The organism is Kitasatospora sp. NPDC051853 (genome assembly GCF_044452665.1).
Taxonomy (GTDB): Bacteria; Actinomycetota; Actinomycetes; order Streptomycetales; family Streptomycetaceae; genus Kitasatospora.
Map to the genome: position 1 here is coordinate 231,027 of NZ_JBITBY010000003.1, position 57,671 is coordinate 288,697.

Consider the following 57,671-nt stretch of genomic DNA (forward strand, 5'->3'; position numbering starts at 1 on the left):
TCCGGACGACGTACCGAGGACGCTAGCCCTCGGCACTGACATCCACCCCCCGGCCCGGTGAAGGGCAGACGGGGGCACAAGTACACCAGTGCAGACCGCACAGCCTACCTGCACCCGGACGGCCGAACAAAACGCATAGGGGTTGTGATCCACCACCCAATCGCCGCAATCTGGACAGAACGGCTCTTCACCCGGGAGGTGGGCCCCATGGCACAGACCGTGCGCCGCACGCCGCCGTTCACCCTCAACACCGACGGCCACGCACACCCCAAGGAGAACGCGCTCGTCGGGGTGGCGGCCGTCCTGGGCCTGGTGGCCTTCGTGACGGCGTTCTTCCACAACATGCACCTGATCAGCTCCTGGACCGGCCTGTTCGGCATCCTGGTCGGCTTCTGGGGGCAGTTCGTCTCGGTCACCACGGCCGAGCGCTTCGTCCTGATGATCTCGATCGGCGCGGCCGCGGTGGGCTTCTACCTCGGCGTCGCCCACGGCGGACTCTGGGGCGCGTGACCGCCCCGCGCGCGCTGGTCCGGCACGATCCGTCCGGTCCGAACGCGTAACCTCCGACGCCCTCCCCGCGTACACACCGCGAGGGGGGCGTCCCCCTGCCCGGCCGGGGCCGTCCGACCGGCCCGGAGCACTGCGCCCGAAACGGACCATTCGGGCGATAGGGTCACCCTGGACCGGCCGACCTAGGAGGAGCACCCCAGCATGAGCCTGCGTCTGAGGACGATCACCCGCGAGGAACACCTGGCCTTCGTCCGGGCCCGCCCGTCGGCCAGCCACATGCAGGTTCCGTCCTGGGGGGACGTCAAGAGCGAGTGGCGCACCGAGAGCATCGGCTGGTTCGACGCCTCGGAGCAGCTGGTCGGCGCCGGGCTGGTGCTCTACCGCCAGCTGCCCAAGCTCAAGCGCTACCTGGCCTACCTGCCCGAGGGCCCGGTGATCGACTGGTTCGACCGGGACCTGGACCGCTGGCTGGACCCGATGCTGGCGCACCTCAAGGCGCAGGGCGCGTTCTCGGTGAAGATGGGGCCGCCGGTGGTGATCCGCCGGTGGAACGCGCCCACCATCAAGGAGGCGATCGCCGGCAAGCAGGCCAAGCGCCTGCGCGACCTGGAGCCGGACTGGTACGAGCCGCGCGCCTTCGAACTGGCCGACCGGCTGCGCAAGGCCGGCTGGCTGCAGGGCGAGGACGGCGGGGCCGGCTTCGGCGACGTGCAGCCGCGCTACGTGTTCCAGGTGCCGCTGGCCAACCGCTCGCTGGACGACGTGCAGAAGGGGTTCAACCAGCTCTGGCGTCGCAACATCAAGAAGGCCGAGAAGAGCGGCGTCGAGGTGGTCCAGGGCGGCTACGAGGACCTCGCGGTCTTCCACAGGCTGTACGTGGTGACCGCCGAGCGGGACCACTTCACCCCGCGCCCGCTCTCCTACTTCCAGCGGATGTGGACCGCCCTCACCACCGAGGACCCCAACCGGATGCGGCTCTACCTCGCCTACCACGAGGGCGAACCGCTGGCCGCCACCACGATGCTGACGGTCGGTGAGCACGTCTGGTACTCCTACGGCGCCTCCGCCAACCACAAGCGCGAGGTCAAGCCGTCCAACGCCGTCCAGTGGCGGATGATGCGCGACTCCTACGCGCTCGGCGCGAGCATCTACGACCTGCGCGGGATCAGCGACACCCTGGACGAGGAGGACCACCTCTTCGGGCTGATCCAGTTCAAGGTCGGCACCGGCGGCCAGGCCGCCGAGTACGTCGGCGAGTGGGACTTCCCGCTCAACAAGCTGCTGCACAAGGCGCTCGACCTCTACATGTCGCGCCGCTGACCCTCCGTCACCACCCCGGGGAGAACGCTCCGATGACCCTCTCGCTCCAGCTGGACACCGCCCGCTGGCGGGCCCACCAACGGTCCGTCCTGGCCGAGTTCCCCGGGCTGGTGCCGGTGGCCAAGGGCAACGGCTACGGCCTGGGCAACCTCCGGCTGGCCGAGGAGGCCAACCGGCTGGGCGCCGGGCTGCTCGCGGTCGGCACCGCCGACGAGGCCAGGGCGGTGGCCGGGGCCTTCGACGGCGAGCTGCTGGTGCTCACCCCGTACCGGCCCGGCGAGGAGCCGCTGCCGGTCGAGGTCATCCGCACCGTCGCGCACCTGGAGGCGGCCCGGGCACTGCCGCCGGGCAGCCGGGTGGTGGTGGAGTGCATGACCTCGATGCGGCGGCACGGCGTCTCGGTGGCCGACCTGGCCCGGCTGCCGGTGGAGGACCTGCGGCTGGAGGGCTTCGCCCTGCACCTGCCGCTGGACCGGCCGGACGGCTCCGACCCGGTGGCCGAGGTGGCCGACTGGGTGGCGGCGGTGGCCGCGGCCGGGCTGCCCACCGGCCGCTTCTTCCTCAGCCACCTCGGCTCGGCCGACCTGGGCCGGCTGGCCGGGCGGTACCCGGGGACCGACTTCCGCTCCCGGATCGGCACCCGGCTCTGGCTGGGCGACGTCGGCGCGCTCACCGCGCTGGCCACCGTCATGGACGTCACCCCGGTGGCCAGGGGCGACCGGTACGGCTACCGCCAGCACCGGGCGCCCTCCGACGGCCACCTGCTGGTGGTCTCCGGCGGCACCGCGCACGGGGTCGGGCTGGAGGCGCCCAAGTACGTGCACGGGATGCTCCCCCGGGCCAAGGGCCTGGCCCGGGCGGGCCTGGCCACCGTCAACCGCACCCTCTCGCCCTACGCCTGGGACGGGCGCCAGCTCTGGTTCGCCGAGCCGCCGCACATGCAGGTGAGCATCCTCTTCCTGCCCGGCGGCGCCAAGCCCCCGGCGATCGGCGACGAGCTGGAGCTGAACACCCGTCACACCACCACCCACTTCGACCGGGTGGTGGACGCGTAGCCCCCTAGGACTGCTGCCCGCCGTTGCGGAGCTCGTCGGCGGGCCGCCCGTCCGGCGCCTCCTCCGGCTCGCCCACGGTGTGGCCGGGCTCGAAGCGCTCGGGGAGCCAGTCGGGCTGCTCGGGCAGGGCGTAGTCCGCGTAGCTGCGGTCCTCCCGCAGGCGGCGGGCGGTGCCGAGCACGAAGACGTCCGGGGCCTGGTCGAGCACGCCGCCCGAGGGGTCGTCGCTGCCGTCCCAGCGGACCGGGTCGAGCTCCGGGCGCAGGACGTCGCGGACCACCATCCAGCACAGGTAGAGCGTGCCGAGCAGGTGGAGCACGATCGCCAGGTGGTACCAGTCCTGGTTGATGCCGTGCTGCTTGGAGTCGCCGGTGAAGGCCAGGTAGGACCAGACGCCGAGGAAGTAGAGCACCTCGCAGGCCTGCCAGATCAGGAAGTCCCGCCAGCGCGGGCGGGCCAGCGCGGCGAGCGGGATCAGCCAGAGCACGTACTGCGGCGAGTAGACCTTGTTGGTCAGGATGAACGCGGCCACGATCAGGAAGGCCAGCTGGGCGAAGCGCGGGCGGCGCGGCGCGGAGAGCGCCAGCCAGCAGATGCCCAGGCAGGCGGCGATCAGCAGGCCGGCGATCCAGGTGTTGAGGGTCTCCAGCTGCTGGCCGCGGTCCTGCATCAGGATCAGCCAGAAGGAGCCGAAGTCCTCCTTGCGGGTCTGGCTGAAGGTGTAGAAGGTGGCCCAGCCCTTGAAGTTGGCCGCCATCACCGGGAGGTTGACGAGCAGCCAGGCGCCGACCGCGCCACCGGCCGCCTGCCAGAAGGCGCGCCACTTCCCGGCCCGCCAGCAGAGCACCAGCAGCGGGCCGAGCAGCAGGAAGGGGTAGAGCTTGGCCGCGGTGGCCAGGCCGATGAAGGCCCCGGCCCAGGCCGGGCGGCGGTTGGCCCAGAAGGCCATCGAGACGGCGCAGAAGGCGACCGCCAGCAGGTCCCAGTTGATGGTGAGGTTCAGCGCCAGCGCGGGGGCCAGGGCGAACAGCAGCGCGTCCCAGGGGCGGCGGCGGTGCGCCCGGGTGAGCGCCACCACGGTGACCACCGCACAGGCCGTCAGCATCCCGGCGTTGATCAGCCAGAACCACTGCTCCTGGGTCTCGGTGTCCCCGGTGCCCGGCGTGAGCCAGGCCGCCACCTGCATGAACAGGCCGGTCAGCACCGGGTACTCCAGGTACTGCATGTCCGCGCTGGGCTGCGGCAGCATGTCCACGTACGGGGTCAGCCCGGCGGCGAAGCCGCGCCAGGTGTACAGGTGCGGGATGTCGCTGTAGCAGGCGTGGGTGTACTGGGTGGTGGCGCCGCGGAACCAGCCGCCGTCGTAGCAGGGCAGCTTCTGCGCCATCCCGAGCACGCAGGTGACGATCACCAGCAGGGCCAGGAAGCGGGCCGGGACCCACCAGTTGACGCCGAGCAGGGCGCGGCGGCCGGGCGGGCCGCCGAGCAGCTCGCTGCCCGCGGCGGCCACCGGGTCCTCGTCCGCGGGGACGACCACGGTGTTCGGCGGCGGCCCGGGGGCGGCGGCCGGGTCCGGGACGGTGGCCGTGCTGCTGCCGTTCTCGTCACGTGCGCTCGACGTCATGGCGGACATGATGCCGCACTGGTCCACTCCACAGCAGGTGCCCCCGCCCACGGGTTTCGGCAGCGGGCCGGCCGGGGCGCCGCACCCGCCCGGAACGCGCCGGTGGCGGCCCTCCGAGGAGGACCGCCACCGGGTGGTGCGGGTGGAGCCGACGCTCCGTCAGCCCTGCGGGGCGACCTGGTTGCCGGCCGCGCCGCTCGCACTGCCGCTCGGGCTCGGGCTGGAGCTCGGGCTGCTGGAGCCGGTCGGCCTGCCGGTGGGCTTGCCGCTGGGCTTGCCGCTCGACGAGGGCCCGCCGGTGGGGCAGAGCGCCGGGACCAGGCAGGGGTCCTCGGTGCTGGTCGGCGTCTCGCTCGGCCCCGTGGTGACCGGTGCGCTCGGGCTGTTGCCGGTGTTCGGCGCGGTCGGGGCGATCGTGGTCGGCGACGCCACCGGGGCGGTCTCGGTCGCCGTGGCCGACGGGCTGGCCGTCGAGGGGGCGCCCGAGGAGTCCACCTGCTCGCCGATCTCCTCCGGCTTCGGGAAGTTCTCCTTCGGCTGGCCGTTCAGGATCGTCTTCATGTAGCGGGTGAAGATGTCGGTCGGGAAGTCACCACCGTGGATCTCGTCCTTCTTGGCGGTGCCGTTCAGGGTGAGCAGACCGGGCTTGCCCGGCTCCTCGCGCCACATGCCGACCGAGGTGACCAGGGAGGGCGTGTAGCCGACCCACCAGGCCGACTTGCCGCCGTCGGTGGTGCCGGTCTTGCCGGCGATCGGGCGGTTCAGCGCGTTGGTCTTGCTGCCGGTGCCGTTCTTGGCGACGTTCACCAGCACGTCGGTGACGTTGTCGGCCACCGCCTGCTCCAGCACCTGCTTCGGGGCCGGCTTGGTGAACTGCTTCAGCTCGGCGCCCTGGTGCACCAGCTTGGCCACCGAGTACGGGTCGGTCTGCATGCCGCGGGCGGCGAACACGCCGTAGGCCGAGGCCATCCGGATCGCGCTCGGGGTGGAGGTGCCCAGCGGGAAGGTGATGGTGGAGGAGTCGGCCAGGCTCTCCTTGCGCAGGCCCAGCTGCTCGACCAGCGTGCCGACCTTCTTGGTGCCGACGTCCTGGCCGAGCTGGACGAAGGGCACGTTGTAGGACTGCTCCATGGCCTTGCGCAGGGTCACGTAGCCGGGCTTGCTGCTGCCGCTGTTCTTCTGCCGGTACGGCTTGCCGTCGTCGCCGGTGATGGGCGAGCCGTTCAGCCCGCGGATCTCCGCCTTGTCGTCGGCCAGGTAGCGGCTGTCGGCGTTGATCCGCTTCGGCTTGCCGTCGTTGCCGGTCTCGGTCTGCACGCCGTCCTGCATGGCGGCGGCCAGCACGAAGGGCTTGAAGGTCGAGCCGACCGGCACGCCGAAGGTGTCGGCGTTGTCGGTGTGGTGGCCCTTCTCGACGCCCTCGCCGCCGTAGATGGCCACGATGGCGCCGTCGTTGGGCAGCACCGAGGCGGCGCCGACCTGCACGAAGCGGTCGGTGTCGGGCCGCTTGTTCTCGTCCAGGGTCTCGGACCGGAAGTCGTCCACGGCCTTCTTCAGGGCGTCCACCTTGTCCTTCTGGAAGGTGGTGTAGATCTGGTAGCCGCCCCGGCCGAGCGCGGCCTCGGTGATGTTCTTGTCCTTGGCCATCACGTACTTGTTGGCCAGCTCGACCATGTAGCTGACCTGGCCGTTCATGCTGGCCGAGACCTTCTTGGGCTGCGGCTCGGGGAACTCGGTGCAGCCCGCCCGCTTCTCCTTGGTGATGGCGCCGGTGGTCACCATGCGGTCCAGCACCTCGTTCCACCGGGAGACCGCGCGGTCGTGGTTGGCCTTGATCGAGGGGTCGTAGTACGCGGCGCCCTTGAGCAGGCCGGCCAGCATGGCGCTCTGACAGAGGTTCAGGTTCTTGGCGTCCACGCCGTAGTAGGCCTGGGCGGCGGCCTGCACGCCGGTGGCGCCGCGGCCGAACCAGCTGGTGTTGAGGTATCCGGTGAGGATCTCCTCCTTGCCCTTGTCCTCGTTCACCTTGAGCGTGATGATCAGCTCCTTGGCCTTGCGGCTCAGGGTCTGGTCCTGGCTCAGGTAGGCGTTCTTCACGTACTGCTGGGTGATGGTCGAGCCGCCCTGGGTCTCGCCGCCGGTCGCCATGTTGTAGACGGCGCGGGCGATGCCCTTGGGGTCGATGCCGGTGTCGTTCCAGAAGCTGGCGTTCTCGATCGAGATGGCCGCGTTCTGCACGTCCTTGCTGATGTCGGCGAGTCCGACCACCTGGCGGTTGGTGTCGCCCTGGCGGGTCATCTCGGAGCCGTCGGCCCAGTAGTAGATGTTGTTCTGCCGGTCCACGGCCGCGTTCAGGTCGGGCACCGGGGTGAGCGCGTAGGCCGCGCCGACCACCGCCACGCCGCTGCCGACGAACAGCAGGAAGACCGTCAGCTGCTGCTTCCAGGACGGGATCCAGCGCCGCACGCCGGTCTTGCCGAACCGCGGGTAGTCGATGAAGCGCTTCTTGCCGGGCTTCCCGGACGCGCCGGCCCTGCCGCCCCGGCCGGGGCCGGTCTCCGCGCCGCCCTTGGCCCCGGCCTTCTGCGCCTGCCTGCGCATCTCGGCCCTGGTCAGCCGGGGCTGCTGGGCGGTGGCCCGGGCCGCGCCGGCCCGAGGGCCGGCCCCGGGGCGGGGGCCGCCTCCGGCGCGGTCGCCGCCGTAGACCGGCGCACCCTCGGGCGGGGACCCGTACGCATACGGACGGCCGCCGTCGGCCGGGTTCCCCTGCGGCCCCTGACCACCGTCCGGATCCGACGACCTGCGGCGTCGTTCGCTCATCTTCCAGCACTCCTCGGTCCTCGTGCGCAGGCGTACAGAGAGCCCGTGCACACGCGACAGAGTACGCATCCGAAAAACGCACCTAATCGGGCATCAGATGACAACTCACGCATAACGCCGCCAGATCATTACATGCCCGTTGCCAACCTGGCCCCGAACGGCCCTTGACGGATGCTCAGCACGGACCGGCCGAAATCCTGTGACCTCGTTCACCCGAGTCGCTCTTGCTCGTTCCGTGACCCAGGTTTACTGTTCTCGATATATCGAGCCGATACATCGGCACGGCATACGGCACGGCATACGGCACGGGCGGAAGGAGGCGGGGACAGAGTGAGCAGGCGCTCGGGAGTTCTGGAGTTCGCCGTCCTCGGCCTGCTGCACGACGCCCCGATGCACGGCTACGAGCTCCGCAAGCGGCTCAACGTGCTGCTCGGTTCGTTCCGCGCCTTCTCCTACGGCACGCTCTACCCCTGCCTGAAGAGCCTGGTCGCCCAGGGCTTCCTGGTGGAGGACAACCCGGAGGCCGAGTACGTTCCGGCCACCGCGCTCAACGGCAAGCGCTCGAAGATCACCTACCGGCTCTCCCCCGAGGGCAAGCAGCGCTTCGAGGAGCTGCTCGCCGACTCCGGACCGGACGCCTGGGAGGACGAGCACTTCGGCGTGCACTTCGCCTTCTTCGGACAGACCGACAAGGCCGTCCGGATGCGGGTGCTGGAAGGGCGCAGGAGCCGGCTGGAGGAGCGGCTGGAGCGGATGCGCAGCTCGATCGCCCGCACCCGCGAGCGGTTCGACGACTACACCCTCGAACTGCAGCGGCACGGGCTCGAGTCGGTGGAGCGCGAGGTCCGCTGGCTGAACGAGCTGATCGAGACCGAACGGGCCAACCGGGCCGGGCGCAGTCCCGGCCCCGCCGAGAAGACTTCGGACGGCCGTGGCCAGGAGGCCGGGTCCTCGGACCCGCCGGGGCCACCGCACGACCGCCCGGGGCGTTCCTGACGGAGCGCCGAACCCGCCGCGCCCGGAGCGTGTGCGGCGGGACTGGGCGCGTCGCGCCCGCCAGAGAAGAGAAGTTGAGCGAGGCCGCCCGTCCGGGCGGCTCTCATGAGATCAGTAGGGAGCAACCGGAATGGGTTCGGTTCGCGTAGCCATCGTGGGCGTCGGCAACTGTGCCGCGTCGCTGGTGCAGGGTGTCGAGTACTACAAGGACGCCGACCCCGCCGGCAAGGTCCCCGGGCTGATGCACGTGCAGTTCGGCGACTACCACGTCCGTGACGTGGAGTTCGTCGCCGCGTTCGACGTCGACGCCAAGAAGGTCGGCTTCGACCTGTCCGAGGCCATCGGCGCCAGCGAGAACAACACCATCAAGATCTGCGACGTGCCGCCGACCGGCGTCACCGTCCAGCGCGGCCACACCCTGGACGGCCTCGGCAAGTACTACCTGGAGACCATCGAGGAGTCGGACGCCGCTCCGGTCGACGTCGTCCAGGCCCTGAAGGACGCCCAGGTCGACGTCCTGGTCTGCTACCTGCCGGTCGGCTCGGAGAAGGCCGCCAAGTTCTACGCGCAGGCCGCCATCGACGCCAAGGTCGCCTTCGTGAACGCCCTCCCGGTGTTCATCGCCGGCACCAAGGAGTGGGCGGACAAGTTCACCGAGGCCGGCGTGCCGATCGTCGGTGACGACATCAAGTCCCAGGTCGGCGCGACCATCACGCACCGCGTGATGGCCAAGCTGTTCGAGGACCGCGGTGTCATCCTCGAGCGCACCATGCAGCTGAACGTCGGCGGCAACATGGACTTCAAGAACATGCTCGAGCGCGAGCGCCTGGAGTCCAAGAAGATCTCCAAGACCCAGGCCGTCACCTCGCAGATCCGCGACCGCGAGCTGGGCGCCAAGAACGTCCACATCGGCCCGTCGGACTACGTCGCCTGGCTCGACGACCGCAAGTGGGCGTACGTCCGCCTCGAGGGCCGCGCCTTCGGCGACGTCCCGCTGAACCTCGAGTACAAGCTCGAGGTCTGGGACTCGCCGAACTCGGCCGGTGTCATCATCGACGCCGTCCGCGCCGCGAAGATCGCCCTGGACCGGGGCATCGGCGGCCCGATCCTCTCCGCCTCCTCCTACTTCATGAAGTCGCCGCCGGTGCAGTACTTCGACGACGAGGCCAAGGAGAACGTGGAGAAGTTCATCCGCGGCGAGGTCGAGCGCTGACCCGTGCTCCGCTGAGCTCCTGAACGGGGGTCCTGACGTTCCGTCAGGACCCCCGTCGGCCTTTCCGGGTGATGTTTCACGTGAAACACCTCCCGGCCTCGTGGCACCCTTGGCGGGTGGATCGGACGGGGAACGGCACCTCACTCAGCGCACTGCTCCGGGGTGCGGACTTCCGACGACTGCTCACCGCCCGGGTCCTCTCCCAACTCTCCGACGGCGTCTTCCAGGTCTCGCTGGCCTCCTACGTGGTCTTCTCCCCCGAGCGGCAGTCCAGCCCGGCCGACATCGCCTCGCTGCTGGTGGTGCTGCTGCTGCCGTTCTCCCTGGTCGGCCCGTTCGCCGGGGTGCTGCTGGACCGCTGGCGCCGGCGGCAGGTGCTCTACCTCGGCAACCTGGCCCGCTGCGGCCTCGGCCTGGTCACCGGCGCGCTGCTGCTGGCCCGGGCGCCCGAGTGGCTCTTCCTGCTCGCCGCCCTGCTGGTCACCGCGCTCAACCGCTTCATCCTGGCCGGGCTCTCCGCCTCACTCCCCCGGGTGGTCCGCCCCGAGCAGCTGGTCACCGCCAACGCCCTCTCCCCCACCCTCGGCACCGTGGCCGCCACCTGCGGCGGCGGACTCGGCTTCCTGGTCCACCTGGTGGTCCCGGCCGGCGCCGCCGCGGACGCCCTGCTGGTCACCACCGCCGCCCTGCTCTACCTCTGCGCCGGCCTCTCCGCCCTGCGGATGAGCCCCGACCTGCTCGGCCCCGACCACCACCCCGACCGACCGCCGCTGCACCTCGCCCTGGCCCTGGCCACCCGCGAACTCGCCGACGGCGTACGGCACCTGGTACGGGACTGCCGCCCCGCCACGTACGCGCTGGCCGCCATCACCGCCGCCCGGTTCTGCTACGGGATCCTGGTCGTCACGGTGCTGATGCTCGCCCGCCACACCTTCAACTCCCCCGACGACATCCCCGGCGGCATGGCCACCCTCGGGCAGGCGGTGGCCGTCTCCGCCGTCGGCTTCTTCCTCGCCGCGATGGTCAGCCCCTGGTGCACCCGCCGCTTCGGCCTCACCGGCTGGCTCACCGGCTGCACCGCCGCCGCCGCGGTCTTCGTCCCCGCCCTCGGCCTCACCTACGCCCTGATCCCCTGCCTGGCCGCGGCCCTGCTGCTCGGCCTGGTCACCCAGTCCGTCAAGATCTGCGCCGACACCGTCGTCCAGGAGTCCGTCGAGGACGCCTACCGCGGCCGGGTCTTCGCCCTCTACGACGTCCTCTTCAACCTCGCCTTCGTGGCCGCCGCCGCCGTCACCGCCGTCCTCCTCCCCCTCGACGGCCGCTCCCCCCTCCTGATGCTCACCACCTCCCTCCTCTACGCCACCACCGCCCTCCTCTACGCCCGCTCCACCCGCCCCCGCTGACGCCGCCTCACCCCCGCCCGCGCCGGCGCCGCGTCCACCGACCCCTCGGGGGAGGGCGACCAGTTGTCCACAGGCCGGTACACAGGGTTATCCACAGGGCTCGGGCGGGAGATCTGCCCCGCGTCCAGCAACCTGACGTGCGGTTTCACTGTCGCGCAGCAGCATCGCCACGTTCAGCACGGTCCGCCGGCTGAACAGCGCGAGCGACCTGGCGCGGGACCGGATCCCACAGAGTTGCTTGAAACAGCTCAGTTCGTCACCGGCGATCGCCCGGCAACCGCTGCTCTCCAACTCCTGCCGGTGATCATGGACGACCGCCTTGATCACCGTCTCCCCTCACCCCGAAGTACCGCGCCACGCCCTCCACGCTCTCCGGGAACCGGGCCCGTCCCGCTCCCGGGAGACAGGGCACCACGGCGGGCCGAGCTGCCACCAGGGGCGGCCAGTTGGAGCACACCATCGAGCGGATCCGCTAAAGCGACAGGTGTTCACGCGATCTTGACGGCGGGTCAGGTGATCACGGGCAGGTGTCGTTTCCCCCACCGCTCGGAAAACCCACTACCGCTGCGGTGCCCCCGGTCGGTAGCTTGCGGCGTTCTCTCTCACCACGCGATTCACCTCGGGGGATTCCCTTGTCCACTCCACCGCCCCAGCAGAACCCCTTCGCCACCCCGCCGGCCGACGTTCCGGCAGGTCAGGCGATACCCGACCAGCAGGGGTACGTCCACCAGGGACCGCTGCCGACCGGGCCGTTCTGCCGTTTCTGCGGATCGGCCCCCGCGGTCGAGGCGACCATCCGCGGCCACCAGGGGTTCCTGGTCATCATGAAGTTCCTCAAGCTGGAGGGCCCCTTCTGCCGGAGCTGCGGAATCGCGGCGCACCGGGACATGACGGCCAAGAGCCTCTGGCAGGGCTGGTGGGGCATCGCCTCCGCGATCATCAACCCCGTCACCATGCTGATCAACGTCCCGCAGCGGCTGAAGATCAACAAGCTGGCCGAGCCCATCCCGGGCGCCCCCGGCCAGCCGATGAACCCGGGCAAGCCGGTGTTCCGCCGCCCGGCCGCGCTGGGCATCCTGCTCCCGGTGATCGCGGTGGCGGTCTTCGGCTACACGCTCGCGGGCGACCCCTCGTACGCCTCCGTCGGCGACTGCGTCCACAACCGCCACACGGTCGTGCAGAGCGACCAGGGCGACAGCAACCCGGACGTCGTGGTGCTGGACTGCACCGACCCGAAGGCCGAGGCCAAGATCGTCGGCAAGCTGGACGACACCACCGACGACACGGCCTGCGACCAGTTCCCCGGCTCGGACGGCTACTACACCGAGCAGCAGGGCAAGCGGAAGTTCACCCTCTGCCTGGACTTCCTGAAGGACTGACGGCAGTGGGGGGCGTCCGCACCGGACGCCCCCCACTGACTTCCTTCGAGGACGTCAGTCCTGCTCCGCCCACCACTGCTTGAGGGCGGCCACCGCCTCGTCGTGCTCCATCGGCCCGTTCTCCAGCCGCAGTTCGAGCATGTGCTTGTAGGCGCGGCCGACCAGCGGCCCGGGCTTGAGGTCGAGCAGCTGCATGATCTGGTTGCCGTCCAGGGCGGGCCGGACGGCGTCCAGCTCCTCCTGCTCCCTGAGGACGGTGATCCGCTCCTCCAGCGAGTCGTACGTCCGGGAGAGGGCGGCGGCCTTCTTGCGGTTGCGGGTGGTGCAGTCGGAGCGGGTCAGCTTGTGCAGGCGCTCCAGCAGCGGGCCGGCGTCGGTGACGTAGCGCCGCACCGCCGAGTCGGTCCACTCCCCGCCGCCGTACCCGTGGAAGCGCAGGTGGAGCTCGACCAGCCGGGAGACGTCCTCGACCATCTCCTTGGAGTACTTGAGCTCCCGCATCCGCTTGCGGGTCATCTTGGCGCCGACCACCTCGTGGTGGTGGAAGGAGACCCGGCCGTCGGACTCGAAGCGGCGGGTGCGCGGCTTGCCGATGTCGTGCAGCAGCGCGGCCAGTCGCAGCACCAGGTCGGGGCCGTCCTGCTCCAGCGCGATGGCCTGCTCCAGCACCGTCAGCGAGTGCTCGTAGACGTCCTTGTGCCGGTGGTGCTCGTCGCTCTCCAGCTGGAGGGCGGGCAGCTCGGGCAGCACGTGCGCGGCCAGCCCGGTGTCGACCAGCAGCCGCAGGCCCTTCACCGGGTGGTCGGCGAGCAGCAGCTTGTTGAGCTCGGCCTGGACCCGCTCGGCGGAGACGATGGTGATCCGCTCGGCCATCGCGGTCATCGCGGCGACCACCTCGGGCGCCGGGGTGAAGTCCAGCTGGGCGGCGAAGCGGGCGGCCCGCATCATCCGCAGCGGGTCGTCGGAGAAGGACTCCTCCGGGGTGGCGGGGGTGCGCAGCACCCGGGCCTCCAGGTCGTCCAGTCCGTGGTGCGGGTCGACGAAGCCGCGGCCGGGCAGGTCGACGGCCATCGCGTTGACCGTGAAGTCCCGGCGGACCAGGTCCTCCTCGATGCTGTCCCCGTAGCTGACCTCGGGCTTGCGCGAGGTGCGGTCGTAGGACTCGCTGCGGTACGTGGTGATCTCGATCAGGAAGGACCCGTCGGCAGTGTCCTTGCGCGCGCCGACGGTGCCGAAGGCGATGCCGACGTCCCAGACCGCGTCCGCCCAGCCCTTGACCAGCTTCAGCACCTGCTCGGGGCGGGCGTCGGTGGTGAAGTCGAGGTCGTTGCCGAGCCGGCCGAGCAGCGCGTCCCGGACCGAGCCGCCGACCAGGGCCAGCCGGTGCCCGGCCGCCCGGAACCGTCCGGCGATCTCGTCGGCGACCGGGGAGACCCGGAGCAGCTCTTGCAGGCCGCGGGCCTGGGCCTCGGTCAGGCCGGGAGCGACGGCGCGGACGGCTTCGGTGCTGGACAGCGGGGCGCGGGCGGACTCGGCGCCGGGATCATTGGCAGTGGACACGGCTCACAAGGGTACGTGGCCGCCCCGGCTGTCCGCCGCCCGGTTTCGTCCGGTTCACCCGGCGTGCGCCGCGCCCCGGCCGTCCACCGCACCGCCGACCGGGCTCCGCACGGCCACGCCCGGCCACCCGCACCGCCACCCGCCGCTCGCGCTACGGCAGGTGACGACCCGTCGGACGGAGCCCGCGCGCGGGCCGCCCGGAGCCCGGTCGGCCGGTCACGCCCCGTGAGCCCCCGGCCCGCAACACCAGCGCGCCACCGGCCTCGTTACCATGCCGGTGGTGAGATCCCGGCCCGGGCCTCGGCTGCCGCTGCGGTATCCCCTTCCAGATCCCCTTCCAGTTCTGGATCGGTCCATCGGGTTCCATCGAGTCCGTCCGATCCAGAGCCTCCGATCCAGAACGGCGAGGTCGACACGCGTGGGTGAGCCGGTGCGGCACCAGGGGCAGGGCACGGCGGGCCGGTCCCGTCGACGATGGGTCCGGCCGCTGTCGGGGCTGCTGGCCTCCGCCGCGCTGCTGACCTGCGGCACGCTGCCGGCCTCCGCCCGGCCGGCCCTGGCCGCCGGCGGCCCGCCCGCCCTCGCCCTGCCGGCCGCCTCCGCGGAGTACCCGGCGGTGGTCACGATCGACTCGGTGGCCCCGCAGGTGGCCACCCAGCAGGGCCAGGTCACGGTCACCGGGAAGGTGACCAACGGCGGGCCCTCGCCGATCAGGGAGGTCTCGGCGGGCCTGCGCACCGCGAAGCCGGTGGGCAACCGCAGCACCATCGACTCGATCGTCCGCCGCACCGACCCGCTGAACGCGGACGGCTCCCCGATCGTGACCGGCCGGGAGAACCTCGGCAACCTGGCGCCCGGCGAGAGCCACTCCTTCACCGTCACCCTGCCGGTCGGCGAGCTCAAGGCCCCCAAGGGCGGGGTGCTGGAGCTGGCGGTGGACGCCGCCGGCCGGACCCCGGACGACGACGACCCGCACACCCTGGGGATCGCCCGCACCTTCCTCCCCTACACCACCGAGCCGATCACCCAGCCGACCCAGCTCGCGGTGGTCTGGCCGATCACCCACGCCCCGGAGCTGGTCGCCCAGACCATGGGCACCGAGAACGACCAGACCGCGGTGCTGCGGGACGACTCGCTGGCCACCGACCTGGCCCCCGGCGGCCGGCTGCACCAGCTGGTGCAGACCGGCAAGGAGCTGCCCGGCCTGACCTGGGTGGTCGACCCCGACCTGCTGGACACCGTGCTGGCGATGACCCGGGGCTACCGGGTCCAGAAGCCCGGCACCGCGGGCGAGTCGGCCAAGGAGGACAACACCGTGGCCGGCACCGGCCGGGACGCCGCCACGGAGTGGCTCAAGCTGCTGCGCGCGGCGGTGGCCACGGCCGGCAGCCAGGTGGTCTCGCTCCCCTACGCCGACCCGGACCTGGCCTCGATCGCGCACAACGGCGCCGACCTGCGGGGCATGGACACCGCACTGCGCAAGGCCCACACCGCCGGCGAGGTGACCACCGAGGGCCGGCTCTCGGTGGACGTCAGCTCCAACGTGGCCTGGCCCTACCAGGGCCAGCTGGACCAGCAGATCGCGGCGGTGGCCCGCACCACCGGCGACAACCTGGTGCTGACCAGCGGCTCCGCGCTCTCCGACAGCGGGCTGGACTACACCCCGAACGCGGCCCGGCCGATCGGCAACGGGCAGACCGCCGTGGTCGCCGACTCCACCGTCTCCAACCTGTTCCAGCAGGACCTGAGCACCCCTCAGGCGCAGAGCGCCACGATCCAGCGCTTCCTCGCCGAGACCATGACGGTCCATCACCAGCGGCCCGACCCGCGCACCCTGCTGGTGCTGCCCCCGCGCAACCTCAGCGGCGTCGCCGCCGAGACCCTGGCCAAGTCGGTGACCGCCGCCCAGCAGGGCGGCTGGGCCAAGCTGGTGAAGCTGGACACGGTGGCCACCGCCCCCGCCGACCGGAACGCCAACGGCTCCGTCCCGGGCCCGGGCGAGTACCCGCAGCAGCTCCGCAGCGGTGAGCTCTCCCGGGAGACCCTGACCCAGGTGATGGGCATCCAGGGCAAGCTGGACCAGCTGCTCTTCATCCTCACCCAGCCGCAGCGGGTGCGCGGGCCGTTCAACGCCGCGATGGTCCGCTCGATGTCCACCCAGTGGCGCGATCAGGGCCCGGCCGGCTCCACCTACCGGGCCGGGGTGCAGAACTACCTGGACGGCCTGATCAGCGCGGTCAAGCTCACCCCCAAGAGCACGGTCACCCTCGCAGGTGACAACGGGATCGTCCTGGTCAGCATGAAGAACGACCTCAACCAGGCGGTCGGCAACCTGCGGATCAGGCTCTCCTCCAGCCAGCCGAACCGCGTCCACGTCGGCGGCGCCGACCCGGTGGTGGTCGAGGCGGTCACCAGCCGCACCCTGCGCTTCAACGCCAAGGCCAAGAGCAACGGCGCGGTCCCGATGACCGCCCAGCTGGAGACCACCAACGGCTACCCGTACGGCGAGCCGATGGCCTTCACCGTGGAGGTCACCTCGGTCACCTCCGGCGTGCTGTACGTCATCGGCGGCGGCGTGATCCTGATGCTGCTGGCCGCCGTCCGCTTCGTCCTCCAGCGCCGCAAGCGGGCGGACGAGCCGCAGGAGGACCCCGAGGCCCCGCTGGAGACCGCCGAAGCCTCCCCCGCCGTGCCCTCCCCCACCGCCGGAGGCACGCCGCAGGAGAGCGGCGCAGGTACCGGGGAACACGCCTCCGGTGATGAGAAGGTGGGTCACTGAGCCGCCCCGCACGGGCGGACGTACCCGACCAGCGATGAGGTGGCATGAGCGGGCCGCGCGAGGACCGAGCACAGGGCCGTGAGCAGGGACGCGCCGCGGGGCAGGACGGCCCGGCGGCCCAACCCGCCGACTGGTACCTGGCGGACACCTACGCCCAGGACCCCTACGCGGTGGACCCGTACCCGACCGAGCCCGGTCCGGACCCGTACGGGCTGCGCACCCCCGCCGCCGTGCCGCCGCAGCACCCGGCCCCCGAGGCACCCGCGGACACCCGGACCGCCGACCAGGACGGCCCCGGCGACCCGCTCCACCCCCTCGCCGACCCGGACGACCCGCAGACCCTCCGGCTGCTCCAGCCGTCCCGGCAGCTGCCCGCCGAGTCCGCCCTGACCGCCCCCGCCCCGCGCTGGGCCTCGCTGGCCGCCGAACCGCTCGCGGAGCCCGCCACCGCGCCCGTGCCCGCCACCGATCCGGACGACCCGACCGCGGAGTACGTCGGCGTGGACGGCCTGCTCACCGGTGCCGCCGCCGGTTCCGCCACCGGTGGTTCCGCCGTCGCCGCGGCCGGCCCGAGCAAGGGCGGCGACGGCGGCGACGGCCCGGACCGCGACGAGCCCTACGTCCCGCCGATCGAGTTCGACCCGCCGCTCTCCGAGGCCGAGGCCATCGGCCCGCCCGCCACCCCGCTCACGCCCCCCGTGGCGGCCGAGCGGCCCGCCACCGCGCCCGTACCCGCGGCCGGCGGCAAGGTGGCCGGCCTGGTGAACTCCAGCGCCCTGATGGCGGCCGGCACCCTGGTCTCCCGCGGCACCGGCTTCCTGCGCACCATGGTGATCGCCGCCGCGATCGGCGTCGGCACCATGGGCGACTCGTACAACGCGGCCAACACCCTGCCCACCCTGCTCTACATCCTGATCGGCGGCGGCGCGCTCAACGCGGTCTTCGTCCCGCAGCTGGTCCGGGCGATGAAGAACGACGAGGACGGCGGCACCGCCTACGCCAACCGGCTGCTCACCGTGGTGATGGCCGGCCTGGCCGGGGTGACCTTCCTGGCCGTGCTCGGCGCCCCGCTGCTGGTGCAGCTGATCTCGCACTCGCTGATGAAGGACCCGGCCACCGCGGACACCACCGTGGCGCTGGCCCGGTACTGCCTGCCCACCATCTTCTTCATGGGCATCCACGTGGTGATGGGTCAGATCCTCAACGCCCGGGGCCGGTTCGGCGCGATGATGTGGACCCCGGTCCTCAACAACGTCGTGGTGATCGCCACCTTCGGGACGTACATCTGGGTCTACGGCACCTTCCAGCACAGCGAGGTGACCCCGGCGACCATCGCCCCCGAGGGCGTCCGGCTGCTCGGCATCGGCACCCTGCTCGGCCTGGCCGTCCAGGCCCTGGCGATGGTTCCCTACCTGCGGGCCGCCGAGTTCCGCTTCCGCCCCCGCTTCGACTGGCGCGGCCACGGCCTCGGCAAGGCCGCCCGGCTGGCCAAGTGGACCTTCCTGTTCGTGCTGGCCAACCAGGCCGGGTACCTGGTGATCACCCAGCTGGCCACCGCCGCCGGTTCGGCGGCCGAGGCCACCGGGCACCTGGGCGTCGGCCTGGCCGCGTACTCCAACGCACTGCTGATCTGGCAGCTGCCGATGGCCGTGGTCACCGTCTCGGTGATGAGCGCGGTGCTCCCCCGGCTCTCCCGCTCGGCCGCCGACGGCGACGCCGGGGCGGTCCGCGACGACCTCTCGTACGGGCTGCGCACCTCGGCGGTGGCGATCGTGCCCGCCGCCTTCCTCTTCCTCGCGCTCGGCCCGGTGATCGGCAGCGCGATCTACGGCTTCGGCAACGGCGGGGCGGTCGCCCACGGCACCACCGCGATCGGCTGGATGCTCTCCGCCTTCGCGCTCGGCCTGATCCCCTACTCGGTGCAGTACGTGCTGCTGCGCGGCTTCTACGCCTACGAGGACACCCGCACGCCGTTCGCCAACACCGTCTGGGTGGCGGGCTGTCAGGCCGCCTTCGCGGTGCTCTGCTGGTACCTGCTGCCCTCCCAGTGGGCGGTCACCGGGATGGCCCTCGGCTACGGGCTGGCCTACGCGGTCGGCGTGGCGGTGGCGGTCCCCAAGCTGAAGGCCCGGATCGGCGGGCTGGACACCGGACGGATCGCCAAGACCTACGTCCGGCTGGCGATCGCCTCGGTGCCCGCCGCCGCGGTCGGCGCCGTCACCGGACTGCTGCTGAACGACCTGCTCACCGGCGCGCTCGGGGACTGGCCGGGCGCGGTGGTCACCCTGGTGCTGGCCGGCGGACTGCAGTTGGCCGTCTTCGGTCTGATCGCCCGTCGGATGCGGATCGAGGAGCTCAACGCGATGATCGGTATGGTGCGGAGCAGGCTGGGACGCTGACCCGCCGTCAGTCCGGACGGGGTCCTCCCGGGGCCCGCGCAACCCACCGACCGGTGAACTCCGGCCCGACGCGGCCGGAACGCAACCGGTCGGTTCGCCCAGCGGTCGTAGCAGGGGAGGAAGAGTGGGCACAATTGTCCTGGCACGCCGCCGCCCTCCGGGGCCGGGCCGACGGCCGACTTTCCGGAACCCGGGGCGACGCAAGGGGAGGCAGGACAACGGTGGCTGATGGCACCAAGGCGGTAGTCGACACGTCCGCGACGGACGACACGGCGGTGGCCACCGCACTCGGGGACCTCTCGGACCTGCGCGCCGACGGCCGCACGGAGCGGGAGTCCGAGGCCACCGCGCCGCTCTCCACCGCCGAGATCGCCGCCGAACTCGCCGACCGGCCACCGCTGTCGGACCGCACCGGGGCGACCGCGGGCAGCACCGCGAGCAGCACCGGGGGCACGTCCAAGGCCGCCGCCGGGGCCAAGGCCCGGGCCAACGGCTCCGCCAAGGGCGCGGCGTCGACGGAGGCCGCCGAGGCGGCCCGGAAGGCGGTGCGGGCCACCTCCGCCCCCGTGAGCGCCACCGGCACGGACACCGGTGCCTCCGACGACGCCGCGCCCGCGGCCACCTCCGAGGAGCTGGCCGCCACCATCGACCAGCCCACCGGCGAGCTGCCGCTGCTCCGCCCCGCCCCGGTGCGGCACAGCGGCGACCGGATCGCGGACCGGTACCGGCTGGAGGACTGCATCACCCAGTCCGAGCACTTCAGCAGCTGGCGCGCGGTGGACGAGAAGCTCCGCCGCCCGGTCGGCGTGCACCTGCTCTCGGCCGGCCACCAGCGCGCCCGCGGCGTGCTGGCCGCCGCCAAGTCGGCCGCCCTGCTCGGCGACCCGCGCTTCGTCCAGGTGCTCGACGCGGTCCAGGACGGCGACCACGTCTACGTCGTCCGGGAGTGGCTGCCCGGCGCCTCCGACCTGGCCCAGCTGCTCGCCGAGGGCCCGATGGAGCCCTACGAGGCCTACCAGATGGTCCGTCAGGTCACCGACGCCATCGCGGCCGCGCACCGGCGCGGCCAGGCCCACCTGCGGCTCACCCCGAGGTGCGTGCTGCGCACCGACAGCGGCCAGTACCGGATCAACGGCATCGCGGTGGACGCCGCGCTGCGCGGCCTCCCCGACGAGGACGCCTCCCGGACCGACACCCGGGCCATCGGGGCGCTGCTGTTCGCCGCCCTGACGCACCGTTGGCCCTACCCCGAGGACCGCTACGACCTCCAGGGGGTGCCGAAGGGGCTGGACTGCGTACCGCCGGAGCAGGTCAAGGCGGGCGTCCACAAGGGCCTCTCCGAGCTGGCCGCCCGGGCGCTGTGCGAGACCCCGCCGCACCACCAGGAGCCGATCACCACGCCGGAGGAGCTGGCCAAGGCGATCGCGCTGATGCCGAAGGTCCGTCAGCCCGAGCAGCCCGCACCGTCGTTCACCCCGCCGCCCCCGCCGCCGCGCCCGCACCGGCCCCAGCCGCCGCAGGGCCGGCCGCAGCACCACGCCCCCCAGCACCCCTCGGCGCACACCGCCCCGCACCCCGCCCTGCACGAGGCACCGCCGCAGCAGCCCCGCCCCCGCCGCCCGCGTCTGCGGCGGCTGGTCCGGCTGACCGCCTCGGTGGTCGCGCTGGCCGTCATCGGCGTGGCCTCCTGGCAGCTCGTCAGCTACTACAACGACCGCTCCGAGGCCGAGGTCCACGACCAGCAGCCGAGCACCGGAGCCACCTCGACCGGCAACCCGGCGGCCCCGCCCGGCAAGCCCCTCGCCATCGCGGGCATGTCCTCCTTCAACGCGCTCGGCAGCGACCCGGAGCACGTCAGCGAGGTGCCCCGGGCCTACGACGGCGACCCGGCCACCGCCTGGTCCACCTCCGGCTACTACGACGACCTGGGCGGCAGCTTCCGGGCCGGCACCGGCCTGCTGGTCGACCTGGGCAGCGAGCAGCAGGTCAGCTCGGTCCAGGTCCAGTTCGGCGGCAGCTCCAGGATGGAGCTCTACGCGCAGCCCAAGGGCACGGTCTCCGCACCGCGCGCCGACAAGTCCGGCCTGGCCTCCTTCGGCAGCCCGGTGGCCACCCAGCAGGGCACCCAGGTCGAGCTCAAGCCCGGCCAGCCGCTCACCACCCGTTACCTCTTGCTCTGGCTCACCAGCATCCCCAAGGATGGGGACTCCCAGTACCGCGGCCGGATCGCCGAGGTGAAGGTCATCGGCTGACGGGCGGAGAGGGGGTGGCGGTGACGGAGGAGGAGCTCCCCGACGCCACCCTGCTGGCGCGGCACGCGGCCGGCGATCCGGACGCCTTCGGCGTGCTGGTCCGCCGCCACCGGGACCGCCTCTGGGCGGTCGCGCTGCGCACCCTGGGCGACCGCGAGGAGGCCGCCGACGCCCTCCAGGACGCCCTGGTCTCGGCCTTCCGGGCCGCCCACACCTTCGAGGGCCGTTCGGCCGTCACCACCTGGCTGCACCGGATCGTGGTCAACGCCTGCCTGGACCGCGCCCGCCGCTCCGCCAGCCGTCCGGCCACCCCGCTGGACCAGGAGGAGCACCGGCTCGACCGCCTGCTGGGCAGCGCCGAGGCCACCGAGGCGGTGGTGGTCCGGGCCGAGCTCCAGCGGGAGGTGACCGCCGCGCTGGCCGCCCTGCCGCCGGACCAGCGGGCCGCCCTGGTGCTGGTCGACATGCAGGGCTACGGGGTGGCCGAGGCGGCCGAGGTGCTGGGCGTGCCGGTCGGCACGGTGAAGAGCCGCTGCGCCCGCGGGCGGGCCAAGCTGCTGCCGCTGGTGCGGCACCTGCGGTCGGTTTCACGTGAAACCGACGGCACCGCCGCCTCCGGTGTTTCACGTGAAACGGCGGACGGGAACCGGAACGCCGCCCCACCCGTCCCAGAGCAGCCGAGCCCCGGCCAGGCCCTGAGAGGAGACGTGACCCCGCGATGAACCACTCCTCCCCCGCCGAGTCCTGGTCCGGCACCGACCACCCCGACGTCGACCTGCTGGCCGACCTGGCCGAGGACCTCGCCGACCCCGGGCTGGTCCCTGCCCTCCGGAGCCACCTGGACGGCTGCGCCGACTGCACCGACACCTTCGCCGCCCTGGCCGAGGTGAGCGAGCTGCTGGGCACGGTGCCGGCCCCCGGGCTGCCCGCCGAGGTGGCCGAGCGGATCGACGCCGCCCTGGCCGCCGAGGCGGCCGCCCCCGTGGTCCTCCCCTCCGGCCGGACCGAGGCCCGGGCCCGGCAACGGGCGCGGTCGCCACGGCGCCGGCGGGTGTCCCGCCGGGTGCTGGTCGGCGCCGCCCTCGCGGTGCTCGGGACCGGCCTGTTCGCCGGCCTCCTCCGGAGCCTGCCGACGGGGCAGGACACCACGGCCTCCGGATCGGCCAAGGCCGACGCCGCCGCCGCGGGCGGGTTCACCGGCGTCCGCACCGAGTTCACCGAGGCCGGACTGCCCGCGGAGGTCCAGCGGTTGGTGAACGGCCGGCGCCAGGCGCCCGCCGCCGGGAAGGGGTCGCTCACCGCCCGGTCCCCCGAGGCGCCGGGCGCCGGTGACTCCGGAGCGGACCCGTCCCCCGCCGCGGGCGCGGAGGCGGCAGCCGTCTCCTGCCCGGGCCTGCCCTCCGGCCCGCCGCTGGTCCGGGCCGCGGGCAGCTACGGCCGGGAGCAGGTGACCGCGCTGGTCTTCCCGCTCGGCCCCGACCGGTACGACACCTACCTGGTCACCTCCGACTGCCGCACCCTGCTGCACCGCGCCGTCCCGGCCGGCTGACGGGCCGTCAGCCATCCCCCGTCCGGCCGGAGAACGGGCGCCCAGGTGACGTTGTCCCACCGGACTGCCCACTCTGCGGGCGCCTGTCACGGCGGGAGCCGGGAATGAGGGAGACTGGTCAGTCGTTGTCCCCGGCGGCGGGCAGGACCGCCCTCCCGCACAGCGCGGGCCGCGATGCGAACCAGGAGAAGCAGTGAGCGACGTCCGTAACGTGATCATCATCGGTTCCGGCCCCGCCGGGTACACCGCTGCGCTCTACACCGCCCGTGCCTCCCTCAAGCCCTTGGTCTTCGAGGGCGCGGTGACCGCCGGCGGTGCGCTGATGAACACCACCGAGGTCGAGAACTTCCCCGGTTTCCGGGACGGCATCATGGGCCCCGAGCTGATGGACAACATGCGGGCCCAGGCCGAGCGCTTCGGCGCCGAGCTGGTCCCGGACGACATCGTCGCGGTGGACCTCACCGGTGAGATCAAGACCGTCACCGACTCCGAGGGCACCGTGCACCGGGCCCGCGCGGTGATCGTCACCACCGGCTCCCAGCACCGCAAGCTCAACCTGCCGAACGAGGACAAGCTCTCCGGCCGGGGCGTCTCCTGGTGCGCGACGTGCGACGGCTTCTTCTTCCGCGACCAGGACATCGCGGTGGTCGGCGGCGGCGACACCGCCCTGGAGGAGGCGACCTTCCTCTCCCGCTTCGCCAAGTCGGTCACCGTGGTGCACCGCCGCGACAGCCTGCGCGCCTCCAAGGCGATGCAGGAGCGCGCCTTCGCCGACCCGAAGATCACCTTCGCCTGGGACAGCGCGGTCGAGGAGATCCACGGCGACCCGAAGCTGAGCCACCTGACCCTGCGCGACACCACCACCGGCGAGAAGCGCGAGCTGCCGGTCACCGGCCTGTTCATCGCGATCGGCCACGACCCGCGCACCGAGCTCTTCAAGGGCCAGCTGGAGCTGGACGCCGAGGGCTACCTCAAGGTCGAGGCCCCCTCCACCCGGACCAACATCCCCGGCGTCTTCGGCGCCGGCGACGTGGTGGACCACACCTACCGCCAGGCCATCACCGCCTCCGGCACCGGCTGCGCCGCCGCACTGGACGCCGAGCGCTACCTGGCCGCCCTGGACCACGAGGCCGCCCAGGCCGCCGCCACCGTCTCGGTCTGAGAAACAGAACAGCGCCGCGCGTTGTTCTCACCAGCACACCCCCGTTCTGACCTTTAGGAGTTCCCGTGGCCGGCGCCACCATCAACGTGACCGACGCGACCTTCGACGCCGAGGTTCTGAAGAGCGACAAGCCCGTCCTGGTCGACTTCTGGGCCACCTGGTGCGGCCCGTGCCGCCAGGTCGCCCCGATCCTCGAGGAGATCGCCACCGAGCACGGCGACAAGCTCACCGTCGCCAAGCTGGACGTGGACGCCAACCAGGGCACCGCCGCCCAGTACGGCGTGATCTCCATCCCGACGCTGAACGTCTACCAGAACGGCGAGCTGGTGAAGAGCATCACCGGTGCCCGCCCGAAGGCCGCGCTGCTGCGCGAGCTGGCCGAGTACATCTAGGGTCCACCACACCCTGACGGCGAGGGGCCTCCCGGTACGCACCGGGAGGCCCCTCGCCGTTCCTCGCCACGGGCCGTCAGAACGGCCGCAGGGCCGGTTCCTTGCGCGGGCCGCCCCGGGCCCTGGCGCCGCCGAGCAGCCGCTCCAGCGCCGTCTCCACGTCGCCCTTCCAGGAGAGCGTGGAGCGCGCCTCCAACCGCAGCCGGGGGTACCGGTGGTGCGGCCGGACGGTCTTGAAGCCGACCGCCCTCAGGTGGTCGGCCGGCAGCAGGCAGCTGGGCACGTCCCGGCCGGCCGCACCGAAGGCCTCGACCGCCTTGAATCCACGGGCCACCACGTCCTTCACCACGGTCTGCACCAGCACCCGCCCGATCCCCTGCCGCTGGTACCCCGGCAGCAGCCGGCTGACCATCAGCTGGACCGCGTCCGGCGAGACCGGGCTGGTCGGGAAGGAGGCCGAGCGCGGCACGTACGCGGGAGGCGCGTAGAGCACGTAGCCGACCGGGCGCTCGTCCACGTAGACCACCCGGCCGCAGGAGCCCCACTCCAGCAGCACGGCGGAGATCCAGCCCTCCTTCTCCAGCTCCGGCTTGCCGCCCTCCTCGGCCGCCTTGGCGCTCACCGGGTCCAACTCCCAGAACACGCAGGAGCGGCAGGGCAGCGGAAGGTCCGCCAGATTGTCCAGCGTCAACGGAACGATCCTTCGCCCCACGCCCACGCCTCCTCAGCGCTCCCCCGCCGGCACGCTCCCGACGGTCCGTCAGCCCACCGGAACACTCTCACCCGAAACAGCGGCGGGTGCATGTTTCACGTGAAACATGCACCCGCGTCGCGATCCCCGCCCGGAGCCCCGGCCCCGGAGCGGTCAGTTCCCGGAGAGGCGGAGCCCCTCCTCGCCCGGGGCCAGGCTGTCCAGAATCCGGTTCAGGTCCTCCACCGAGGCGAACTCCAGCACCACCTTGCCCTTGCCGAGCCGGCCGTTCCGCTGCGAGACCTCGACCTTGACCCGGGTCTCGAAGCGGTCCGAGAGCCGCGCCGAGAGGTCGTTGAAGGCCGGCGAGATCAGCTTCCCGGCCTTCGCGGCCGCCCGCTGCGGCTTCTGGTCCTGGTCCATCACCGCGACGATCTCCTCGGTGGTGCGCACCGAGAGCCCCTCCGCGATGATCCGCCGGGCCAGCTGGTCCTGCGCCTCGGCGTCCAGCACGCCGAGCAGCGCCCGGGCGTGACCCGCCGTCAGCACCCCGGCGGCGACCCGCCGCTGGACCGTGGGCGAGAGCTTGAGCAGCCGCAGGGTGTTGGAGACGTGCGAGCGGGAGCGGCCGATCCGGTCGGCCAGCTCGTCGTGGGTGCAGGAGAAGTCCCGCAGCAGCTGGTCGTAGGCGGCGGCCTCCTCCAGCGGGTTCAGCTCGGCCCGGTGCAGGTTCTCCAGCAGCGCGTCGAGCAGCAGCTTGTCGTCCTCGGTGGCCCGGACGATGGCCGGGATCACCTCGAGACCGGCCTCCCGGGAGGCGCGCCAGCGGCGCTCGCCCATGATCAGCTCGAAGCGGCCGACCGCGGTCTGACGGACCACCACCGGCTGGAGCAGGCCCACCTCCTTGATGGAGGCGACCAGCTCGGCCAGCTTGTCCTCGTCGAAGACCTCGCGCGGCTGGCGCGGGTTGGGCGTGATCGAGTCCAGCGGCAGCTCGGCGAACCGGGCGCCGTCCACCGGCGCCAGCGCGGTGAGCTCGTCCTCCAGCGCGCTCCGGCCGGCCGGGATCGCGGCGTCCCGGGCCAGCTCGGCCGCGACCTTGGCGGCCACCGTGCCCCGGCCGGTGGGCAGCACCGGAGCGGCGCCCGTCGTGGGCGCGCCGGCCGGCCGCTCCGGAGCCGCCGCACCGGCCGCCACGGCCGGAGCCGCGGCCGGCGTCGCCGCCGGAATCAGTGCCCCGAGCCCGCGTCCCAGGCCCCTGCGCCCACCACTCACCGGTTGTCCTCCATCGTGCTGCCGTGCTGTGCCATCGGGGCCGGTGCGCCGGTGCGCTGCTGGCCCAGGGCGGCACCGGGCTGCTGCCCGGCCACCGCCTGCCCCGCTGACCGCAGGGCGAGTTCGCGTGCCGCCTCCAGGTAGGAGAGCGCCCCGGTGGAGCCCGGGTCGTAGGTCAGCACGGTCTGTCCGTAGCTGGGCGCCTCGGAGATCCGGACCGAGCGCGGGATCGCCGTGCTCAGCACCTCCTGGGCGAAGTGCGTCCGGACCTCCTCGGCCACCTGGGCGGCCAGCCTGGTCCGGGCGTCGTACATGGTGAGCAGGATGGTGGAGACGTGCAGCGCCTGGTTCAGGTGCGCCCGGACCAGTTCGACGTTCCGGAGCAGCTGGCCGAGGCCCTCCAGCGCGTAGTACTCGCACTGGATCGGGATCAGCACCTCCTGGCCGGCCACCAGGGCGTTGACCGTCAGCAGCCCGAGCGAGGGCGGACAGTCGATCAGGATGTAGTCCAGCGGCTGCTCGTAGGCCGCGATCGCCCGCTGCAGCCGGCTCTCCCGGGCCACCAGCGAGACCAGCTCGATCTCCGCACCGGCCAGGTCGATGGTGGCGGGCACGCAGAACAGCCCCTCCACGTCCCGGACCGGCTGCACCACGTCGGCCAGCGGCTTGCCCTCGACCAGCACGTCGTAGATCGACGGCACCTCGGCGTGGTGGTCGATGCCCAGCGCGGTGGACGCGTTGCCCTGCGGGTCGAGGTCGACCACCAGCACCCGCAGCCCGTGCATGGCCAGTCCGGCGGCCATGTTGACGGTGGTGGTGGTCTTGCCCACCCCGCCCTTCTGGTTGGCCACCACGATCACGCGGGTGGCGTCCGGCCGGGGCAGCCCTTCGCCGGCCCGTCCGGCGGCCGCCACCGCGGCCATGGCGGCCCGTGCGATGGGCGTGTCATCGACGTGAGCGATGGTCTCCGACTCCTGCATGGGGGTCAGTGTTTCACGTGAAACCGGAGCGGCAACAGTCACCGCCCGGCTGCGGCCGAGGATTCCGGAAAGCAGTGAGCGACGTTTCACGTGAAACACCATGCCCGCAATGTCGGAAATCTGACGGTGCGACACTCCGACTCCCGGCCCCGTGCCCCCGTGCGCCCCCCGAACGCGACGGAGCGGGCACCCGTCCGGGTACCCGCTCCGTCGAGACGAACAGTCGGTGAACTCAGCGCCGGCGACGCGACCCGCCGCTCCGGCCGCCGCCCTCGCCCGCCCGGGCACCGCGCCCGGCCCGGGCCGCCTTGGCCCGGCGGGTGGCCGCCTTCACACCGCCCGGGCTCTCCCCCGCCTCCACCCGGACCACCCGGGTCGAGGTCTCCAGGGTGCCCTCGCCGACCGCGATCACCGACCACTTCACCGCGCCCAGCTTGGTCAGCGCCGACCGCGAGTCGGCCAGCTCCTGCTCGGCGGTGTCGCCCTTGAGCGCCAGCATCTGCCCGTACGGACGGAGCAGCGGCAGCCCCCAGCCGGCCAGCCGGTCCATCGGCGCCACCGCCCGGGCGGTCACCACGTCCACCGCCAGCTTGCCGACCATCTCCTCGGCCCGGCCGCGCAGCACCGTGACGTTGGTCAGCCCCAGCTCGCGGACCACCTCCTCCAGGAAGGTGGTGCGCCGCAGCAGCGGCTCCAGCAGGGTCACCGAGACGTCCGAGCGGGCCATCGCCACCGGGATGCCGGGCAGGCCGGCACCCGAGCCCACGTCACAGAGCGAGGCGCCGGGCGGCAGCAGCTCGGCCAGCACCGCGCAGTTCAGCACGTGCCGGTCCCAGAGCCGGGGCACCTCGCGCGGACCGATCAGCCCGCGCTGCACACCGGCCGTGGCCAGCAGCTCGGTGTAGCGCACGGCCATCGGGAGCCGGTCCCCGAAGATCTGCTGCGCCGCCGCCGGAGTCTCGCCCGGCCCCTGCGGACCGTTCTCCTCCGGGGTGCCCTCGGTCGCCACGCCGTCCGTGTCCATCTCAGCCTCTCCGCTCACCGTCTCCGCTCACCCGCGATACCGGACACTCTGTCACGAGGGCGCCGTTTCACGTGAAACAGCACCCTTCTGACACCGGCTCAAGTCTTCCCGGCGCCCCGCCGCCCCAGCGACGACGACCCCGCCCGCACGAGGCGGACGGGGTCGTCGGTCCGGACCGGCTGCGCGCTGAGGTCAGCGCGGGAGCACGACCACGCAGCGCTGGGGCTCCTCGCCCTCCGACTCGCTGCTCAGGCCGGCCGCGGCCACCGCGTCGTGGACCACCTTGCGCTCGAACGGCGTCATCGGACGGAGCTTCACCTGCTCGCCCGTCGACTTCGCCCGCTCGGCCGCCTCGGCCCCCAGCTCCGCCAGCTCCGCGCGCTTGCGCGCCCGGAAGCCCGCGATGTCCAGCATGAGGCGGCTGCGCTCACCGGTCTCGCGGTGCACCGCCAGTCGGGTCAGCTCCTGGAGCGCCTCCAGCACCTCGCCGTCCTGGCCGACCAGCCGGCTCAGCGAGCGGTCGTTGCCTTCGCTGACGATGGAGACCAGGGCGCGGTCGCCCTCGACGTCCATGTCGATGTCACCGTCGAGGTCGGCGATGTCGAGCAGACCCTCCAGGTAGTCGGCCGCGATGTCGCCCTCCTGCTCCAGGCGCGAGACCAGGGTGTCGGTCGAGGACTCGGCGGCGGAGGTGGTGCCTTCCGTCACTGGTGGACTCCTTCGGGAATGGGCCCTCGGGTGGGGCCGAGAACGAAGTTCAGGGGGCCGCTGCCGGCCGGGTGTGGGACCGGGTCAGGGCTTCTTCTTCGGCCGCTGGCCGCCCTGCTGGCCACCGCGCTTCGGCTGCTGCCGCTGGCCGCCGCGGGCCGCCGCGGGCTTGGCCGCACCACCCTTGGCAGCGGTGCCGGGGTCCTTCTCCAGGTTGGCCTTCGGCTCGTCCGCCACGTCCGGACCGCTCTCCTCGACGGCGGCCGCCGTCTGGGTGCCGGTGTGCTGACGCTGCGCCTTGGTGGTCTTCTTCGGCTGCTGCCGGCGGACCTGCACCGCGTCCTGCACCACCGCCTGGGCCTGGGTCTCGGCGCCCTTCTTCGCACCGCCACCGGTGAGCAGCGCCATCAGCGCGCCCTTCTTCACGGTGCCGTCCGGGTTGAGCCGGCCCGCCTTCTTCAGGCGGTCCTGGCGCTCGGCGAAGGCCTTGGAGCCGGGCGTCGGGTTGTTGCGGATGACGATCAGCTGCTGGCCCATCGACCAGACGTTGGTGGTCAGCCAGTAGAGCAACACACCGACCGGGAAGTTGATGCCCATCACGGCGAACATGATCGGGAAGACGTACATCAGCATCTTCTGCTGCTGCATGAACGGCGTCTTGACCGTCAGGTCCATGTTCTTGGTCATCAGCTGGCGCTGGGTGATGAACTGCGACAGCGACATCAGGATGATCATCAACGCGGTGACGATCTTGACGCTGGTCTCGTCGCTCTTCAGGAAGGTCGCGGAGAGCGGGGCCCCGAAGATGTGCGCCTGCTGGGCGCTGACCAGGAGCTGCGAGTTGATGACGCCGATGGTCTTGCCGTCGGCGACCGAGGCGAGCACACCGTAGAGGGCGGTGAAGAACGGCGCCTGCACGAGGATGGGAAGGCAGCTGGAGAACGGGTTGGTACCCGCCTCCTTGTACAGCTTCATCATCTCTTCGGACTGGCGCTGCTTGTCGTTCTTGTAGCGCTCCTGGATGGCCTTCATCTTCGGCTGGATCGCCTGCATGGCCCGGGTCGCCTTGATCTGCTTCACGAAGAGCGGGATCAGGCAGATCCGGATGACGACCACCATCGAGACGATGGCAAGGCCCCAGGCCCAGCCGCCGTCCGGGTCGAAGACGTGGCTGTACAGCGAGTGGAACTGGACGATGATCCAGGACACCGCTGTGTAGAGGGGACTCAGAAAACCGAAGGTCACCGGTCAGACTCCTTGGACATCGGGCTAGCCACCGGCTCTGGCCCGGCGGTCCCGCTCGGGGGGCTCAGCAGATCGCGCAGCCGACGGTGCCAGACCGGGTGCTTGCGCGGCGGTACATGGTCGACCCCACCGGGGGACCACGGATTGCATCGCAGGATGCGCCAGGCGGTCAGGCCACTGCCCTTGATCGCGCCGTGCGTCCGGACCGCCTCGTACCCGTAGTGCGAGCACGAGGGGTAGTAACGGCAGACCGGTCCGAGCAGGGGACTGATGGTCCACTGGTAGAGCCTGATCAGCCCCATCAGCAGGTACTTCATCGCCCTGCTCCCGTCGGCGCGCTGCCGGTCGGCTCCGCCCGGAGCAGTCGGCGGAGCGCCGCGTCCAGGTCCTGTTCGAGATCGAGGTACGAGGCCGCCCCCGCGGGGGGAAGCGCGCGCACCACGATCAGGCTACCTGCGGGCAGCAGCGCCAGACGGTCACGGACCAGGTGGCGCAGCCGACGCTTCACCAGATTGCGCACGACGGCGGGGCCGACGGCCTTGCTCACGACGAAACCCGCACGCGCCGAAGGAGACCCCTCGGCGACGTGCGGGCTGGTGTCGCTGTTCCGGTCGGTCCGGCCCCCGGCGGCTCCGTCTCTGTTGAGATGGACCACCAGCAGGGGCCGGCCGGCCCGGCGACCGCGTTTCACCGCGGTCGCGAAGTCCTGGCGCCGCCGCAGCCGATTCTCGGAGGGCAGCACTGCAGACCCTGTACTACGCGGATCAGGCGGAGATGGCGCTGCGGCCCTTGCCACGGCGGGCGGCCAGGATGGCGCGGCCGGCACGGGTACGCATCCGCAGCCGGAAGCCGTGGGTCTTGGCGCGACGACGGTTGTTCGGCTGGAAGGTGCGCTTGCTCACTCGGGGGCTCCTGAGGTGAATCGTAGGGTGACGGGAGGTCGCTTGGCCGTCACCGTGCGTCCGCGTGATCTCCCCTCGCTGGGAAATCCGGCCCCTAACGCCCAGGTCGGCTGGGGTTGAGGCAATCCACGGCGCCCGTGCTGCGCGCCTTCGGAATGCGGGCGGACCCGCGGACATGCGGCAGCGGCCATCGACAACTCGACCTGGTTACGGTACGCGGGACGGGGGCGGAGGGTCAAACCGGACCCCGCCCGAAGAGCTCCGGGACGTACCCACCGGAAGCGACCGGATCATGATAGAGGCCAAGCGGCGCAAGGACCGTGCCGACACCGTCCCCCGCTCGGGCGGCTTCCCGGCGCGCCTGCCCACAGCCTGTGGACAGAAACTTGAATCAGCCCAGTCCGCTGACTACCGTTGCAGGACTTGTCGGGTTTGTTCGTCTTGATCGGGCCGGCACGGGAGTCCCTTGACACCCCCCGTCGCGGGGAACGAGAAAGCGTGCACCAGTGGCTGATGTCAACAGCGATCTCGTCGCGGTCTGGACGAGGGTCGTCGAGCGGCTGGTCAACGACCCGGTAGTCGGCGACAGCGACAAGATGTGGCTCAAGCGCACCCAGCCGATGTGGATGATGCACGACACCGCCCTGCTGGCGGCCCCCAACGAGCGGGCCAAGCAGGTGCTGGAGGGCCGGCTGCTGCCGCCGCTGACCGAGGAGCTGAGCAAGGCCTTCAGCCGCCCGGTCCGGATCGCGGTGATGGTCGACGCCAACGCCACCCCGCCGCCGCCCGCGCCCTCCCCTGCCGAGCCGCAGCCGCCCCGGCCCCAGGCCCTGCAGTCGCCCTCGCCGTCGCAGTACCGCGACGAGCCGTCCGGCTACCCGGAGCACCAGGACCGGCACGACCGGCAGACCGGCCCCGGGCGCTGGCCGGTGTCGGAGCCGTACCCGTCCGCGTCCGAGCCGTACCAGGACGACTACCAGCAGCCCGAGCCCTACCAGCCGTCCGGCGCCGAGTACGGCCCGGCCGGGCAGCGGTCGCAGTACGAGGCGGCCCCGGAGCAGAGCTACGAGCGGCCCGGCCGGTACGACACCGCCGGGTACCAGCAGCGGCCCGCGCCCTACGGCAGCGGCACCGGGACGGAGCAGACCGGCGGCTGGGGGCCGCAGGCCGAGGGCCGGCCGGAGGGCCGCCCCTGGGAGAGCCCGTCGTACCCCGAGCCGACCTCCTACCAGGAGGGCCCCTCGTACCAGGAGTCCGAGGGCGGCTCGGGCCAGGACGACCTGTTCGGCGGCGCCTACCGCCCGGCCGCCGGGGGTCCCCCGGCCCGGCGGGGCGGGGGCCGTCCGGACGGGCGCCCGGACCAGACGGGTGCCCAACTCCCGGACAGCAGGCCGCAGTCGGGGGGTTCCCCGGCCGAGCGCTCCCCCGTTCCGGTGCCCGCGCCGCCGGGTGCGCCGCCGGCCGGCAGCAGCTCGCGCAAGGACGAGCCGGCCGCCCGGCTGAACCCCAAGTACCTCTTCGACACCTTCGTGATCGGGGCCTCCAACCGCTTCGCGCACGCGGCCGCGGTGGCGGTCGCCGAGGCGCCGGCCAAGGCGTACAACCCGCTCTTCATCTACGGCGAGTCCGGGCTGGGCAAGACCCACCTGCTGCACGCCATCGGGCACTACTCGCGCAGCCTCTTCCCGGGCACCCGGGTGCGCTACGTGAGCTCGGAGGAGTTCACCAACGAGTTCATCAACTCGATCCGGGACGGCAAGGCGGACACCTTCCGCAAGCGGTACCGGGACATGGACATCCTGCTGGTGGACGACGTGCAGTTCCTGGCGTCGAAGGAGTCCACCCAGGAGGAGTTCTTCCACACCTTCAACACCCTGCACAACGCGAACAAGCAGATCGTGCTCTCCTCGGACCGGCCGCCCAAGCTGCTGACCACCCTGGAGGACCGGCTGCGCAACCGCTTCGAGTGGGGCCTGATCACCGACGTCACCCCGCCGGAGCTGGAGACCCGGATCGCGATCCTCCGCAAGAAGGCGATCCAGGAGCAACTCAACGCCCCCGCCGACGTGTTGGAGTTCATCGCGTCCCGGATCACCCGGAACATCCGGGAGCTGGAGGGCGCGCTGATCCGGGTCACCGCGTTCGCCAACCTGAACCGGGCGCCGGTCGACCTGGAGCTGGCCGGCATCGTCCTCAAGGACCTGATCCCGGGCGGCGACGAGGACGCCGGGCCGGAGATCACCGCACAGGTCATCATGCAGCAGACCGCCGCCTACTTCGGGCTGGGCGTGGAGGACCTCTGCGGATCCTCGCGCAGCCGGGTGCTGGTGACGGCCCGCCAGATCGCCATGTACCTCTGCCGGGAGCTCACCGACCTCTCGCTGCCGAAGATCGGCGCGCAGTTCGGCGGCCGGGACCACACCACGGTGATGCACGCGGACCGGAAGATCCGCTCGCTGATGGCCGAGCGGCGGTCCATCTACAACCAGGTCACCGAGCTCACCAACCGCATCAAGAGCTGAGTCCGGCCCCGGTACGGACACCTGACGGGGAGTCGGCCCATCCGGGCCGGCTCCCCGTTCGGCGTACCCGGGGGCTCTCCGAGGGCTCTCGCGGGGCCGTCCGGGGCACCCGGTGTCACACGTGCGGCCCCTCCACAGGTGTGGAAGGCGCGGGGGCGGGGCAGGAATCCGTCAGGTGACGCCGCGACAGTTCCCGTGCGGTACCGAACGAATGAGCAGCAATTCGAACGGCACGGGCCCGCACCACCGTTTTCCACAGGATCGGGTGTCTCTTCCCCGTCCACAGGCGCACAGCCGCCGAGTTATCCAGAATTCCTCCACAGGCCTGCGGGCACTACGCTCTTCCGCGCAGGTCAGCCGCCTGTGGACTTGTGCACAACGGTTATCCACAGGCTGTGGACATCTGACGGACCCTCAGGGCGTCATCGGAGTTATCCACCGGTTGTCCCCAGGGAAAGGCAGGTTATCCCCAGGTTCTCCACAGCTGAGTCCACAGTTCGACAACCTTGGTGCACAGTTCACCGCCCCGTGTGAAAGGCGTCACGTGATGTTGATCGGGGCCGGTGGATAACTGGTCCATGATCTGGGGACGAGCCTGGGGATAACCTGTGGATACTCAGCGTGCCCTGTGGGTAACTCTCGGTCATCCACAGAGGGCCCTGGTTGTCCACACTCCGGGTCCACAGGAGCTGTGGATAAAAAACCTGGTCTGACCTGCGAAAACAGGGTTTTCCACTGTATCCACAGGCCCTACTACTACCACTACACCTATAGAGCGATCGACCCGGAAAATGGTGGGTGGGCCCGAAATCTGTGGACAGCCGATGTCCGACGTGTGTTCGGTCCGTCCCCGACCTTGTGCCCCGGCTGTCGGCGGAGTACGTCAGACTGTTCTCCGGCAACCGGAGCGGTCCGGTGCCGACGGACGCAGCGACCAGACGCAGCGACGGGCAGACGACAGCAGGACCCAGGAGGCGGTTACCGGTGAAGTTCCGGGTGGAGCGTGACGTCCTCGCGGAGGCGGTGGCCTGGGCTGCCCGCAGCCTCCCGGCGCGGCCGCCGGTGCCGGTGCTGGCCGGCCTGCTGCTGACGGCGCAGGAGGGCAGCCTGGCCCTGTCCGGCTTCGACTACGAGGTCTCGGCCCGGGTCGAGCTGGCGGCCGAGGTGGAGGAGGCCGGCACCGTCCTGGTCTCCGGCCGCCTGCTGAACGACATCTCGCGCAACCTTCCCAACAGGCCTGTGGAGATCTCCACCGACGGCCAGCGGGTCAGCGTGGTCTGCGGCTCCTCCCGCTTCACCCTCCCCACCCTCCCGGTGGACGAGTACCCGGCGCTGCCGCAGATGCCCACCGCGACCGGCACCGTCTCCGGTGACGTCTTCGCCGCCGCCGTCAGCCAGGCCGCCGTCGCGGCCGGCCGCGACGACACCCTGCCGGTGCTCACCGGTGTCCGGGTGGAGATCGAGGGCGACAAGATCACCCTGGCCGCCACCGACCGCTACCGCTTCGCGGTCCGCGAGCTGATGTGGAAGCCGGAGCAGGACGACATCTCGGCCGTCGCCCTGGTGCCCGCCCGCACCCTGCAGGACATTGCCAAGTCGCTCGGCAGCGGGGACAACGTCTCCATCGCGCTGTCCTCCGGCGGTGCCGGCGAGGGCCTGATCGGCTTCGAGGGCGCCGGGCGGCGGACCACCACCCGCCTGCTGGAGGGTGAGTTCCCGAAGTTCCGCAGCCTGTTCCCGACGGAGTTCAGCGCCGTCGCCGCGATCCAGACCCAGCCCTTCCTGGAGGCGCTCAAGCGCGTCTCGCTGGTCGCCGAGCGGAACACGCCGGTCCGGCTCAGCTTCGAGCAGGGCGTGCTCACCCTGGAGGCCGGTTCGGGCGACGACGCCCAGGCGACCGAGCGGATCGAGGCCGACCTCGAAGGTGACGACATCTCGATCGCCTTCAACCCCGGCTACCTGGAGGAGGGCCTGAAGGCGATCGACGCCGCGTACGCGCAGCTGAGCTTCACCACCTCCACCAAGCCGGCCCTGCTCAGCGGCAAGCCCGCGGTGGACGCCGAGGCAGACGAGGCGTACCAGTACCTGATCATGCCGGTCCGCCTCTCCGGCTGATCCGGCCGACGGGCCATCGGCTCCCGTCCACAGCTGTGGACGACTCCTCCCCCGGTCAGCTCTGGCCGGGGGAGGCGGCATTCCCGGCGGCGTAGGCTCAGCCTGTGCGGCAACGGCGCCGCCGATCAGGCACGTCACCACAGGTAAGGACTTGGCATGGAGCTCGGCCTCATCGGTCTCGGCAAGATGGGCGGCAACATGCGCGAGCGCATCCGCCGCGCAGGGCACACCGTCATCGGCTTCGACCAGAACCCGGAACTCGCCGACGTCGACAGCCTCGAGGAGCTGGTCACCAAGCTGGAGGCCCCCCGGGTGGTCTGGGTGATGGTCCCGGCCGGCGGCCCGACCCAGGACACCGTGGACCGCCTCGCCGAGCTGCTCTCCCCCGGCGACGTGGTGGTGGACGGCGGCAACTCCCGCTGGACCGACGACGTCAAGCACGCCGAGGCGCTGGCCGAGAAGGGCATCGGCTTCGTCGACTGCGGCGTCTCCGGCGGCGTCTGGGGCCTGGAGAACGGCTACGCGCTGATGTACGGCGGCGAGGCGGCCGACGTCGCCAAGGTCCAGCCGGTCTTCGACGCGCTGAAGCCCGAGGGCGACTTCGGCTCGGTGCACGCGGGCAAGGTCGGCGCCGGCCACTTCGCCAAGATGGTCCACAACGGCATCGAGTACGCGATGATGCAGGCCTTCGCCGAGGGCTGGGAGCTGCTGGAGGCGGCCCCCGAGGTCACCGACGTGCGCGAGGTCTTCCGCAGCTGGCAGGAGGGCACGGTCATCCGCTCCTGGCTGCTCGACCTGGCCGTCCGGGCGCTGGACGACGACGAGCACCTGGCCAAGCTCAAGGGCTGGGCCGCCGACTCGGGCGAGGGCCGCTGGACGGTGGAGGCCGCGATCGACCACGCGGTGCCACTGCCCGCGATCACCGCCTCGCTGTTCGCGCGCTTCGCCTCGCGCCAGGAGGACTCGCCGCAGATGAAGATGATCGCCGCGCTGCGCAACCAGTTCGGCGGCCACGCGGTCGAGTCGAAGTAGTCCACAACTCCGTTGTGAACCAATGGAGTTATCCACAGAAGGCGGCGTTGTCCACAGTATGCACGTAGCGCACCTGTCGCTCGCCGACTTCCGTTCGTACGCCCGGGCCGAGGTGGCCCTCGACCCGGGCGTGACGGCCTTCGTGGGGCCCAACGGCCAGGGCAAGACCAACCTGGTCGAGGCCGTCGGCTACGTGGCCACCCTGGGCAGCCACCGGGTGGCCACCGACGCCCCGCTGATCCGGCTCGGCGCCGAGCGCGCGGTGATCCGCACCAGCGTGGTCCGGGACGAGCGCTCCACCCTGGTCGAGCTGGAGATCACCGCCGGCAAGGCCAACCGGGCCCGGATCAACCGCTCCGACAACGTCCGCCCGCGCGACGTCCTCGGCCTGCTGCGGACCGTGCTGTTCGCCCCCGAGGACCTGGCCCTGGTGAAGGGCGACCCGGGCGAGCGCCGGCGCTTCCTGGACGAGCTGCTGACCGCCCGCGCCCCCCGTCTGGCGGGCGTGCGGCAGGACTACGAGCGCGTGCTCAAGCAGCGCAACGCCCTGCTGAAGACCGCCGCCCAGGCCCGCCGGGGCGGCGGCGGCAAGGGCGCCGACCTCTCCACCCTGGAGATCTGGGACGGCCACCTGGCCCGCGCCGGGGCCGAGCTCACCGCCTTCCGGCTCCAGTTGGTGGCCGCCCTGCAGCCGCTGGTGGCCGCCGCCTACGAGCAGCTGGCGCCCGGCGGCGGGGAGACCGCGCTGGAGTACCGCAGCTCTTTCGAGGGCGCCCTGCCGACCAGCCGGGAGGAGGCCGAGCAGCAGCTGCTCGCGGCCCTCCAGGAGGTCCGCGCCCAGGAGGTGGCCCGCGGCCTGACCCTGGTCGGCCCGCACCGCGACGAGCTGGGCCTGAAGCTCGGCCCGCTGCCCGCCAAGGGCTACGCCAGCCACGGGGAGTCCTGGTCGTACGCGCTGGCGCTCCGGCTGGCCTCGTACGAGCTGCTGCGGGCGGACGGCGGGGAGCCGGTGCTGGTCCTGGACGACGTCTTCGCCGAGCTGGACGCCCGCCGCCGGGAGCGGCTGGCCGAGCTGGTGGCCGGGGCCGAGCAGGTGCTGGTGACCGCCGCCGTCCCGGAGGACGTCCCGAAGGCGCTCAGCGGCACCCGGTACGCGGTCTCCGACGGCACCGTGACCCGCCTCGGCGCCTGACCCCTCTCCCCTTCCGCTCGCCCCGCCCCGCCCGCCACGGTCCGCCCGCCCTCCGCGAGGGCCCGGGCGGCGTCCGCGGCGTCCCCGTCCCGCCGTATTCTGGACAGCTCTCCGTCCGTCCACAGCCTGGGGACAAAGAAAGGGGCGCCGCGATGAGCGAACCGGAGCTCTCCGGGGTGGACCTGGCCCGGGTCGCGCTGCGCGCGGCCAAGGAGCAGGCCCGGCTGCGGGGCGAGCAGGTGAGGGAGAAGCGCGAGGCGAAGCGGAACGGCCTGCGCAGCGGCGCCCGGGCGGACGGGCGCGACCCGGTGCCGCTGGGGGCGGCGCTCAGCCGGCTGATCACCGAGCGGGGCTGGGAGGCCCCGGCCGCGGTGGGCGGGGTGATGGGCCGCTGGCCGCAGATCGTCGGGCCCGACATCGCCGCGCACTGCGTGCCGAAGAGCTTCGCGGAGGCCGAGGCGGTGCTCACGGTGCAGTGCGACTCCACCGCCTGGGCGACCCAACTCCGGCTTCTGGCACGGCAGTTGGTGGCCCGGTTGAACCACGAGCTGGGCCACGGCACGGTGCGGGTGATCAAGGTGCTGGGGCCGGACGCCCCGCAGCGGGGGTACGGCCGACTGCGTGCTCCGGGGAGCAAGGGGCCGGGCGACACCTGGGGGTGAGCCGGGGCGGAAGGGAAGGCGATCCTCCGGAACCGCTGACGGCCCTTCTGAGGCTTCTGAGCCCCCCTGCCGAGTATCGGGACATGTCCGCCGGGGGTTCAGAGCGGCACATCTGCCTTCTGAGGCTGCCAAACGGCCATCTATGTCAGTCGTACCGGTAGACTGAAGGGCAAACACCGTTGCTCGCAGCAACCGAGTCGAAACGCCGTGGTCGCAAGCCCTCCCGCTCAGGGGGTGGGTCTGCGGCCCGCGCTGTGCCAGAGAGGGCGCTTCGTGGCCGATTCCGGCAACTCCAGCCAGACCCCTGACCCCGCCGACCAGCAGGCCGGCAGCTCCTACGACGCGAACGCGATCCAGGTGCTCGAGGGCCTCGACGCCGTCCGCAAGCGCCCGGGCATGTACATCGGCTCCACCGGCGAGCGCGGCCTGCACCACCTGGTGCAGGAGATCGTGGACAACTCCGTCGACGAGGCGCTGGCGGGCCACGCCGACACCATCGACGTGACCATCCTGGCCGACGGCGGCGTGCGGGTCACCGACAACGGCCGCGGCATCCCGGTCGGCATCATGCCGGGGCAGGACAAGCCGGCCGTCGAGGTCGTCCTCACGGTGCTGCACGCGGGCGGCAAGTTCGGTGGCACCGGCTACGCCGTCTCCGGCGGTCTGCACGGCGTCGGCATCTCGGTGGTGAACGCCCTCTCCACCCGGCTCTCGGTCGAGATCCACACCGACGGCCACCGCTGGACCCAGGACTACAAGGGCGGCGCCCCGACCGCCCCGCTGGCCCGGCACGAGGCCACCGAGAAGACCGGCACCACGGTCACCTTCTGGGCCGACGGCGACATCTTCGAGACCACCGTCTACTCCTTCGAGACGCTCTCCCGGCGCTTCCAGGAGATGGCCTTCCTCAACAAGGGCCTCTCCATCGCGCTGACCGACGAGCGCCCGGAGCACCTGGACGACGAGGGCAAGCCGCTCTCGATCACCTACAAGTACGACGGCGGCATCGCCGACTTCGTCACCCACCTCAACTCCCGCAAGGGCGAGGTCATCCACCCCTCGGTGATCGACTACGAGGCGGAGGACAAGGACAAGAAGATCTCGGTCGAGATCGCCATGCAGTGGAACAGCTCCTACACCGAGAGCGTCTACTCCTTCGCCAACACCATCCACACCCACGGCGGCGGCACCCACGAGGAGGGCTTCCGCGCGGCGCTCACCGGTCTGGTGAACCGCTACGCCCGGGACAAGAAGCTGCTCCGCGAGAAGGACGACAACCTCTCCGGCGAGGACATCCGCGAGGGTCTGACCGCGATCATCTCGGTCAAGCTCGGCGAGCCGCAGTTCGAGGGCCAGACCAAGGACAAGCTGGGCAACACCGAGGTCAAGACCTTCGTCCAGAAGGTGGTGCACGAGCACCTGAACGACTGGCTGGACCGCAACCCGGTCGAGGCCTCGGACATCATCCGCAAGTCGATCCAGGCCGCCACCGCCCGCGTCGCCGCCCGCAAGGCCCGCGACCTGACCCGGCGCAAGGGCCTGCTGGAGTCGGCCTCGCTGCCCGGCAAGCTGAGCGACTGCCAGTCCAAGGACCCGGCCGAGTGCGAGATCTTCATCGTCGAGGGCGACTCGGCCGGCGGCTCGGCCAAGCAGGGCCGTGACCCGCGGGTCCAGGCCATCCTGCCGATCCGCGGCAAGATCCTGAACGTCGAGAAGGCCCGGATCGACAAGGTCCTCCAGAACACCGAGGTCCAGGCGCTGATCTCGGCGTTCGGCTGCGGCATCCAGGAGGACTACGACGAGTCCAAGCTCCGCTATCACAAGATCGTCCTGATGGCGGACGCCGACGTCGACGGGCAGCACATCCGCACCCTGCTGCTCACCCTGCTGTTCCGCTTCATGCGGCCGCTGGTCGAGGCCGGCTACGTCTACCTGGCCATGCCGCCGCTGTACAAGATCAAGTGGGGCAAGGACGACTTCGAGTACGTCTACTCGGACCGCGAGCGCGACGCGGTGATCGCCGCGGGCGTGGCGGCCGGCCGCCGGCTCCCCAAGGACGACGCGATCCAGCGCTTCAAGGGTCTCGGCGAGATGAACGCCGAGGAGCTGCGGGTGACCACCATGGACCAGGGCCTGCGCCTGCTCCAGAAGATCACCCTGGAGGACGCGGCCCGTGCCGACGACCTGTTCTCCGTCCTGATGGGCGAGGACGTGGAGGCCCGGCGCTCCTTCATTCAGCGCAACGCCAAGGACGTCCGCTTCCTGGACGTGTGACGCCCCGCCGTCCCACGAACCAGTCACACGCGAAAGGAACCTGACGACCAGTGGTCGACGACAACCGTCCCCAGGGCGACGAAGCGCCGGAGGACACCGGCACCGCGCTGCGGATCGAGCCGATCGAGCTCGAGACCGAGATGCAGCGCTCCTACCTCGACTACGCGATGAGCGTGATCGTCAGCCGTGCGCTGCCCGAGGTGCGCGACGGCCTCAAGCCGGTGCACCGCCGGGTGCTGTACGCGATGTACGACGGCGGCTACCGGCCCGAGAAGGGCTACTACAAGTGCGCCCGCGTGGTCGGCGACGTGATGGGCAACTACCACCCGCACGGCGACACCTCGATCTACGACACCCTGGTCCGGCTGGCCCAGCCGTGGTCGATGCGGATGCCGCTGGTCGACGGCAACGGCAACTTCGGCTCGCCGGGCAACGACCCGGCCGCGGCCATGCGCTACACCGAGTGCAAGATGATGCCGCTGGCCATGGAGATGATGCGCGACATCGACGAGGAGACCGTCGACTTCGCCGCCAACTACGACGGTCGCTCGCAGGAGCCCACCGTCCTGCCCGCGCGCATCCCCAACCTGCTGATCAACGGTGCCACCGGCATCGCGGTCGGCATGGCCACCAACATCCCGCCGCACAACCTCCGCGAGGTGGCCTCCGGCGCGCTCTGGGCGCTGGAGAACCCCGAGGCCTCCAACGAGGAGCTGCTGGACGCCCTGATCGAGCGGATCAAGGGCCCGGACTTCCCGACCGGTGCGCTGATCGTCGGCCGCCGCGGCATCGAGGACGCGTACCGCACCGGCCGCGGCTCGATCACCATGCGCGCGGTGGTCGAGGTCGAGGAGATCCAGGGCCGCCAGTGCCTGGTGATCACCGAGCTGCCGTACCAGGTGAACCCGGACAACCTGGCGCTGAAGATCGCCGACCTGGTGAAGGACGGCCGGGTGGCCGGCATCGCCGACGTCCGGGACGAGTCCTCCTCGCGGACCGGCCAGCGCCTGGTGGTCGTGCTCAAGCGCGACGCGGTCGCCAAGGTCGTGCTGAACAACCTCTACAAGCACACCGACCTGCAGACCAACTTCGGCGCCAACATGCTGGCCCTGGTCGACGGGGTGCCGCGCACCCTCTCGCTGGACGCCTTCATCCGGCACTGGGTCAACCACCAGGTCGACGTGATCGTCCGCCGCACCACCTTCCGGCTGCGCAAGGCCGAGGAGCGGGCGCACATCCTGCGCGCGCTGCTCAAGGCGCTGGACCAGATCGACGCGGTGATCGCGCTGATCCGGGCCTCGGAGAGCGCGGACGCGGCCCGCACCGGCCTGATGGACCTGCTCGACATCGACGAGCTGCAGGCCAACGCGATCCTGGAGATGCAGCTGCGCCGCCTGGCCGCGCTGGAGAGCGCGCGCATCCTGAGCGAGCACGACGAGCTGCAGGCCAAGATCAACGAGTACAACGCGATCCTGTCCTCGCCGGTCCGCCAGCGCGAGATCATCTCCGAGGAGCTGACCGCGATCGTCGAGAAGTACGGCGACGAGCGGCGCTCCACGCTGATCCCCTTCGACGGCGACATGTCCGTCGAGGACCTGATCGCGGAGGAGGACATCGTCGTCACGATCACCCGTGGCGGCTACGTCAAGCGCACCCGCTCCGACCTGTACCGCTCGCAGAAGCGCGGCGGCAAGGGCGTGCGCGGCGCGCAGCTGAAGCAGGACGACATCGTCGACCACTTCTTCGTGACCACCACGCACAACTGGATCCTGTTCTTCACCAACAAGGGCCGGGTCTACCGGGCGAAGGGCTACGAGCTGCCCGACGCCGGCCGGGACGCCCGCGGCCAGCACGTGGCCAACCTGCTGGCCTTCCAGCCGGAGGAGCACATCACCCAGGTGATGGCGGTCCGCACCTACGAGGACAAGCCGTACCTGGTGCTGGCCACCCGCGGCGGCCTGGTGAAGAAGACCCCGCTCAAGGACTACGACTCGCCCCGCTCCGGCGGCCTGATCGCGATCAACCTGCGGCAGGACGAGGAGGGCCGGGACGACGAGCTGATCGGCGCCGAGCTGGTCTCCGCCGAGGACGACCTGCTGCTGGTCTCCAAGAAGGCCCAGTCGATCCGCTTCACCGCCACCGACGAGGCGCTCCGGCCGATGAGCCGGGCCACCTCGGGCGTGAAGGGCATGGCCTTCCGCGAGGACGACGAGCTGCTCTCGATGAACGTGGTCCGGCCCGGCACCTTCGTCTTCACCGCGACCGACGGCGGCTACGCCAAGCGCACCGGCGTGGACGAGTACCGGGTCCAGGGCCGCGGCGGTTTCGGCACCAAGGCGGCGAAGATCGTCGAGGGCCGGGGCTCGCTGGTCGGCGCCCTGGTGGTCGAGGAGACCGACGAGGTGATGGCGATCACCCTCTCGGGCGGCGTCATCCGGACGAGGGTTTCCGAAGTACGTGAAACCGGACGTGACACGATGGGCGTCCAACTGATCAACCTCGGAAAGCGCGACGCGGTGGTGGGCATGGCCCGCAACGCGGAGGCGGACGACGAGGAGGCCGTCGAGGAGGGCACCGCCCTCGACGAGACGGCCCAGGCGGAGACCACGGCGGACGGTCCGGCCGAGCAGGACTGACCGCTCCGGTGGCCGGTGCCCTCCCCTGCCGGGAGGGCACCGGCCGCCGAACAGTTCCGGGCAATCCCGCCGGGTGCTGGAGACGTACATGAGCAGGGCGGGCACCCGTCCTGACGGGTGAGTTGCGGGAGGACCAGGGTGAGTGGAGCCACGGGTGCTGCGGGCGGTGCCGGGGGCGGGCTGCCGGGCGGCGGTGCGTCCTACGGCGGGGCCGGCGGCGTGGCCGGTGTGCCGCCCCGCCCGTCGGGTGTCCCCGGTACGCCGGACGGGCACTCCTCGGCCTCGACCTCGCTGATGCCGCCGGTCGCGGGCGGCGCGTCCTACGGTGCGGCCGCGCAGGCCGGGGCGGTCCCGCCGCCGCCCGCGCAGCCGGCGCCGGGCGCGGGCGGCTTCTCGCAGCCGACCACCTACGCCAAGGGCCAGCAGACCCCGCCGCGGGGCACCCAGGTCGGTGGCGCGGCCGCGCGCCGTCCGGGCCAGACCCCGCCCTCGGCCGCCGGCCGGACCCGCAAGGCCCGCCTGCGGGTCACCAAGGCCGACCCGTGGTCGGTGATGAAGGTCGCCTTCCTGCTCTCGCTGGCGGTCGGCGTGATCATCATCGTGGCCACCGCGGTGCTCTGGATGACCCTGGACGGCCTGGGCGTCTTCGACTCGCTGGGCGGCACCCTGAAGGACGTCACCGGGTCGGACACCACCGGCGGCGTCGATCTGATGGACTACATCGGCTTCGGCAAGGTCATGATGTTCACCACCCTGATCGCGGTGGTGGACGTGGTCCTGATGACCGCGCTGGCCACCCTCTCCGCCTTCATCTACAACACGGCGGCCGGGTTCACCGGCGGGATCGAGCTGACCCTGGCCGAGGAGGACTGATCTTCCGTGCGCTGACCATCCGTCAGTTCGCACCCGCACCAGCCCGGCCAGGAGCGTTCGGGTGACAGGCGCCTCGTACACGGCGCGTCACCTGACGGAGTCCCGGCCGGGCTGTGTTGGCTTGGTGCCGACACGGGGCAGACTCAGCAGCGTCCTGCCCGTCGGTCGGAGGTGCGTGCCATGGCTCAGCTCGCCACACAACTGCTCGGTTCGGTCGAGGATCTCCTCGGTGCCCGGATACCGCTCCGGATCAGGCTCTGGGACGGCAGCCAGGCCGGCCCCGCGGACGCCCCGCAGCTCGTCCTGCGCAACCGCCGGGCACTGCGTCACCTGCTCTGGCAGCCCGGCGAGTTGGGCCTCGCCCGGGCCTACGTCTCCGGCGACCTGGACACCGCCCCCGGCACCGACCTGTACGAGGTCCTCTCGCTGGCCGCCCGCTTCGCCGAGCGCCCCGAGATCGCCGCCCTGTCCCTCGGCGCCAAGGACGCCCTCGGCCCCTCCGGACGCCGCGTGCTGGGCCTGCTGCTGCGCGCCGGGGTGCTCGCCCCGCAGCCCGCTCCCCCGGCCGAGGAGGCCCGCCTCGGCGGCGGCCGACTGCACAGCCGCGGCCGCGACCGGGCCGCGATCAGCCACCACTACGACGTGGGCAACGACTTCTACGGCCTGGTGCTCGGCCCCACCATGGTCTACTCCTGCGCCTACTGGGAGCCCGAGGCCAAGAGCCTGGAGGCGGCCCAGACCGCCAAGCTCGACCTGATCTGCCGCAAGCTGGGCCTGCGCCCCGGGATGCGGCTGCTGGACGTCGGCTGCGGCTGGGGCTCGCTGCTGCTGCACGCGGCCGAGCACTACGGCGTCCGGGCGGTCGGCGTCTCGATCTCCAAGGAGCAGGTCGCGCTGGCCCGCCAGCGGGTGCTGGCGGCCGGGCTGGGCGGCCGGGTGGAGGTCCGCCTCCAGGACTACCGGGAGATCCCGGACGGCCCCTTCGACGCCATCTCCAGCGTCGGCATGGCCGAGCACGTCGGCACCGTCCAGTACCAGGTCTACGCCGAGGGCCTGCTGCAACTGCTGGCCCCGGGCGGCCGCCTGTTGAACCACCAGATCGCCCGCCGCCCCGACCGGCCCGGCGAGCCGTACCGGCCCAGCCCGTTCATCCAGCACTACGTCTTCCCGGACGGCGAGCTCTCGCCGGTCGGCGCCACCGTCTCCGCACTGGAGGAGGCCGGCTTCGAGGTCCGGGACGTCGAGTCGCTGCGGGAGCACTACGCCCTGACGCTCCGTGAGTGGGTGGCCAACCTGGAGGCGAACTGGCCGCAGGCGGTCGGCCTGGCCGGCCAGGGCCGGGCCCGGGTCTGGCGGCTGTACATGGCCGCCTCCGCCCTGGCCTTCGAGCAGAACCGGATCGGGATCAACCAGGTCCTCGCCGTCCGGACCACTCCGGAGGGCGCCAGCCACCTGCCCGCCACCCGCCCGCAGTGGCTCTCCGGGGCCCCTGAGCTGCACCCCGCCGACCCGGATTTGGGAGATCGGCCGACGGTCCGCTAATCTTTGAGTGCGGCAAGGGCCTATAGCTCAGACGGTTAGAGCGCTTCCCTGATAAGGAAGAGGCCACAGGTTCAAGTCCTGTTAGGCCCACCGGCGCAGAAGGCCCGGAGTGGATTTCCACTCCGGGCCTTCTGACGTTCCCGCCCGGTCCGTACGCTGGACGGCGTGGAGATGTTCTGGGTGATGAGCCTTCCGGGTCTGGTGGTCGGTCTGGTGCTGCTGGCCTTCGTGGACCAGCTGGCGCTGCGGGCCCGCCGGGCGTCCTGGCTGCCGTGGCGGGGGACGGGGCGGGAGGGGCAGATCTCGTCCACCGGCTTCGAGCAGCTGCACGCGCAGTTCGCGGCGGGCAAGCAGCACGAGCTGGAGCAGCGGAGGACGACGCTGATGCTGCGCGACGAGGAGGGCGACGGGGCGCCGCCGCGTTCCACCGTGGACCTGGACGGGGGACGGGCGGTGCTGAGGCTGCCCGGGCGGTAGTTGGTACGACAGGAGGCACGGCGTCAATCCCTGGCGCGTGCCGGGCGGTTGACGACTCGCGGGGGCCGCCCGGGACGCCGTTACCGATGTGTATCATCGGCCGGAGGCGGTCCGAACGGTGAGACCGCCGGTTCGTGCCCGCAACATCCGAGGGTCCGTGGTCAGGGCCCGATCCCCCAGCAAGAAGGACGAGGTCCCGCGGTGAAGAAGCTCCTCCTGGTCGCCCTGGTCGCCCTCGGCGGCTTCTTTGTCTACCGTCAGGTGCAGGCGGACCGCGCCGAGCAGGACCTGTGGACCGAGGCCACCGACCCGGTCCCGGCCGGCCGCTGACACCACGCCTCCGCGAGGCCGGTCCGGGCGAGAGGCCCGGCCGGCCCGGGGAGCGGGTACTCTGGTGCGCAGCACTTCGCTGCACGGGGCTTTAGCTCAGTTGGTAGAGCGCTGCCTTTGCAAGGCAGATGTCAGGAGTTCGAGTCTCCTAAGCTCCACCGTGTCACGGACGAACGGCCGCTGACCTGTCATCAGGTCGGCGGCCGTTCGGCGTTCCCGGGGCCGGGAACGGGGCTCGGAGGGGCTCAGTGGGGCTTGCGCGGGTCGTGCGGCTTGGGGCGGTCGTCCGGGGCCGGGGCCGGCTTCGGGTGCTCCTCGGTGGGGGCCGGGCCCTGCGGGGCGGGCGCCGCGTGGCGGCCGGACGGCGGGCCCGGCTTGGGGGCGGCCGAGGCGCCGTTGAGGTGCTCCTCCTCGCGCGCGGCGGTGACGGGCGGCTCGACCAGCCACTCGGGCTCGCCGCGGCCGCGCCACCACTGCCAGACCACCACGCCGGAGCCGATCGCGATCAGGCCGGCCACCGCCAGGCCGAGGCCGCGGCCCCGGTGGGGGTGCTGCTCCCGCTTGATGTTCCGGGCCGCCAGGTCGCTGATCTCGGCCGAGCTGACGTGGCCCTGAAGGGCCGTCAGGGCGGCGGCGCCCCGGCTCTGCGCCTCGTGGGCGGCCGGGCCGATCGCGGCGCGGGCCTCGGCGACCCTGGGCAGCACCGTGCCGCGGGCCTGGTCGACCGCCCGCCCGGCGGAGAGCTTGGCCGAGAGGGCGGCCTCCTGGGCCCGGTGCACGGCCTTCAGGGTGGACTGCTGGGCGTGCGGCGGGAGGGCGCCGAAGGCCTGCTCCAGCTGCGGGGCGAGGTGCTTGGCGTACTGCACGCGGGCCGCCTGCGCGGCCTGGCCCGCCTTCGGGCCGATCGCCTCCAGGTGCGGGCCGATCCGGTGCCGGGCCTCCTCCGCCCGGTGCCGGGCCTCCTCCGCGTAGGTCAGCGCGGTCTCCTTGGCGGTGGCGGCATAGGGCGCGAGGGTCTCCCTGGCCTTGTCGGCCGTTTCTCGGGCGGTGTCCAAACGGGTCACGGGTTTCTCCTCCTCGGTGGCGTCCGTTATGCACATTTCCACCTGTTTCGAGATCATGCATGTCGTTCTGTTCCGTGGCGCGTCGGGTTGGTCCGGACGCGGGGCGGCGGACCGGTCCGGGGGAGGCCGTACGGCTGACGGTCCGTGGGATGATTCCGGGGACGGAACCGTCGGGACGAGGGAGTGCGGCACCGTGGCCGGAGACCTGATAGCCACCCTGAGGACCAACCGCGGCGACATCGCGGTGAAGCTCCTGCCCTTCCACGCCCCGAAGACGGTGGCGAACTTCGTCGGGCTGGCCGAGGGCACCCGGGAGTGGACCGACCCGCGCACCGGGGAGCCGTCCACCGCCCCGCTGTACGACGGCACCCTGTTCCACCGGGTGGTCAAGGGCTTCATGATCCAGGGCGGCGACCCGCTGGGCACCGGCACCGGCGGCCCGGGCTACGCCTTCGCCGACGAGTTCCACCCCGAGCTGGCGTTCACCAAGCCGTTCCTGCTGGCGATGGCCAACGCGGGCAAGGACACCAACGGGTCGCAGTTCTTCATCACCGTCGAGCCGGCGCTCCGGCTGACCCGCAAGCACACCGTTTTCGGCGAGGTCACCGACCCGGCGAGCCGGAAGGTGGTGCTGGAGATCGCGGGCACCGCGACCGGCGGCGACGACCGGCCGGTCGAGGACGTGGTGATCGAGTCGGTCACGATCACGCGGGGCTGACGCGGCGTCAGCAGTAGCCTGGCAGTCCCGGCGGCGGTGAGCGAGGAGAGCGTGATGGGTCCCGACGTACCGGCCGGCGCGGCACCGGAGGAGGGCCACCGGCTGCCCGGCTGCTACCGGCACCCCGAGCGGGAGACCGGCATCGGCTGCACCCGCTGCGGGCGGCCGATCTGCCCCGACTGCATGGTGAGCGCCTCGGTGGGCTTCCAGTGCCCCGAGTGCGTCCGGGAGGGGCACCAGGGCGCCCGGGAGGCGCGGACCCGCTACGGCGGGGCGCTGGCGCTGGACCAGGCGCTGGTCACCAAGGTGCTGATCGGGCTCAACCTGCTGGTCTTCCTGCTCACCGAGTACCTGCGGCCGGAGCTGGGCGGCGACCTGGAGCTGTGGAGCGTCTCCTACCCGTACCGGCCGGACGGCCTGGCCGCCGGGCCGCACGAGTGGTACCGGCTGGTGACGGCGATGTTCGTGCACGCCGGGGTGATGCACGTGGCGCTGAACATGGTCTCGCTCTGGGTGCTGGGGCCGCAGCTGGAGCACGTGCTCGGCCGGTGGCGCTTCCTCGGGCTGTACCTCGCCTCCGGTCTGGCGGGGGGAGCCTGCAGCTACGCGCTCGGCGGGGTGGTGGTGGAGTCGGTCGGGGCCTCGGGGGCGATCTTCGGGCTGCTGGGCGCGACGGTGGTGCTGTTCAAGGCCAACGGGGCGCCGCTGCGGCCGGCGATGACGCTGCTGGTGGTCAACCTGGTGATCACCTTCGCGCTGGCCCGGCCCAACGCCTCCGGCGTGGTCATCGACTGGAAGGCGCACGTCGGCGGTCTGGTCGCCGGAGTGGTGGCCGGGGCGGGGCTGATGTACGCCCCCAGGGCCCGGCGGAACCTCGTGCAGGGGCTGACCCTGGCCGCCGTGGTGGCCGTCGCGCTGCTGGTGGTCGTGGTCCACACGGCGCAGTTGAGCGGCTGACGGCGCGCGCGGTTGTCCACAGAGCGCGCCCGGCTGTGCACAGCCGGTGCGGCAGGGGGGTGGGGAAAGGCTGGTCTACGCGCGTCCCGCTGCGAATTCGAAGGGAATTCGGAGAATCTGACGGGCCTCGAACAGAGAAGTTATCCACAGGTGCGGGCGACTTTTCCCCAGTGTGGATAACCGTGTGGACAACCCGATGGTATGGGCGGGCCGCCCGGGCCGGGGCAGCGCGGAACACCGCTCCGTGCCATCACGGAGCGGTGTCCGACGGTGCGTCAGGAGTGCCGGGGCCGGAGCCTCAGCGGTGGGACGTCACTTCCACTGGGTGGAGACGCCGAAGCCCGCCGCGATGAAGCCGAAGCCGGCCAGGATGTTCCAGTTGCCCCAGCTGCTCACCGGCCAGGTGCCGCTGGTGACGTAGTAGGTGACGATCCAGACCAGACCCACCAGGAACAGTGCGAGCATCAGCGGTGCCACCCAGCCGCGACCTGAGCTGATCTTCACCGGGGCCGCGCCGGACGGCGGCGGGGTGTAGTCGGACTTCTTGCGGAGTCGAGACTTCGGCACGAGAGGTTCTCCTGTCGATGCGCTGTGACCGCGCAGGGTGCAGCGGGGGGTGGGCGACTGTGGGGGCCGGCCCACGCGTGGGGTGTTCCGCACGCGTCACCGGCGTCCGTTAGCGTAGTGGCTCGCCGGGTCGTAAGGAGATAAGGGTACGGTGCCGAATTCCACGATTCCCTCCCCCGAAGCGTCCGGAGGCCCTCCGCGCACCCGAATTGTCGGACGTGCCCTGACCTGCACCGTGTTCGCGATGGCCGGTCTCCTCTTCTACATCAGCGCGGACACCGCCCGGGGCACCGATCTGCGCACCGACAACTCCCTGCTGCGGCTCAGCGACGTCATAAGGCAGCGCTCCTCGCAGAACCAGGCCGCGCAGACCGAGCTGGCCGAACTCCAGGGCCGGGTCGACGAGCTCACCGCGCAGCAGAACCTCAGCCCGGCCGAGAGCAACCGCCTCGCCCTGCTCCAGCAGCAGGCCGGCCTCCAGGAGCTGCGCGGCCCCGGGCTCACCGTCACCCTCAACGACGCCCCGCCCGGTGCCACCGCCAAGCTGCCCGGCATCCCCGAGCCCGGCGTCAACGACCTGGTGATCCACCAGCAGGACATCCAGGCCGTGGTGAACGCGCTCTGGCGCGGCGGCGCCGAGGGCATCCAGGTGATGGACCAGCGGCTGATCTCCACCAGCGCCGTCCGCTGCGTCGGCAACACCCTGCTGCTCCAGGGGCGGGTCTACTCCCCGCCGTACGTGGTCAAGGCGGTCGGCAGGACCGACAAGCTGCGCTCCGCGGTGGACGCCGACCCGACCATCGCCAACTACCTCGGCTACGTGGCCGCCTACGGGCTGGGCTGGAAGGTCCAGGAGAGCGGCGACCTGACGGTCCCGGGGTACACCGGAACGGTCGACCTGCACACCGCTTCCGGTCAGTAATGGCACTGGCCGCCTGCCGGGCCGCGACGGCCGTCTAATCTGGACCGGACCCGAAACCCGAGGAGCACCATGTACGGCTGGATCTGGCGGCTGCTGCCGGGCAACGCCTTCGTCAAGGCGGTCCTCGCCGTCCTGCTGGTGCTCGGAACGGTCTACGTCCTGTTCGAGTACGTCTTCCCCTGGGCGGAACCGCTGCTCCCCTTCGGCGACGTCACAGTGGACGAGGGCGGCGCGGGCGTCGGCTGAGCCGCCGTCAGCACCCCCACCGGCCCGCTTCACGCGCCAGGCAGCCCGCCCCACCAGCACCCAGCCCAGGAGTAGTGCACGGATGACCGCCGCAGGCAGCCCGCCCCGGATTCTCGTGGTGGACAACTACGACAGCTTCGTCTTCAACCTGGTCCAGTACCTGTACCAGCTCGGCGCCACCTGCGAGGTGGTCCGCAACGACGAGCTGACGGTGGACCACGCCGTCCGGCGCGACGGTGAGGGCGGCTACGACGGGGTGCTGCTCTCCCCCGGCCCCGGCTCGCCCGAGGAGGCCGGGGTCTGCGTCGACATGGTGCGGCACTGCGCGGCCATCGGGCTGCCGCTGTTCGGGGTCTGCCTGGGCCTGCAGTCGATCGCGGTCGCCTACGGCGCGGTGGTCGGGCGGGCGCCCGAGCTGCTGCACGGCAAGACCTCCCCGGTCACCCACCGGGACGGCGGCGTCTTCGCCGGCCTGCCCTCGCCGGTCACCACCACCCGCTACCACTCGCTGGCGGTCGAGCCCGGCACCGTGCCCGCGGAGCTGGAGGTCACCGCCGAGACCGACAGCGGCGTGATCATGGGCCTGCGCCACCGCGAGCTGCCGGTCGAGGGCGTGCAGTTCCACCCGGAGTCCGTGCTCACCGAGGGCGGGCACCGGATGCTCGCCAACTGGCTGGCCGAGTGCGGCTTCCCGGAGGCGGTCGGCCGTTCGGCCGGCCTCGCCCCGGTGATCGGTCGGGGCTGAGGCCGTGACGGCGGTACGCCCGGAGGGGCGCGCACAGGACGGTGCCGGCGGCGGCCCGGGGGACTGGGGGGTCTACGAGCAGGCGGCGCCCTCCGGGGCTGCCCCGGGCTGGGGCGGGCCGCCGCAGCCCGCGTACGGCCAGCACCCCCCTCTGGGGCAGCCGCAGGGCGTCCCGTACGGGCAGCCGGGGCAGCCCGTGCAGCCCGTACCGGTGGAGGACGACTCCACCATGCAGCTGCGGGTGGTGCCGCCCGGCGGCGCCGTGCTGCCGCCGCCCGGACGCCGGGCGGACCGGCGCCGCACCACCGTCGGCTCGGGCAGCGGACGGCGGCGGGCCGAAGGGCGTTCCGCGGCGCCCGTGGTCCGGCCCAAGGAGCGCAAGCGGGTGGTCGCCGCCCGGGTGCTCGGGGAGCTCTTCATCACCCTCGGGGTGGTGATGCTGCTCTTCGTCTCGTACCAGCTCTGGTGGACCAACGTGCAGGCCGACAACGCCGCCAGCGGCGAGCGCGACGCGCTCACCCAGGAGTGGAACCAGGCCGCCGCGGCCCAGCCCGGCGGGACCCCGGGGTCCGGTGCCACCCCCGCCCCGCAGCCCACCGCCTTCGAGCCCGGCAAGGGCTTCGCGATCATCCACATCCCCAAGCTGGGCCTCAAGTACCCGATCGCCGAGGGCACCGACAAGCAGAAGGTCCTCGACAAGGGCCTGGTCGGCCACTACACCGGCACCGCGATGCCCACCGACAAGGCCGGCAACTTCGCCGTCGCCGCGCACCGCACCACCCACGGCCAGCCGTTCCGGAAGATCGGCGAGCTGGTGCCGGGGGACACCATCGTGGTGGAGACCGCGACGTCGTACTACACGTACCAGGTGGCCGGGGGCATCCCGGAGACTCCGCCGACCAACGTCTCGGTGATCCGTCCGATCCCCAACGGCTCCCCGTTCAAGGAGGCCGGGCGGTACATCACCCTCACGACATGCACGCCGGAGTTCAGTGCCCGGGGACGGCTGATCGTCTTTGGCAAGATGGTCGAGGAGAAGCCGAGGAGCCAGGGGCAGCCCGCCGCACTGAACCGGTGACGGGCTGACCGGTCGTCAGGAGGAGGCGCGGTGGAGATCCAGCTGGACGGGGCCACCGCCGCCGGACCCCCGCGCGGGCGCGGCCGCGCCGCCGCGCTGCTCGGGGTGGTCGGCGAGCTGCTGATCACCGCCGGGGTGGTGCTCGCCCTCTTCGTCGGCTACTCGCTCTGGTGGACGGGCGTGCTGGCGGACCGTCAGGCCGGCGCCGCGGGGGACCGGCTCAGGGAGAGCTGGGCCGCGCCCGCCGCCCCCGCCCCCTCCGGGCCCGGGGCCGAACCCGCGCCGCCGGTGTACGCGGCCGGGGACGGCATCGGCTTCCTGCACGTCCCCGCCCTCGGGGCGGCCCGGCAGACGCTGATCCGGATGGGCACCGAACCCGAGGTCCTCAACGAGGGCGTGGCCGGGGTCTACGACCAGCCCTACCGCTCCGCCATGCCCTGGGACCGGGAGGGCAACTTCGCGCTCGCCGCCCACCGGGACGGGCACGGCGCCCGCTTCCACGACCTCGACGCCCTCGCCGTCGGCGACCCGGTCGTGGTCGAGACCCGCGACGCCTGGTACGTCTACCGCGTCGACGGCGTCCTCCCCCAGACCTCCAAGTACGACACCGGCATCGTCGCCCCCGTCCCCAAGGGCTCCCCCTACACCGCCCCCGGCCGCTACATCACCCTCACCACCTGCACCCCGGTCTACACCTCCCGCCACCGCATGGCCGTCTGGGGCTCCCTGGTCCGCACCGACCCCGTCGACAGCCGCCGCACCCCGCCCGCGGAACTGCGCTGACCTGGAGCGGAACCCCTCGACGGGCGCCGTCGGTGTGATCCCGTGCGCTGCGCCGGGGCGGTGACGGGCGGTCGGATCATCTCGTTTCCACGGCGGCACCGGCCGATCGGGTCGGTGCCACCGACATGCGAGGTGAGAACCATGGACCGTGAAGCGGTTCTGCAGGAGTCGCGCACGATGCGCGGCGGGATGGCCGACCGGGTCGAGGCGCTGGACGGGGTGAAGGCGCTGGTGCTGCTCCCGGACGGCGTGCACGTGACGGCGCGGATGGTGGCGGACTACTACGGGGTTGGGGAAAAGGCTGTGGAAAGCCTGGTCCACCGGCACCGGGCGGAGCTGACCGAGCACGGGTACCGCGTGCTGAAGGGCTCTGACCTGCTGCGTTTTGTTTCCTTCAACTTGAAGGAATCAACCGGGGCCGGGCGCGGCCTGGGGATTTTCCCCCGCCGGGCCGTGCTGGTCGTCGGGATGCTGCTGCGCGGGAGCGTGGTGGCCAAGGCGGTCCGGCGGGAGCTGCTGGAGCTGGCCGAGCGGGCGGTGGCGGGCGCGGCCGAGTGGCGGTACGAGCTGGCCGAGCTGCGGGAGGAGCTGGCGGAGATCCGGGAGCTGCAGCTGGTGATGCTCCGTCAGTCGCAGCTGGACCGGGAGGTGATAGCCGGGCTGAGCGTGCGGATGGCCGACTGCCAGAGCGCCGTGAGGACGCTCGGCGGGCGGGTGGACATGCTGTGCACGGTGCTCGCCGCGCGGGGGCCGGGGGAGCGGCGGCGTAGGCGGCGGTAGGAGCGCACAGGCCGAGGGGCCCGCCGCACGGTGTGCGGCGGGCCCCTCGGGGTGGGTCAGCTGGGTGGATCGGCTGGGTGGGTCAGCGGGGCGGGGACGGGGAGTTCGTCGGGGGCTTGGGGGGCGCTGCCTTGGTGGTGAGCGTGACCCTGCTGCCCGGGTCGACCTGGCTGCCGGCGCCGGGAGTGACGCTGGTGACGATGGCGGTCGGGTCCTGGGGACCGGCCAGGAAGTCGTAGCCGATGCCGAGCTGGTCGAGCTGCTTGGTGGCGTCCTTGAGGACGACGTTCTCCAGCAGCGGGACGGTGACCTTGTCCTGGGCCTTGTAGACGAAGATCGTGACCTTGGAGTTGGGGGCGACCTTCTGGTTGCCCTTGGGGTCCTGGTTGTAGACCTGGCCGATCTTGGTGGTGTCCGGGGTCGCGGTGTTCTTGACCTCGACCTGGAAGCCGGCGGCTTCCAGGGAGGTCCGGGCGGCGGCCTCGGTCTGGTTGATCACGCCGGGGACGGTGACCTTGGTCTGGCCGGAGGAGACGGTCAGGTTGATCGCGCTGTTCGGCGTGGCCTTGCCGGCCGACGGGTCCTGGGAGATGACCTTGTTCTGCGCGACGGTGTCGCTGTTCTCGTAGCCGATCTTGCCGACGGTGAAGCCGGCCTTGGTGATGGCGTCCTTCGCGGCGTCCAGGTCCTTGCCGGTGACGTCGGGGAGGTCCGCGGCGGTCGGCCCGGTGGAGAGCTGGACGGTGATCCGGGTGTCCGGTGCGACCTGGGTGTTGGCGGCCGGGTTCTGGGTGCAGACCTGACCCTTCTTCACCGCGGCGTCGGGGCAGGCGATCTCGGACCCGGTGACCACCACGAGCTTGCTGTTGACGTTGGCGGCCTTGAGCTTGGCGTCGTCCAGCGTCTGGCCGACCAGGGCGGGCACGGAGACCTTGTCGCCGTTCCGCCCGCCGGGCTTGATCATGACGGCGTCCACCACGAAGTAGGCGCCGACCAGCACCAGTACGGCCGCGATGGCGAGCAGCACCCAGGAGGTGTTGCTGCTCTTGCGCGGCTGGTCGGAGCGCCGCCCGCCGCCGTTGTAGTCGTCGTAGCCGCCGCCGTTGCCGCCGGCGCCGTTGTAGCCGTCGTAACCGGGCTGCTGGTTGCCAACCTGCGGCAGCATGGTGGTCGGGCCGGCCGCGCCCTGCTGCGGCAGCATGTTGGTCTGGCCGTACGGGTCGTGCTGGGCGGCGGGGTAGCCCTGCTGGTCGTAGCCGTAGCCCTGGCCGGCCATGCCGAAGGCGGCGGCCTGCTGGGCGGCGGCGACCGGGAGGCCGTCGAGGAAGCGCTCGATGTCGTCGCGCATCTCGGCGGCGCTCTGGTACCGGTACTCGCGGTCCTTGGCGAGCGCCTTGAGCACGATCGCGTCGACCTCGGGGCGGACCTCGGGGTCGTAGGAGGACGGCGGCATGGCCTCCTCCCGGACGTGCTGGTACGCGACCGCGACGGGGGAGTCGCCGACGAACGGCGGACGGAGCGTCAGCAGTTCGTAGAGCAGGCAGCCGGTGGAGTAGAGGTCGGACCGGGCGTCCACGGTCTCGCCCTTGGCCTGCTCCGGGGAGAGGTACTGGGCGGTGCCGATGACGGCGGAGGTCTGGGTCATCGTCATGCCGGCGTCACCCATGGCGCGGGCGATGCCGAAGTCCATGACCTTGACGTTGCCCTGCCGGGTCAGCATGACGTTGGCGGGCTTGATGTCGCGGTGGACGATGTTGGCGCGGTGCGAGTACTCGAGGGCCTGGAGGATGCCGATGGTCATCTCCAGCGCGCGCTCGGGCAGCAGCCGGCGCCCGGAGTGCAGCAGTTCGCGCAGGGTCGAGCCCTCGACGTACTCCATCACGATGTACGGGATGGAGATCCCGTCGATGTAGTCCTCGCCGGTGTCGTACACGGCGACGATCGCGGGGTGGTTCAGCGAGGCCGCGGACTGGGCCTCGCGGCGGAACCGGGCCTGGAACGACGGATCGCGGGCCATGTCGGCCCGGAGCGTCTTCACGGCGACGGAGCGGCCGAGCCGGGTGTCATGGGCGAGGTACACCTCGGCCATGCCGCCGCGTCCCAGGACGCCGCCGAGCTCGTACCTGCCGCCGAGGCGACGAGGCTCTTCCATAGTTCCGACCCTCTCCCTCACCGGCAGGTGAGGATGTCACGTAGGTTGTCCCCGCACGCTGTGTTGGACGCCCCCACCGCCGTGCCGGTTTCCGTGACCGACCCCACGGACCGGGCCGTGGACCGGCGGCGGGTAGACCCGCTGCTTGCGGATACGCTACCTGCCCAACCTGAGGCAACCGGAACGGGCTGCCGGATGAGACCAGACCGGTATCCTCCGGCCCGGCCCCATTCTGACAGGGCCCTGCCCGGAACGGGCCCCGTTCCGGGCAGCCCGGAGACCTCCCGTGACGTCCCGTCAGCGCTCCAGGGCCGCCTGCATCACGGCCTTGGCGATCGGCGCGGCGAGCCCGCCGCCGGAGATCTCGTCCCGCTCGCTGGAGCCGTCCTCGACCACCACCGCGACCGCGACCGAGCGGCCGTCGTCGGCCTTGGCGTAGGACATGAACCAGGCGAACGGCAGGCCCTTGTTGTCCACGCCGTGCTGCGCGGTGCCGGTCTTGCCGCCCACCTTCAGGCCCTTGATCTGGGCCTTGGTGCCGGTGCCGTTGGCGACCACGCTCTCCATCAGCTGCTGGAGCTTCTGCGCGGTGGCCGGGGTGACGGCCTGGCTCATCTGGCGCTCGGTGTGCTTGGAGATGGTGGTCAGGTTGGCCGCCCGCTCCTCGTCCACCATGTACGGCTGCATCAGCCGGCCGTCGTTGGCGATGGCGGAGGCGACCATGGCCATCTGGAGCGGGGTGGCCCGGGTGTCGTGCTGGCCGATC

Annotated in this window: 49 protein-coding genes, 2 tRNA genes and 1 pseudogene (1 of these 52 only partly in view); 35 read left to right on the plus strand and 17 right to left on the minus strand. The window is 71.9% G+C overall.

Going from position 1 to position 57,671, the window contains the following annotated elements; genetic code table 11:
• Positions 1-207 precede the first annotated feature (207 nt).
• The 3 genes from ACIA8O_RS10050 to ACIA8O_RS10060 all read left to right on the plus strand — a co-directional run bounded on the left by ACIA8O_RS10050 (position 208) and on the right by ACIA8O_RS10060 (position 2,885).
• Positions 208-510 carry a hypothetical protein gene (locus tag ACIA8O_RS10050; RefSeq protein ID WP_396293166.1) on the plus strand — a complete coding sequence of 101 codons (303 nt, stop codon included), beginning with the start codon at positions 208-210 and terminating at the stop codon, positions 508-510.
• A 201-nt stretch (positions 511-711) separates the two neighbouring features.
• Complete coding sequence (locus ACIA8O_RS10055; protein ID WP_396293167.1) at positions 712-1,830, plus strand: lipid II:glycine glycyltransferase FemX; 1,119 nt, start codon at positions 712-714, stop codon at positions 1,828-1,830.
• Between the two features lie 32 nt (positions 1,831-1,862).
• Complete coding sequence (locus tag ACIA8O_RS10060; protein WP_396293168.1) at positions 1,863-2,885, plus strand: alanine racemase; 1,023 nt, start codon at positions 1,863-1,865, stop codon at positions 2,883-2,885.
• 4 nt (positions 2,886-2,889) lie between these two features.
• On the opposite strand, the gene ACIA8O_RS10065 is transcribed toward ACIA8O_RS10060, so the two are convergent.
• Positions 2,890-4,509, minus strand: a complete 1,620-nt coding sequence (locus ACIA8O_RS10065) for a glycosyltransferase family 87 protein (RefSeq protein ID WP_396293169.1) — start codon at positions 4,507-4,509, stop codon at positions 2,890-2,892.
• A 159-nt stretch (positions 4,510-4,668) separates the two neighbouring features.
• Complete coding sequence (locus ACIA8O_RS10070; RefSeq protein WP_396293171.1) at positions 4,669-7,329, minus strand: transglycosylase domain-containing protein; 2,661 nt, start codon at positions 7,327-7,329, stop codon at positions 4,669-4,671.
• Positions 7,330-7,659: 330 nt separating this feature from the next.
• Between ACIA8O_RS10070 and ACIA8O_RS10075 the strand changes: the two genes are divergently transcribed.
• The 3 genes from ACIA8O_RS10075 (at position 7,660) to ACIA8O_RS10085 (ending at position 10,941) form a co-directional block, all read left to right on the plus strand.
• Entirely contained in the window at positions 7,660-8,325 is a 666-nt protein-coding gene (locus tag ACIA8O_RS10075) for a helix-turn-helix transcriptional regulator (RefSeq protein WP_396293172.1), read from the plus strand.
• A 130-nt stretch (positions 8,326-8,455) separates the two neighbouring features.
• Positions 8,456-9,538, plus strand: coding sequence for an inositol-3-phosphate synthase (locus tag ACIA8O_RS10080; RefSeq protein ID WP_396293174.1), 1,083 nt, complete (start codon positions 8,456-8,458; stop codon positions 9,536-9,538).
• 116 nt (positions 9,539-9,654) lie between these two features.
• Entirely contained in the window at positions 9,655-10,941 is a 1,287-nt protein-coding gene (locus ACIA8O_RS10085; protein ID WP_396293175.1) for an MFS transporter, read from the plus strand.
• Positions 10,942-11,028: 87 nt separating this feature from the next.
• Here ACIA8O_RS10085 and ACIA8O_RS10090 read toward each other — a convergent pair whose 3' ends face one another.
• Complete coding sequence (locus tag ACIA8O_RS10090) at positions 11,029-11,268, minus strand: hypothetical protein (RefSeq protein WP_396293176.1); 240 nt, start codon at positions 11,266-11,268, stop codon at positions 11,029-11,031.
• A 305-nt stretch (positions 11,269-11,573) separates the two neighbouring features.
• Between ACIA8O_RS10090 and ACIA8O_RS10095 the strand changes: the two genes are divergently transcribed.
• Positions 11,574-12,320 (plus strand): hypothetical protein, encoded by a 747-nt coding sequence (locus ACIA8O_RS10095; protein ID WP_396293177.1) that lies wholly within the window; start codon positions 11,574-11,576, stop codon positions 12,318-12,320.
• 54 nt (positions 12,321-12,374) lie between these two features.
• On the opposite strand, the gene ACIA8O_RS10100 is transcribed toward ACIA8O_RS10095, so the two are convergent.
• On the minus strand, positions 12,375-13,835 hold the full coding sequence (locus tag ACIA8O_RS10100) for a CCA tRNA nucleotidyltransferase (RefSeq protein ID WP_396293592.1): 1,461 nt from the start codon (positions 13,833-13,835) through the stop codon (positions 12,375-12,377).
• Positions 13,836-14,298: 463 nt separating this feature from the next.
• Between ACIA8O_RS10100 and ACIA8O_RS10105 the strand changes: the two genes are divergently transcribed.
• The 7 genes from ACIA8O_RS10105 to trxA all read left to right on the plus strand — a co-directional run bounded on the left by ACIA8O_RS10105 (position 14,299) and on the right by trxA (position 24,413).
• Positions 14,299-16,659: a DUF6049 family protein gene (locus ACIA8O_RS10105; protein ID WP_396293178.1), complete on the plus strand. Its 2,361-nt coding sequence runs from the start codon at positions 14,299-14,301 to the stop codon at positions 16,657-16,659.
• 44 nt (positions 16,660-16,703) lie between these two features.
• Entirely contained in the window at positions 16,704-19,058 is a 2,355-nt protein-coding gene (gene murJ, locus ACIA8O_RS10110; RefSeq protein ID WP_396293179.1) for a murein biosynthesis integral membrane protein MurJ, read from the plus strand.
• 221 nt (positions 19,059-19,279) lie between these two features.
• Positions 19,280-21,310, plus strand: a complete 2,031-nt coding sequence (locus ACIA8O_RS10115) for a protein kinase family protein (RefSeq protein WP_396293180.1) — start codon at positions 19,280-19,282, stop codon at positions 21,308-21,310.
• Positions 21,311-21,324: 14 nt separating this feature from the next.
• Positions 21,325-22,032, plus strand: coding sequence for an RNA polymerase sigma factor SigM (sigM, locus tag ACIA8O_RS10120; RefSeq protein WP_396293181.1), 708 nt, complete (start codon positions 21,325-21,327; stop codon positions 22,030-22,032).
• Positions 22,029-22,859, plus strand: a complete 831-nt coding sequence (locus ACIA8O_RS10125; protein WP_396293183.1) for a hypothetical protein — start codon at positions 22,029-22,031, stop codon at positions 22,857-22,859. Before sigM ends, ACIA8O_RS10125 begins: the two co-directional genes overlap by 4 nt.
• Positions 22,860-23,052: 193 nt before the next feature.
• Positions 23,053-24,021, plus strand: a complete 969-nt coding sequence (trxB, locus tag ACIA8O_RS10130) for a thioredoxin-disulfide reductase (RefSeq protein WP_396293184.1) — start codon at positions 23,053-23,055, stop codon at positions 24,019-24,021.
• A 65-nt stretch (positions 24,022-24,086) separates the two neighbouring features.
• On the plus strand, positions 24,087-24,413 hold the full coding sequence (gene trxA / locus ACIA8O_RS10135) for a thioredoxin (protein ID WP_396293185.1): 327 nt from the start codon (positions 24,087-24,089) through the stop codon (positions 24,411-24,413).
• A 76-nt stretch (positions 24,414-24,489) separates the two neighbouring features.
• Here trxA and ACIA8O_RS10140 read toward each other — a convergent pair whose 3' ends face one another.
• From ACIA8O_RS10140 to rpmH, 9 genes and pseudogenes are all read right to left on the minus strand, one after another.
• Positions 24,490-25,125 carry a GNAT family N-acetyltransferase gene (locus ACIA8O_RS10140; RefSeq protein ID WP_396293186.1) on the minus strand — a complete coding sequence of 212 codons (636 nt, stop codon included), beginning with the start codon at positions 25,123-25,125 and terminating at the stop codon, positions 24,490-24,492.
• A gap of 153 nt (positions 25,126-25,278) precedes the next feature.
• Positions 25,279-26,379: a ParB/RepB/Spo0J family partition protein gene (locus ACIA8O_RS10145; RefSeq protein WP_396293187.1), complete on the minus strand. Its 1,101-nt coding sequence runs from the start codon at positions 26,377-26,379 to the stop codon at positions 25,279-25,281.
• Positions 26,376-27,386, minus strand: a pseudogene (locus ACIA8O_RS10150) (ParA family protein); the annotation flags it as partial. The pseudogene ACIA8O_RS10150 and the gene ACIA8O_RS10145, both read right to left, overlap by 4 nt.
• 205 nt (positions 27,387-27,591) lie before the next feature.
• The gene (rsmG, locus tag ACIA8O_RS10155; protein ID WP_396293188.1) at positions 27,592-28,383 is read right to left on the minus strand and encodes a 16S rRNA (guanine(527)-N(7))-methyltransferase RsmG; all 792 of its coding nucleotides are present in this window, start codon (positions 28,381-28,383) and stop codon (positions 27,592-27,594) included.
• Between the two features lie 192 nt (positions 28,384-28,575).
• Positions 28,576-29,091, minus strand: a complete 516-nt coding sequence (locus ACIA8O_RS10160; RefSeq protein ID WP_396293189.1) for a protein jag — start codon at positions 29,089-29,091, stop codon at positions 28,576-28,578.
• Positions 29,092-29,175: 84 nt separating this feature from the next.
• Positions 29,176-30,336: a membrane protein insertase YidC gene (yidC, locus tag ACIA8O_RS10165; RefSeq protein ID WP_396293190.1), complete on the minus strand. Its 1,161-nt coding sequence runs from the start codon at positions 30,334-30,336 to the stop codon at positions 29,176-29,178.
• Positions 30,333-30,653 (minus strand): membrane protein insertion efficiency factor YidD, encoded by a 321-nt coding sequence (gene yidD, locus ACIA8O_RS10170; RefSeq protein ID WP_345290530.1) that lies wholly within the window; start codon positions 30,651-30,653, stop codon positions 30,333-30,335. The genes yidC and yidD overlap by 4 nt, the downstream gene beginning before the upstream one ends.
• The gene (gene rnpA / locus ACIA8O_RS10175; RefSeq protein ID WP_396293191.1) at positions 30,650-31,078 is read right to left on the minus strand and encodes a ribonuclease P protein component; all 429 of its coding nucleotides are present in this window, start codon (positions 31,076-31,078) and stop codon (positions 30,650-30,652) included. Before rnpA ends, yidD begins: the two co-directional genes overlap by 4 nt.
• A gap of 22 nt (positions 31,079-31,100) precedes the next feature.
• Positions 31,101-31,238, minus strand: a complete 138-nt coding sequence (rpmH, locus tag ACIA8O_RS10180) for a 50S ribosomal protein L34 (protein WP_148643823.1) — start codon at positions 31,236-31,238, stop codon at positions 31,101-31,103.
• Between the two features lie 506 nt (positions 31,239-31,744).
• Here rpmH and dnaA point away from each other — a divergent pair.
• From dnaA to ACIA8O_RS10245, 13 genes are all read left to right on the plus strand, one after another.
• The gene (gene dnaA, locus ACIA8O_RS10185) at positions 31,745-33,760 is read left to right on the plus strand and encodes a chromosomal replication initiator protein DnaA (protein ID WP_396293192.1); all 2,016 of its coding nucleotides are present in this window, start codon (positions 31,745-31,747) and stop codon (positions 33,758-33,760) included.
• Positions 33,761-34,744: 984 nt separating this feature from the next.
• Complete coding sequence (gene dnaN / locus ACIA8O_RS10190; RefSeq protein ID WP_396293193.1) at positions 34,745-35,875, plus strand: DNA polymerase III subunit beta; 1,131 nt, start codon at positions 34,745-34,747, stop codon at positions 35,873-35,875.
• Positions 35,876-36,031: 156 nt separating this feature from the next.
• Positions 36,032-36,907, plus strand: a complete 876-nt coding sequence (gene gnd / locus ACIA8O_RS10195; RefSeq protein ID WP_396293194.1) for a phosphogluconate dehydrogenase (NAD(+)-dependent, decarboxylating) — start codon at positions 36,032-36,034, stop codon at positions 36,905-36,907.
• A gap of 58 nt (positions 36,908-36,965) precedes the next feature.
• Positions 36,966-38,099 carry a DNA replication/repair protein RecF gene (gene recF, locus ACIA8O_RS10200; protein WP_396293195.1) on the plus strand — a complete coding sequence of 378 codons (1,134 nt, stop codon included), beginning with the start codon at positions 36,966-36,968 and terminating at the stop codon, positions 38,097-38,099.
• 152 nt (positions 38,100-38,251) lie between these two features.
• Positions 38,252-38,761, plus strand: coding sequence for a DUF721 domain-containing protein (locus ACIA8O_RS10205; RefSeq protein ID WP_396293196.1), 510 nt, complete (start codon positions 38,252-38,254; stop codon positions 38,759-38,761).
• Positions 38,762-39,034: 273 nt separating this feature from the next.
• Positions 39,035-41,035, plus strand: coding sequence for a DNA topoisomerase (ATP-hydrolyzing) subunit B (gyrB, locus tag ACIA8O_RS10210; RefSeq protein ID WP_396293197.1), 2,001 nt, complete (start codon positions 39,035-39,037; stop codon positions 41,033-41,035).
• Between the two features lie 50 nt (positions 41,036-41,085).
• Positions 41,086-43,671 (plus strand): DNA gyrase subunit A, encoded by a 2,586-nt coding sequence (gyrA, locus tag ACIA8O_RS10215; protein ID WP_396293198.1) that lies wholly within the window; start codon positions 41,086-41,088, stop codon positions 43,669-43,671.
• A 138-nt stretch (positions 43,672-43,809) separates the two neighbouring features.
• Positions 43,810-44,544 (plus strand): DUF3566 domain-containing protein, encoded by a 735-nt coding sequence (locus ACIA8O_RS10220; protein ID WP_396293199.1) that lies wholly within the window; start codon positions 43,810-43,812, stop codon positions 44,542-44,544.
• A 180-nt stretch (positions 44,545-44,724) separates the two neighbouring features.
• The gene (locus tag ACIA8O_RS10225) at positions 44,725-46,086 is read left to right on the plus strand and encodes a class I SAM-dependent methyltransferase (protein ID WP_396293200.1); all 1,362 of its coding nucleotides are present in this window, start codon (positions 44,725-44,727) and stop codon (positions 46,084-46,086) included.
• A 16-nt stretch (positions 46,087-46,102) separates the two neighbouring features.
• A tRNA-Ile gene (locus tag ACIA8O_RS10230) sits at positions 46,103-46,176 on the plus strand.
• A gap of 75 nt (positions 46,177-46,251) precedes the next feature.
• Complete coding sequence (locus tag ACIA8O_RS10235; RefSeq protein ID WP_396293201.1) at positions 46,252-46,563, plus strand: DUF6191 domain-containing protein; 312 nt, start codon at positions 46,252-46,254, stop codon at positions 46,561-46,563.
• 201 nt (positions 46,564-46,764) lie between these two features.
• On the plus strand, positions 46,765-46,893 hold the full coding sequence (locus tag ACIA8O_RS10240; protein ID WP_014137031.1) for a DLW-39 family protein: 129 nt from the start codon (positions 46,765-46,767) through the stop codon (positions 46,891-46,893).
• An 85-nt stretch (positions 46,894-46,978) separates the two neighbouring features.
• Positions 46,979-47,051 (plus strand) — tRNA-Ala (locus ACIA8O_RS10245).
• Between the two features lie 87 nt (positions 47,052-47,138).
• Here ACIA8O_RS10245 and ACIA8O_RS10250 read toward each other — a convergent pair.
• Positions 47,139-47,957, minus strand: a complete 819-nt coding sequence (locus ACIA8O_RS10250) for a DUF5324 family protein (RefSeq protein ID WP_396293202.1) — start codon at positions 47,955-47,957, stop codon at positions 47,139-47,141.
• A 193-nt stretch (positions 47,958-48,150) separates the two neighbouring features.
• Between ACIA8O_RS10250 and ACIA8O_RS10255 the strand changes: the two genes are divergently transcribed.
• Together ACIA8O_RS10255 and ACIA8O_RS10260 are read left to right on the plus strand one after the other, a co-directional pair.
• Positions 48,151-48,675: a peptidylprolyl isomerase gene (locus ACIA8O_RS10255; protein WP_396293203.1), complete on the plus strand. Its 525-nt coding sequence runs from the start codon at positions 48,151-48,153 to the stop codon at positions 48,673-48,675.
• A 54-nt stretch (positions 48,676-48,729) separates the two neighbouring features.
• Complete coding sequence (locus tag ACIA8O_RS10260) at positions 48,730-49,632, plus strand: rhomboid family intramembrane serine protease (protein WP_396293204.1); 903 nt, start codon at positions 48,730-48,732, stop codon at positions 49,630-49,632.
• 312 nt (positions 49,633-49,944) lie between these two features.
• Here ACIA8O_RS10260 and crgA read toward each other — a convergent pair whose 3' ends face one another.
• On the minus strand, positions 49,945-50,199 hold the full coding sequence (crgA, locus tag ACIA8O_RS10265; RefSeq protein WP_396293205.1) for a cell division protein CrgA: 255 nt from the start codon (positions 50,197-50,199) through the stop codon (positions 49,945-49,947).
• 244 nt (positions 50,200-50,443) lie between these two features.
• On the opposite strand from crgA, the gene ACIA8O_RS10270 reads away from it, so the two are divergent.
• The 6 genes from ACIA8O_RS10270 to ACIA8O_RS10295 all read left to right on the plus strand — a co-directional run bounded on the left by ACIA8O_RS10270 (position 50,444) and on the right by ACIA8O_RS10295 (position 54,753).
• A complete protein-coding gene (locus ACIA8O_RS10270; protein ID WP_396293206.1) occupies positions 50,444-51,121 on the plus strand; it encodes a DUF881 domain-containing protein in 678 nt (225 codons plus the stop codon).
• Positions 51,122-51,190: 69 nt separating this feature from the next.
• The gene (locus ACIA8O_RS10275) at positions 51,191-51,367 is read left to right on the plus strand and encodes a hypothetical protein (protein WP_396293207.1); all 177 of its coding nucleotides are present in this window, start codon (positions 51,191-51,193) and stop codon (positions 51,365-51,367) included.
• An 82-nt stretch (positions 51,368-51,449) separates the two neighbouring features.
• Positions 51,450-52,112, plus strand: a complete 663-nt coding sequence (locus tag ACIA8O_RS10280; protein ID WP_396293208.1) for an aminodeoxychorismate/anthranilate synthase component II — start codon at positions 51,450-51,452, stop codon at positions 52,110-52,112.
• Positions 52,113-52,116: 4 nt separating this feature from the next.
• The gene (locus tag ACIA8O_RS10285) at positions 52,117-53,190 is read left to right on the plus strand and encodes a class E sortase (RefSeq protein ID WP_396293209.1); all 1,074 of its coding nucleotides are present in this window, start codon (positions 52,117-52,119) and stop codon (positions 53,188-53,190) included.
• 30 nt (positions 53,191-53,220) lie between these two features.
• Positions 53,221-53,973 carry a class E sortase gene (locus tag ACIA8O_RS10290; RefSeq protein WP_396293210.1) on the plus strand — a complete coding sequence of 251 codons (753 nt, stop codon included), beginning with the start codon at positions 53,221-53,223 and terminating at the stop codon, positions 53,971-53,973.
• Between the two features lie 141 nt (positions 53,974-54,114).
• The gene (locus ACIA8O_RS10295) at positions 54,115-54,753 is read left to right on the plus strand and encodes a hypothetical protein (protein ID WP_396293211.1); all 639 of its coding nucleotides are present in this window, start codon (positions 54,115-54,117) and stop codon (positions 54,751-54,753) included.
• 82 nt (positions 54,754-54,835) lie between these two features.
• Here ACIA8O_RS10295 and pknB read toward each other — a convergent pair whose 3' ends face one another.
• Complete coding sequence (gene pknB / locus ACIA8O_RS10300; protein WP_396293212.1) at positions 54,836-56,905, minus strand: Stk1 family PASTA domain-containing Ser/Thr kinase; 2,070 nt, start codon at positions 56,903-56,905, stop codon at positions 54,836-54,838.
• 297 nt (positions 56,906-57,202) lie between these two features.
• Positions 57,203-57,671, minus strand: partial view of a peptidoglycan D,D-transpeptidase FtsI family protein gene (locus tag ACIA8O_RS10305; RefSeq protein ID WP_396293213.1) — the 3' portion only. It continues 995 nt past the right edge of the window; 469 of the gene's 1,464 nt are visible here — the last part of the coding sequence; its start codon lies off the right edge, out of view; it ends in the stop codon at positions 57,203-57,205.

What these genes read in the sequence shown, in the direction of transcription:
- ACIA8O_RS10050 (WP_396293166.1), top strand. Translation starts at nt 208, where the DNA reads ATGGCACAGACCGTGCGCCGCACGCCGCCGTTCACCCTCAACACCGAC.
- ACIA8O_RS10055 (WP_396293167.1), top strand. Translation starts at nt 712, where the DNA reads ATGAGCCTGCGTCTGAGGACGATCACCCGCGAGGAACACCTGGCCTTC.
- ACIA8O_RS10060 (WP_396293168.1), top strand. Translation starts at nt 1,863, where the DNA reads ATGACCCTCTCGCTCCAGCTGGACACCGCCCGCTGGCGGGCCCACCAA.
- ACIA8O_RS10065 (WP_396293169.1), bottom strand. Translation starts at nt 4,509, where the DNA reads ATGACGTCGAGCGCACGTGACGAGAACGGCAGCAGCACGGCCACCGTC.
- ACIA8O_RS10070 (WP_396293171.1), bottom strand. Translation starts at nt 7,329, where the DNA reads ATGAGCGAACGACGCCGCAGGTCGTCGGATCCGGACGGTGGTCAGGGG.
- ACIA8O_RS10080 (WP_396293174.1), top strand. Translation starts at nt 8,456, where the DNA reads ATGGGTTCGGTTCGCGTAGCCATCGTGGGCGTCGGCAACTGTGCCGCG.
- murJ (WP_396293179.1), top strand. Translation starts at nt 16,704, where the DNA reads ATGAGCGGGCCGCGCGAGGACCGAGCACAGGGCCGTGAGCAGGGACGC.
- ACIA8O_RS10125 (WP_396293183.1), top strand. Translation starts at nt 22,029, where the DNA reads ATGAACCACTCCTCCCCCGCCGAGTCCTGGTCCGGCACCGACCACCCC.
- rsmG (WP_396293188.1), bottom strand. Translation starts at nt 28,383, where the DNA reads ATGGACACGGACGGCGTGGCGACCGAGGGCACCCCGGAGGAGAACGGT.
- yidD (WP_345290530.1), bottom strand. Translation starts at nt 30,653, where the DNA reads ATGAAGTACCTGCTGATGGGGCTGATCAGGCTCTACCAGTGGACCATC.
- gnd (WP_396293194.1), top strand. Translation starts at nt 36,032, where the DNA reads ATGGAGCTCGGCCTCATCGGTCTCGGCAAGATGGGCGGCAACATGCGC.
- recF (WP_396293195.1), top strand. Translation starts at nt 36,966, where the DNA reads ATGCACGTAGCGCACCTGTCGCTCGCCGACTTCCGTTCGTACGCCCGG.
- ACIA8O_RS10205 (WP_396293196.1), top strand. Translation starts at nt 38,252, where the DNA reads ATGAGCGAACCGGAGCTCTCCGGGGTGGACCTGGCCCGGGTCGCGCTG.
- ACIA8O_RS10225 (WP_396293200.1), top strand. Translation starts at nt 44,725, where the DNA reads ATGGCTCAGCTCGCCACACAACTGCTCGGTTCGGTCGAGGATCTCCTC.
- ACIA8O_RS10260 (WP_396293204.1), top strand. Translation starts at nt 48,730, where the DNA reads ATGGGTCCCGACGTACCGGCCGGCGCGGCACCGGAGGAGGGCCACCGG.
- ACIA8O_RS10270 (WP_396293206.1), top strand. Translation starts at nt 50,444, where the DNA reads ATGGCCGGTCTCCTCTTCTACATCAGCGCGGACACCGCCCGGGGCACC.
- ACIA8O_RS10275 (WP_396293207.1), top strand. Translation starts at nt 51,191, where the DNA reads ATGTACGGCTGGATCTGGCGGCTGCTGCCGGGCAACGCCTTCGTCAAG.
- ACIA8O_RS10280 (WP_396293208.1), top strand. Translation starts at nt 51,450, where the DNA reads ATGACCGCCGCAGGCAGCCCGCCCCGGATTCTCGTGGTGGACAACTAC.
- ACIA8O_RS10295 (WP_396293211.1), top strand. Translation starts at nt 54,115, where the DNA reads ATGGACCGTGAAGCGGTTCTGCAGGAGTCGCGCACGATGCGCGGCGGG.
- pknB (WP_396293212.1), bottom strand. Translation starts at nt 56,905, where the DNA reads ATGGAAGAGCCTCGTCGCCTCGGCGGCAGGTACGAGCTCGGCGGCGTC.